The organism is Haladaptatus sp. HS23 (assembly GCF_056892285.1).
Genome location: NZ_JBXGLH010000004.1, coordinates 214869 through 270485, shown reverse-complemented (window position 1 = coordinate 270485; position 55617 = coordinate 214869). Strand labels below are relative to the sequence as shown.

Below are 55617 nucleotides of genomic sequence, written 5' to 3'. Positions count from 1 at the left end.
GTGAGGTGGCCGACGACGGCGAACAGAACGAGGAGGAGCGCCACGAGCGAATAGCCGCCGACGGACTGGACGAACGCGGCCAGCGCACCGACGACGCCGATGAGCGCCAACCGGTCGGCACGGCCGAGGAGGCCGCCGTAAACGCGGTCCAACCCGACCGCCTGTGCCTGCGTGCCGAGGTAGGAGGTCATCAGCACGCCCGTCACGGCGGCCAGTCCGAGGGCGTACTCGCCGATTCCAGCCGCGAACCCGACGATGAGTATGATGTCGGCGTAGCGGTCGAGGACGTGGTCGAGCAGGTCGCCCGCGGGCGAGTCGGTGCCGAGTTCGCGGGCGAGCGCGCCGTCCAGGATGTCGAGCCAGCCGTTCAAGAAGACGAGAACGCCGCCGACGAGATACCAGACCGGGGCATCCGGGGCGACGTAGAACGCCACGCCGGCACCACCTGCGAGGAAGAACGCGACGATACTCACCGCGTTGGGCGTTAATCCGAGGGTCGTCGACGCCGAGACGAACGGTCGAAGCGCGCGGTTTGCGACGGGACGAAGTCGGTCGAGCATTAGAGGTACTCCAGATAATCGACGGTTCCAGCGGACGGTTCGCGTTCACCCTCGATAACCGCCTCGATATCCGACGCGATGGCCTCGGGCGTTCGGTCGGTCGTGTCGATTTCGTAAACCGACTCCGCGCCGTGTTCCGCGACGGATTCGGACAGAATCACGTCGAGGGCTTCGCTCTCGGCGTTCTCGTCGGCTTTTGACTCCGTCTCGCCGCGTTCGAGCAGTCGCTCGCGCAACTCCTCGGGGTGACAGCGCAGCACGACGACCTTCTCGGCGTCGAAGTGGTGTGCGAGATGCGAATCGAGAAGCAAATCGTCGCCTCCGTCGCCCGTGTCGTCCAACCACTCCCGAACCGCGTCGAAGTTCGCATAGAGGCTTCCGCGCTCCTCGTCCGTCCCGTCGTGGAGTTCCTCATCCCGAATCGCGTCGTTCAGGTGGACGGTTTCGAGGCCGGACTCGACCAGTTCGGTCGCCGTCGTCTTGCCCGTGCCCGGCGTCCCGGTGACGGCGACCCTCACGTGGACAGCACCCCGTTGAGTTCGCGCACCGCGCGGCGAGTTTCCTCCTCCGTCCCGCAGGTGATGCGCACGCAGTCGGGGAGCCCGAAACTGGTGCAGTCCCGAAGGATGACGCCGCGCTCCTGTACCGTCTCGGCGACGGTGCTTGCGTCCCCGACTTCCGCGAGGACGAAGTTGCCGTGGCTCTCGCACGTCGGCGCGTCGAGGTTCTCGTAGATGTACTCGCGTGCCCAGCGGGCCGTCTCGACGGATTTCTCGACGTGGTCGTCGTCCGTGAGCGCCGCGAGGCCGCCCCGGCAGGCGAGTTCGCTGGCCGCGAAGGGCGTGTTCACGCGTGCGTACGCGTCGGCCCACTCCTCGGGAACGACGGCGTAGCCGAGTCGGACGCCCGCCAGTCCGTACGCCTTGGAGAAGGTGCGAAGGACGGCAACGTCGTCGCGCGGAGCGCGATTACCAGGCGCGTCGCTGTCATCACGCACCGCGTGATTGCCAGATACACCAGCAGGTGCGTCGCTGTCGTCTCGCTCGGAGAGAAGCGAAATAGCGCTCGGCGCGTCGGCGTACTCGCCGTAGGCTTCGTCCACCAAGACGAGCGTCTCTTCGTCGGTCTTCTCGGCGATTTCCGTCACGGAGTCGAGCGAGAACCGACCGCCCGACGGGTTGTGCGGACTGGTCAGGTAGACGATTCGCTCGCCGTCGTACTGGGAGAGCACGGTGTCGGCGGTCAGCGAGAAATCGTCTTCCGGGGAGAGGTGATACTCGTTCACCTCGCCGTGGTGGTAGCGAGCGCTCATCCCGTAGTAAGCGAATCCGGGGGAGGGGACGAGGACGGAGTCGCCCGGGTCGAGCATGGCGCGCGAGAGGTAATCCAGCGCGCCGTCGCCGCCGTTCGCCAGCCAGACCTGCTCGTCCGAGACGTTCCAGCGGTCGGCGAGTCGAGCAGTGAGGTCCGTATGTGACGCTTTCGGGTACGTGCTTGCGTTTCGGGCGGCGTCTCGAATGGCCTCGACGGCCGCCGGACTCGGGCCGAAGGGGTTCTCGTTGGATGCGAGTTTCACGAGGTCGTCCGGGTCGATTCCGAGTTCCCGAGCGACCTCCTCGATGCCCCGTCCGGCCTGATACGCGACGTGCGCGGAGAGGTCTCGTGGTTCCATGTCGGGAGGTGTCACCGACCGGTCTTAAGCGTGGCCACCCGCGGCCAGCACGATTAAGCGATTTCCGACCGACCCAACCGTGAGGTACAATGACACACCATCTGCATCGGGAGAGCCAACGCGGTCACGAAAGCGAGTCGGAGACACAACGGTACGGCGGCCCACGAGAAGTGGAACAGGAGCAAGGGAGCGGACGAGAACGGCAGACGAGACAGGGACGACGGGGGGGAGGAATTAACCAACAACGACGATACGGGTCGAAAGCGAGCCACCATCGAGGTGGCGGCGAACGAGGACAGCGACACGAACACCGGCAGCGACAGCAAGAGCGGAAACGCTACGGTCGTCATCGACAGAGCGGGCGACGGGGAGGGTCCGAACGGGACCTGAGCGACGTCGAACGAACCATGATTCACGGCGGCAGACAGGAGCGAAAGCAGCGGCAGGAACGCCTACAGCGGGAACGGCGATACGGAAAACGACGACAACGCGGGGAACAGCACCAACAGCAACGACACCAGCACGGATACCAACAAGACCGGCGATGGCAGCAACAGAACCGTGGACAGCGGCACCGACGCGAACAGCAACGTTCACACGAACCTAGTCCGAGGCAGTTCGAGCGGCTCCAGCGCTAATAAGCGTCCTTGCGTTTTCAGCCAGAGGTCTCATGCGGGGAAGCGATGTAACGCCGATAGTATGACATTCGACCCATTCGCCGGGGGAGGAGTACGATGACACAAATCGGTTACACCATTTCGAGCGAAGAGCACGGGCCGAACGAACTGGTAGACCACGCCGTCCGTGCCGAGGAGGTGGGCTTCGAGTTCGCGTCCATTTCGGACCACTACCACCCGTGGATTAGCCAGCAGGGAAACGCCCCGTTCGTCTGGTCCACGCTCGGCGGCGTCGCACGGGCGACTGACGACCTGCCGGTCGGAGTCGGCGTGAACTGCCCCATCATGCGAATACATCCGGCCATCGTCGCACAGGCCGCCGCCACCGCCGCGACGATGTTCGAGGGGAAGTTCTTCCTCGGCGTCGGGACGGGCGAGCGACTGAACGAACACGTCACCGGCGAACACTGGCCCGAACATGCGGTTCGGACCGAGATGCTCGAAGAAGCGATAGAGATCATCCGCAAACTGTGGCAGGGCGGACAGCAGAGCTACTACGGCGACCACTTCACCGTCGAGAACGCTCGTCTCTACACGCTCCCGGAGGAGCCGCCCGACATCATCGTCTCCGCCTACGGGAAGCGAGCGGCCCAAGCCGCCGCGGAACTCGGGGACGGGTTCTGGAGCGTCGGTCCGCAGGACACCGTGAAAACGTGGGAGGAGGCCGGCGGCGAGGGACCTCGTTATAGTCAGATGACGGTCTGTTACGCGGAGGACGAGGAGGAAGCCATCGACACGGCCCACGAGTGGTGGCCGAACAGCGCACTCGCCGGCGAACTCAGTTCACAACTCCCGACGCCGACGCACTTCGAGCAGGCCTGCCAGATGGTCTCCCGCGAGGATATCGCGGAGAGGAGCATCGTCACCGACCCGGACCCGGAGACGCACATCGAGAATTTAGAGCAGTTCGCCGACGCGGGGTACGACCACGTATATGTCCACCAGATCGGTCCCGACCAAGAGTCGCTCTTCCGGTTCTACGAGGAGGAAGTGCTGCCGGAAGTGCAGTGAACGGGGGAAGAAAAGCCCGGAGACCTGGAACACCGTGCAGTGCCGAGGGGGCGAGACCGCGACTGTTTCCGTCGACCACTTGCGCCGCCCGAACTCTCACTCGTCGTTCTCTTCGTCCTCGCCCTCGTCCGCTTCCGCCACATGCGTGACTGACGACGGATTCGACTTCGACCGGCGGCGCACGAGAAGCACTGCCCCGACCGGAATTCCGAGGGCGGCCAAGTACGGAAGGAGGTACGCAACGCCTACGACGAACGCCCGGAACATGACGACGACGCCATCGACCGAATCGAGAAACGCGGAGACGACACCCGTGTCGTACCACGATTTCTCGGCGGGTGTTTCCGGTTCGGAGGCCGGTTGCGGTTCCTGCATCTGCACCGTCACCGTCGAATAGGCGACCCGCCCTTCGAGCGATTTCTGTTTCGCTTCTAACCGCTCGATGTCGGATTGGACGGCGGAGAGACGTTTTTGTACGGCGAGAACGTCCTCCGTGTCGCTCGCGTTCTCGTAGAGCGCGCGGAGTTTGTCGCGTTGTGACCGGAGGTTGTCGAGGCGAGCCTTCAAATCGACCAACTGGTCGGTCACGTCCTCGGTCCCGGTGTTCGACTCTTGGACTTCCCCCGCCTGCTTGGCCCGTTCGAAGAACGCCGAGAAGTCGTCCTTCGGGATACGGAAGACGATCTTTCCGGTGACCCACGTGTCGTTCCCGCGGCGATGGACGCGCTGAGAGGAGTCGCTGACGAAGCCGCCGCGTTCGCTGGCAAACTCGGTCAGCACCCGGCTCGCGTTATCGAAGTTCTCCACCGACAGCGAGAGGTCGCCGGTTCGGATGAGCATTCGTTGCTGGACGACCAGTGCGGACTGTGACGGCGACCCTCCGTCGGCTTGTCCGTCCCCGCCGTTTACGCTCCCCGAACTGCCGCCGTCCGAACGGCCGGTATCGTAGTTTCCGTTCTCCTTTGCAGCGTCGTCCCCGCCCATGCCGGAACAGCCGGCGAGCGCGACGAGGAGGACCAGTGAGAGAGCGATCAGCTTCCGACTCCGTGTTGTCATGGGAGATACTGGTAAACCTACGAACAAAACAGTTGGGTAGAGTGAAAGAGACGTTTCACCCATCCCCCGTCCGTCTCCCATCGTTTCAGCGAACCGTTCTTCGGTTCGCTTTCGTCCCGGTTTTCCCGTCTCCGTCTCTCACTTTCGAATGACGCAACCTATTTGGGGCCGCCGACAGTCGCTTCGGATATGTTCGTACTCGTCAACCTGAAAGCCTACCCCTGCGACCCGGTCGAAATCGCGGAGGCGGCCCGCGACGTGAGCGACGACTACGGCGTCGATATCGCCGTGGCACCGCAGACCGCCCACCTCGCGCGCGTCGCCGATACCGGCGTCGAGACGTGGGGACAACACGTCAGTCCGGTCGAACACGGAAGCCACACCGGAAGTACCCTCGCGGAGGCCGTCGCCGACGCGGGTGCGACCGGAACCATGCTCAACCACTCCGAGTGCAGACTGAAACTCGCGGACATCGACGCCGGACTCGACGTCGCGGAGCGCGTCAGCTTCGACACCACGGTCTGTGCGAACAATCCCGAGCAGATCGGTGCCGTCGCCGCCCTCGGCCCCGACGCCGTGGCCGTCGAACCGCCGGAGCTCATCGGGAGCGGCACCCCCGTTAGCAAGGCCGACCCGGACATCGTCACCGACGCGGTGGCGGCCGCGGAAGCGGTCGATGAGGACGTGAGCGTCTACTGTGGCGCGGGCATCAGCACCGGCGAGGACCTCGTGGCGGCCCGTGACCTCGGCGCGGAGGGCGTCCTGTTGGCGAGCGGCGTCGCGAAAGCCGACGACCCGAAGACCGCGTTGGAAAACCTCGTCGAACCGCTCTAATCGGATCGAACTATTCGTCGGAAACGATAACGAAGTGGTCCTTCTCCTGTCGTTCTAACACCGACTCCTCGCGCATGCTGACGATGTAGCCCGTGACCGTCTGCTCCAATTCGTGATCCGCCCGGACTCGAACGAGATTGCCGATTATCTGGGCCGACGGCGGCTTCTGTGCCGCGCCGCAGTCGTAGATGGTGAGGAGTTCGTCGCCGCCCTCCGCCTCGTAGACGATGATGTGGGCGTGTCGCGGGAGATGCCAGCGGCCGTCTTCTTCGTCCACAGCGGCCAACTTGTTCATGTGCTTGTGTTCACAGGGGAAGGTAATCAGCGATCCGGAGGAATCGGCGTTCGAACTCGGAGGACCGAGCGTCAGAAGTCGGTGAGCGACACCTGCCCGTCGCGGGAACGTGTCCCTTCGTTCTCTTCGTTCGGTTCATCCGTCGATTCGGACTCCGCAGTCGAATCGGAATCGGTGTCGTGCTTCGATGTATCCGACGACTCCGGTTCGTCCCCAGACTGCGATGACTGTGGTCGGTTTTCCCCCGTTTCCGGTGCGTCGAACCCATCGAGGCTCGTCTGGTCGCTCTCGGTGAACTGGAGGTTCGAAACGCGCACGCCGACCTTGCGAACCCGGTCGTCGTCGAATTCGGTGAGCAAGTCGAGAGCGACCTCCTCGACCAGTCCGGGGTCGTCAACCGGCCCCGAAAGGGACCGTGCACGGGTGTGAACGTCGAACGGCGGCGTCACGACCTTCACACCGATGGTCCGATACATCGCGTTTCGGTCCCGGGCGCGTTCGGCGACGGCCCCCGCGAGGGTACTGACGCGTTTCCGTTTCTCCGCGGAATCGGTCGTCGGGTCGGTAAAGGCCGATTCGCGCGAGAGACTCTTCGGTCGGCCGGTCGGCGTCACCCGCCTGTCGTCGTCGCCGCGTGCCCGATGGTAGAGTTCCCGGCCGCGTTCGCCGAACCGATCCGCGAGGACGCGCGGGTCGGCATCCGCGAGGTCCCCTGCCGTGTCGATTCCCATTTCGCGGAGCGTTCGAGCCGTTACCGGCCCGATTCCGTGTAATTCGGCGACGTCGAGCGGGGCGAGGAACTCCCGCGTCGTCCCCGGCTCGACGACGACCAAGCCGTCCGGTTTGTCGTGGTCGCTCGCGATCTTCGCCGCGCTCATGTTCGGCGCGACGCCGACGCTCGCCGTGACGCCGACTTCGCGCTCGATTCGGTTCTTGACGTGCCGGGCGAACCCATCCGCGACGTTCCACGCGGTTCGGTCCGTGACGTCGAGGTAGGCCTCGTCGATGCTCACTTCGCGTACGGTGTCCGCACAGTCGTGGAGAATGGCGCGAACGTCCGTACTGACCGATTTGTAGAACTCGATATCGACGGGACGGTAGTAACCCACTACGTCCTCTTCGTTCCCCTCGTCACCATCTTTTCCCCCATCGTCAGCGTCCTTTTCCCCCTCGTCACTGCCGTTACCGTCAGTATCGGCCGAATTCCCCTCTATCTTCCGCGGCAGTCGTTCGAGGGCTTCCCCTATCGCTTGGGCACTCTCGACGCCGTGTTCCCGCGCCTCGTAACTCGCGGTAGCGACGGCCCCGTGTTCTTCTCCTTCCTCGTATCCCATCCCGACGACGACCGGTTCGCCGCAAAGAGCCGGTTCGCGGAGTCGCTCGCAGGACGCGTAGAAACAGTCCATATCGACGTGGAGAACGATACGCTCCTCGCGTTCGTCTCCGACGCCGGGCAAGCGTGAACCGCCGCGGTTCGACATTGTGATGGAATTGGTGGGCGACCGGAATGAAGCTGTGCAAACCACGCCGAAAGTGAAAGCGAATGTGAAACATCCGCTGACAGTTTTTACAGCCACAAGCGATTAATACGTTTTTCAGGGCATCTACATACTATTTCGCTATGTTTATGCACCGATATGTGGTAGCGGTTCGTACGATGGTCGCGCCCGACGAAGGACGTTCGAATGCCGATGACCGACTGAGTATCCGGGTAATCAATGCTATTGCCGAACACGAGGGGACAACCCCCACGGAAATCAGGCCCGTACTGTACGATATCATCGACCCTGATGCGCTCGACTCGCTCTTCTCCGCGACGCACCGCGGGGAGGCCAGAGCGGACGGGAACGTCGAGTTCCAGTACGGTCACCACAAAGTGACAGTCCACAGCGATGGACGAATCGATATCGAGCGCGTTCGAGATTCCCAATCCCTCTCCTCGACATCCGAAACAGCGTCGGGAGACAACTGACACCGACAGCCGTCCCACAACGCGACCCTCCAACGGTTCGATATGACAGTCGCTAACCGTTTTCCATTTCGAAAACCGCCGATAGCTATATTACCGCCTCACCTCTGAGAGTGAAGTAGTATACCTGTGGTCAATTCACCCAGTGATGATCGTATGGAGATCGAGATAGAGGACGTTAGCGACGACAACCCTGCCGAAACGTCTTCGACCTACGTCTTCAACATCGAACGCGAGATGGCGAACGGACACACCTGCGCCGGTCTCGTCCGCGCCCTCGCAACAGTCATGGACGCGGAACCGAACCGGATGCAGCCGCTTCACGCCGTCGTCAACTGCGACGCCATCGACGCGCTGTTCCGAACCCGACGTTACGGAGACGCCCGGGATAACGTCTCCATCACCTTCCACTACGACGTGTACGAAGTGACCGTCGACGCGAACGGTAAAGTCGTCGTGAAAGAGTAGGCGGCCCCCATTTCACTCGGTTCAACTCCTGACAGCGACGGCCATCGCGTTCTCCCTGATACGTCAGTATCTCCCCGGTTCGCGGCAGTTCGATGAACGGACGACTAGTTCTCCGAACTTTTTAACCCTCGACTTACTACCTACAGAGTGATGAGATATCCAGACAGGGAGTCGAGACGAACGTCCGGTTCGTCTCGGCCGTTCCGTCGTGTCCGTTCCCGTCAGGCGGTGAGAACCCCATGATGCCGTGGGGACACGCGGCGTTCGGGTACACCCTGTACTCGCTCGGCCACCGCGTGTGGACGCGCGCCCCGCCGTCCGCACAGGCAGTGCTCGCCCTCCTCTTCGGGACCCAGTTGCCCGACCTCGTCGACAAACCCCTCTCGTGGGGACTTCACCTATTCCCCCAGGGCTACTCCGTCGCCCACTCGGTGTTCGTGGCGATTCCGGTCGGACTGTCTGTACTCGTCATCGGCTTGTACAGAAACCGCACCGCCGTCGCTGCCGCCTTCGCTGTCGGCTACTGGTCACACCTCGTCGGCGACATCCTCATGGCCATGATGGAACACCACGAATCTCCGTTCGACCGCGTGCTGTGGCCCGTCGTGACCCTCCCGCCATACGGCCACGAAGTGTCGCTGTTCGAACGCGCGTTCCACATCATCGGTACGTTCTTCCACTCGCTCTCGACGGAAAAACAGCTGATGATAATCGGCATTTACCTCGCGCCGTACTTCTGTGTGTTCCTCCTCTGGCTCGTAGACGGCGCGCCGGTCGTCGCGGAACTGAAAAATGCCGTGGTCGGGCGATAACTCCCGCCGACCGAAAGAGAGGGGACGTCTTACCGACGCACTTTCGAACCTCGTTTCGGCCGTAGGAACGCACTCCGGAAGACTGCCACGGCCGACGGACCAATTATTTCAACGGTGGCGTCAGTTCGAACGTGTAGAGGCCCGTGAAGACATCGCTCACGACGACGAGGTTTCGTGTGTCGTTGTAAACGGCCTTCCACGCCATCGGCGGCGACCCGAGTTGTTTGACTTCGTCGTTCAGTGAAATGTCGTTCACGCCGTCGTCGGTGGGATACCGGTCCACGGGGTGCGGATTCTTCGGGTCGGTGATGTCATACAGTACGGCCCCGTCGTGCCAATCCGCGCTAACCACGAGCGTCGCCTCTTTGCCGGAAACGATGTCGAAGTGGTGGCCCGTCCAATCGAATCGGTTGGCGTAGTCGCCGTTCATGTGCTGCGCGTTTGGCGAGACGGTAAATCCGACCGGTATCGGGTTTTCCGGCGAACCGTCCTTCCACCCGATGTCGAAGACGTGTTTTCCGCCCGGAATTCCCTGCGGGCGTTCGTCGCCGAACACGAGCAACTCGCGCTCCGGGTCGAAATGACCGTGGTGTGCGGCCCCGAATGCCTCCTCGCCGAGCTGTGCGTCGTCGTACGGCTTTCGTTTCTCGTAGTCGAAGCGCCCGATTTCCTCCGGATGCTGTGGTTCGCTCACGTCGTAGATGATAAATCCGACGAACTGTCCCGACTGGTACGCACAACAGAGCAGTTCCCGTTTCAAATCCACGTTGATGTCGTGACCCGCTCCCTGCGGACCGTGCGAGCCGATTTTCCGGGGAGACGTCGGGTCCGAAACGTCGTACACGTCGAACCCGTTTGTTTTCAGCCCGTAGTTCATCGTGTAAACAACCGGTTCCGTAGGGTGCGGTTTCACGTTGTGGGACTTTCCGTCCGAGACGGTACTGACGACGGTCGGATTCGTCGGCGTTCCGGCGGAGTAACCGTAATCGACGATTTCGAAGTTTCCCGGCCACGTCTTCTCAATCGCCCGGTGGTACAACCCGTCTCGGGCGTCGAACTTCACGTCCAGATTCGGTGCGTCGTCCGAGTTACCCAAATAGTGTACCCGCTTCGGCGCGCTTCTGTCGTCGAGATCGACGAGAAAGGTCCCGCTTGTCCCCCACTTGGTGCCGACGACGGTGTACTTACCGTCCTCCCGGACGGACACCTCCGAAAAGCCACCGCCGGGAGGAGGATCTGCCGAGAGGCGCGTTTGGCCCAGTTTCCGCAGCGATACGTTATTGGCGTCGACCGGTCGGTCGTGGTCCGTCGACGAAGTCGTCGGGGTGGGCTGGCGCTCCCGAAGTTCGTCCCTCACTTGGGTGCATCCGGCAAGTGACGACCCCGTAAGCAGCGCACCGACCTGCCGAAGCATCCGACGGCGCGTCCATGAATCGTCCGTTGGTATCATCGTGAGTCACTCGAGACGACGACAACCGCGTCCTTTGTTATGGGCAGTCTGAAGCGAAAACGAACCCGGACGCGGTCACCGTCGATGACTGACTTTTGACCGGGCTTTCCTTTCCCGTTCGAATCCTCTTCCCGATGATTTGGCGTTCACGCTAGCATGAACGTCGCCAAGCGTCGTTCGTGGAATCGTTGGCGTCGAAATAAGAGTGGGATTGGTGATTGTGGACTACGGTGAGGTGTTCCTGCTCGCTTACATCCGTGCTCCGCTTGTCGTTTTACGTCGAAATAAGAATGGGGTCGGAGGGATTTGAACCCCCGATCGACTGATATCTCCGGTGCGCCTCGGAACTCCAGAGGGTCGTCAACGCGAGCGATGATCAGTCACTCGCTCGGTATATCAGCTGGAGTTTCGTCCCGGGCGCGTAGCCTCTGGAGTCAGTCGCCATCCCTGGCTTGGCCACGACCCCGCGAACTGTGATTGGTCGAAACGACCTAAAGGGGTTTCGATTTCTACTCCTCTCGCGTCCCCCATTCGCAGTCTTGGCATTTATAACCCGTGACGAAGGCAGTCACGCTCGGCATGTACCCGACTTTGAGTACATCGCCGCCGCAGTCGGGGCACTCGCGCTCCGCGTCCTCGATTCGGTCGGCTTCCATCACAGTGTCGTCCTCTATCAGTTCCGCCAGTCGCTTCGGCGTCACCATCCGTCCTTGCACGACGCGATTGTCCGGCATATGAAAACCACGGAGAGGAGAAGGGAAAAACGTTACAGCCGCGAGTCGAAGTGAACCGACCTTACAGCCACGGACGGCGTTCGTCGCCGTCCTCCTCGCCGGGGTAGCCGTAGGCGGCCGAGGAGTCCTCACCCTCGGTGAGGTCGGCGTTCTCGCCGCCGTCCGTCACAGCGGTGGTGCTGTTGGCGGACTGGGACTCTTCGACGGATTCCGGTTCGGCTACGGACTGTTCGGCCGCTTCGACGGCCGATTCCACGTGGTCGCCGGGTTCGAGCGCCAGCAGGCACGTGACCGCGAGGACGGCCAACGGTGCGCGGCCCGGCGCGAGCTTGAGTATCGACAGGGGCAGGACACCCAGAGCGACCGCGCTGCCGAAGCGGAAGCGGTCGATGTCGACGACACCGCGGAGCCACGGCGCGGTGAGGGCGACGACGAGCGCGAATCCGACGCCGGTCCCGGCCGCCGCGACGGCGGGGAGGACGTGGGCGGCGTCTATCGTCGTCTTCAGTTCGAAGCCGGACGGTTGCAGGCTGGCGAGCATCCCCAGTCCGATGATGATTCCGGGGCTGGGAAGATACTCTCCGATGCGGGCACTCGCGGTCTTCGCGGCGATGGCGGCGATGACCAGCGCGGCGAAGCGCTCGAATATCCCCATGTTCAGCGCGCTCTCGATGGTCGGTGCGAACGCGGCTTCCACCGCCGCGAGCGCGATGATACCGACGCCGACCGCGAGAACGGTCGTCGCCTGTTCGACGGGCGTCCCGTCCATCTCGGCGAGGATGACTGCCACGGTTGCGCTGCCACCGAAGACGAGCAGGCCGACTTGGATGATTCCGACCGGGGAACTCAACGCTCCGGCGAGAACCATTGCCGGGAAGATGCCGTCCACGAGGGGAAGCCCCATGACGGTCGCGAGCAGCTTCGTTGCGCCGCCTACTTGTCGCTCTAAGCGGTAGGCGACTGGGTGTTGTGAACTGCTCATCGACTAGTGACTATAACCCTGACCCGTGGGCGAAGGGTGATGGTATCTGCGGTGCGACCGACGTCCTACCTTCGGTCGAAGATTCCCCGCAAATCCGTTTCCTACCAGTGTTGTGCACAGTTTTGCAAAAATTGCAATCGGAGCGAAAGAGTCGCCGCTCGTCCGACCTGCAATACGCTGTGCCATGAGACTGGTAGAGTCCATACCTACGAATATTGTCGATTATTGCTTAAGTGTTGCGTGAGAGATGACCCCATACGACGTGAAATGGATGTGAAAACCGGAAACATACTTGCTGTTCTTCGCCGAATAGAGCCGTTCACTGACTGTCTCTCAGTGGCAATATTTACCTCTTTCGGTAGCAACCGGAAGAATACGCACATGTGTGTATACAATCCAACGATTACCACGTCAGTCAAGCACAATCTCGCAACGTTTTTCAGTGGCCGCTTCGTTCGGATTACATGGCGAACGATTCTCACAACGACGGGCCGTTTTCCGAGAAACTCCGGGTACCTGAGGCACTTACCTTCGACGACGTACTTCTGCGTCCGAAGGAGAGCCGCGTCGAACCGGACGACGCCGACGTGAAATCTCGCGTCTCGAAGAACGTCGAACTTAACGTGCCGGTCCTGTCCGCAGCGATGGACACCGTCACCGAGAGCGAGATGGCGATCGGGATGGCACGACAGGGTGGATTAGGTGTTCTCCATCGAAACATGGACGTCGAGGCGATGGTCGAAGAGATCGAACGCGTCAAACACGCGGACGAACTCATCATCCGCGACGTCGTAACCGCGAGTCCCGAACAGACCGTTCGAGAGGTGGACACGATGATGGCACGGAACGGCGTCAGCGGCGCACCCGTCGTTGACGACGACGACGAAGTTCTCGGCATCATCTCCGGCACCGACATCCGCCCGTACCTCGAAGTCGGCGAGAAGGACGAAGTGCAGGAGGCGATGACGGACGAGGTCATCACCGCGACGGAAGAGGTAACCGCCCGCGAGGCGCTCGAACTGATGTACGAACACAAAATCGAGCGCGTCCCCATCGTGGACAACGAGAACCACCTCACCGGCCTCGTCACCATGCAGGGTGTCCTCCAGCGCCGTGAGTACGGCGAGGCGGTCCGCGACGACGACGGTCACCTCCGCGTCGGGGCCGCCGTCGGACCGTTCGAAACCGACCGTGCAATCGCCGCCGACGAGGCGGGTGCCGACGTGCTTTTCATCGACTGCGCACACGCGCACAACCTGAACGTCATCGAGGGCGCGCGCGAAATCAAAGAGTCGGTCGATGCCGACGTCGTCGTCGGAAACATCGGGACGGAGGAAGCGGCCGAAGACATCGTGGACTTCGCCGACGGCCTGAAGGTCGGTATCGGCCCCGGAAGCATCTGTACGACTCGCGTCGTCAGCGGGTCCGGTATGCCTCAAATCACCGCCATCTCGCAGGTAGCTGACGTGGCGATCCAACACGACGTTCCCGTCATCGCGGACGGTGGCATTCGCTACTCCGGCGACGCCATCAAGTCCATCGCGGCGGGTGCCGACGCGGTAATGCTCGGGTCGTACTTCGCGGGCACCGACGAAGCTCCGGGCCGCGTCATCACCATCGAGGGCAAAAAGTACAAGCAGTACCGCGGCATGGGCAGCGTCGGCGCGATGAAGAGCGGCGACGGAAGCCGCTACCTGAAAGACGACCCGCAGGAAGAAGACGAGTACGTCCCCGAAGGTGTCGAGGCGGCCAAGCCGTACAAGGGAACCCTCGAAAGCGAACTCCACCAACTCGTCGGCGGCATGCAGTCCGGTATGGGCTACGTCGGTGCGGAGACGATTCCGTCCTTCAAGGAACGCTCCGAGTTCGTCCGCATCTCGTCCGCCGGACAACAGGAGAGCCACGCCCACGACGTGATGATTACCGACGAAGCGCCGAACTACAGCCCCGGCGAGTAATCGCGTTTAGCCTCTGTGAGTGGTCATCAACCGATATTTTTCCACAAGTTTCTGTATCCATAGATTCCAAACTGGCTAGCGTTCGCAAGTGAGCGGTTCGGAGAACCCGAACGAAGCGATTCACCGCGAGCGAAGCGAGGTGCGGAGCGCCTCGTAAAGCGAGCGGGCCGAGGAACCCCCGACGGAGCGACTGAAAGGAGCGACGGAAGTGGGGGTGACGTGGTGCTTTTCATCAACGTTTTGCCAGGGAACGAACTGCGACCCGATGGCTCGCAGTTCGTGAGTGCAGCAAAAGGTTGTACGGGCCGGGCGCGATTTGAACACGCGACCGTCTGATTAAGAGTCAGACGCTCTGCCTAACTGAGCTACCGGCCCCAACGCATTCTGAAAAAGTCGGGTGTGACGTAAATACGTTTCCTTTCGGATTGCGGTCAGCCGGTTTGTCGGGAAATGAGAGCGAAAATCCGGGGCGAAAACGGGCGCATTCTCCTTCGAAAAACCGCACAAACATCAATTATTTATCACAATTCGCGTATTCTCCCGTGACCGGAGTAGTCGAAGAAGGGCGTGGGCTACTCGTTCACTCCGCGGACGTTTGAAACCCACATCGACCCGTAGTGGTGTTCTTTTTGAAATTCTTTGGCGCGAATATGAGTCTATGTTTACGTGAGTAAAACGGTCCGTTGGGCTGGTTTCAGCGTCGCTCCGGGAGGATTAAGTACCGGCCGGGGTAACGCCCCAGTAGTAATGAGCGCCGGGATAACTATCTCTTCGATGTCTACGTACGCAATTCTCGGTTGTGGGAGCGTCGGCTACGCTGTCGCCGAGGAACTCGTCGCACAAGGGAAGGAAGTTCTCATCGTCGACCGGGACAGCGACCGCGTTGAGGCGCTCCGTGATCAGGACTTGAACGCACAGGGGGGCGACATCCGGGAGGAATCGGTGGCAAACGAAGTCACCGACCGGGACGTCGTCCTCATCCTCTCCTCGGACGTCGCGGCGAACAAGGAAGCCGTCTCGAACCTACAGGCCTGTGGCGGCGAGCGGTTCACCGTCGTCCGAGCGAGCGACCCGGTGTCGGCGGACGAACTCACCGAGATGGGAGCGGACGTGGTCATCAACCCCTCGACCGTCATCGCGAACTCCGCGCTTCGCTCGCTCGAAGCGGGCGAGTTGGAGTACAAGGCCCGGCAACTGTCCGGCGTCATCGAGGACACGACGGGCAAACTCGCCGTTCTCACCCACGATAATCCGGACCCCGACTCCATCGCCAGCGCCGCCGCGCTCCAGACCATCGCGGAAAGCCTCGGCATCGAAGCGGACATCCTCTATCACGGGGAAATCGGTCATCAGGAGAACCGCGCGTTCGTCAACCTGCTCGGTATCGAACTCCTCCAGCGCGACGAGGTGGACATCGAGACGTACGACACGTTCGCGCTCGTGGACCACATGCGGGCGACACAACCGGAACTCGACCATCCGGTCGACATCCTCATCGACCACTACGAACCGGATTCGGAGTACGAGGCCGGGTTTTCGGACGTTCGACCGAACGTCAGCTCCACCTCGACCATCATGACGAAGTACGTACAGGAGTTCGACATCAACCTGAGCGAAGAAGTCGCCACGGCGCTCCTGTACGGAATCCGCGCGGAAACCCTCGACTTCAAGCGCGACACGACGCCCGCTGACCTCACCGCGGCGGCCTACCTGTACCCGTTCGCCAATCACGACACGCTCGAACAGGTCGAATCGCCGTCGATGTCGCCCGAGACGTTGGACGTGCTCGCGGAGGCCATCACGAACCGGGAAGTGCAGGGCAGCCACCTCGTCAGCAACGCGGGCTTCATCCGTGACCGCGACGCGTTGACACAGGCGGCACAACACCTGCTCAACCTCGAAGGCATCACGACGTCGGCCGTCTTCGGCATCGCCGACGACACCATCTATCTCGCCGCTCGCTCGAAGGACATCAGGATGAACATCGGCAACGTCCTGCAGGACGCCTTCGACACCATCGGCGAGGCGGCGGGCCACTCCACGCAGGCCAGCGCCGAAATCCCGCTCGGCATCTTCACGGGCATCGAGACGAACGAGGACAACCGCGATACGCTCCTGTCGCTCACCGAGGAAGCCGTCAAGAAGAAACTGTTCGACGCGATGGGCGTCGATGGAGAAACGAACGGAAACTAGACGGCCGCTTCTTCTTCGGCCTCTTCCGATTGCTTCAGTCGTTCCACCACGTCGTTGACGAGGATGACGTCGCCGACAGCACGAACCCACCGATAGGGGATGATGACGCCGCGTCCCGCCGAGATTCGGTTGCCGAACAGTTCGTCGTTGATACCGCCGAGCGCGAGGCCCGTCACGGCGATTTCGTTCAAATCGAGTCGGAGATCGTCTACTTCGCCGACGAAGACACCGTTGTTGGAGTAAACCTCGCGACCGACGAGTGTTGTAATTTCCGCTGGGCTTCCGTCCATATGCACGAGTGATAGTATGCGCGGGCCTTAACTCTTGGCAGATACCGAATCGAGGACAGTTCCGAACGCGTCCAATCCCTCTCGAACAGTCTCGGTGTCGAGACCTAAACTCAGGCGGAATCGCTCGTCGTCGTCGAAGAATCGTCCCGGAACGACGAGGATACCTTCCTCCCACGCAGCCTTCGAGATTTCGTCGCCGTCGGCCGACTCGTGGGAGAAAAAGCCGTAGGTACATCCCGAGGCGATGGACCCCGAGAGGTCGTCGCGTTCGGCGACGAACTCCGCGAGGAGGTCACGGTTCGCCTCGATTCGGTCGCGCGACCCGTCGGCGAGGTCCGACTCGGCGTACAGCGCACGGCGGGCCAAGGCCACGGCGGGACCCGAAATCGCCGGGACGTGGAACATGACCGACCGCGCGCGTGAGACGAACTCCGCATCGGCGACCAACCATCCCACCCGAACCGGTCCGAATCCGAGGAACTTGGTCATCGAGTTGGTGATGACGGTGTTCGGGAGGTTCACGGCGGTCGGACCGCCGAACACGCTGGCTTCATCGTCCGTACAGAAGGGCGCGTACACCTCGTCCACGAGGAGGGTCGCGTCGTTGTCGGCGGCGATGCGACTGACTTCGGCGAGCGTCCCGCGACTCGCTCTGCTCCCGGTCGGGTTGTGGCGATTCGTCACGACCACGCAGCACGTTTCGTCGCTCAGCGCCCCCTCGATTCGTGTCGGGTCGAGTTCGTAGCCCGCTTCTTCCGGCCGTCGGAACCGGTCCACGGTGGCACCGAGTCCGTCGGGCGTCGCAAGCAGCGGTTCGTAGCCGGGTTTTTCCACTAACACGCGAGGCGTACCGGCGTCGTCGGCGTCCTCTTCGTTCGATTCCACCGCTCCGATTGCGGCGGCCATGGCGACGAAGTTCGCGTGCGTCGCTCCGGCAGTGACGAGCACGTTCTCCGTTCCCACGTCGTATGCGTCGGCGATGATGGTTTCGAGGTCGAGGTCGTCCGGCGGGGACGGCAGGCCGTCGAGTTCCGGTGGGACGATGGCGTCGGGTTCCGGGATAGCCCGGCGAAGGTCGCTCGACCCGAGGTCGTGAGTCGCGGCGTCGGGCCGTCCGGTAATCCAATCGAGATAGTCGATAGTTGAGAACATGAGGGAGGCTACGAGAACGAGACGTTTAACGTTCGGGAAGGGTGCAAAGTGCGTCGAACGGCTCAGTCGTTGGACATCGCGAGCGGCATCGACCCCGCGTTCGCGGCGAGCGATTCGAACCGCTCGCGGGCCGTTTCAGCCATCGGATAGACGCCGTGGTACGGGTCCGGGTCCGCCGTGACCCCCGTAACCGTTCGAATGGCGTCCGCGATGGATTCGTAGTTATCGCCGACGACATCGCCGACCAGCGTCGGCATTCCGGCCCGCTCACAGAGTTCGCGGGCCGCGTCCCGCCCGACGTACACCTGTCCTTCCGCGCGCTCAGCGAACACCAACGCGAACGGCGTCTCCTCGCACTGGCATGCCTCGAACGCCGTCGACTCGAACGGTAGACGGTGGCAAACAGGCTCGTAACCGGTGATTACTCAAGGGGATAGCCCACATTGACCGATGTACTTCCTCGGGAACGACACGTTGATGCGAATAACCCGCCCGTTCGGGGACCACTCAGGAGGTAACGCCCCCATACCGTCTGCTTTCTCTTGGGGGAAAAAGAGATATTCTAATTTATTTCCTCTAATTATCATTTAGAAAAAGCTATTCTCGACCGGTACCACGGAACGGATGCGATGTCCGAAAGTAATGACACGTTGTCGACGTACCTCGAAGAGAACCCACGAATGATCGGCGTGCTGTTCGCTATCTGCCTACTGCTCACCCAGACGGGTAACGTAGCGGCGGCGGCGGGCGGAACGATTCGATAACCGGCGTTTTTACAGCAGTCCCGGATTTACTTCGGTCGACCACGAGAGCTCGCCATCGACGATTACCGGAATCTGTTCGAGGCGAAGGAATCGAACTAACGTCTCCTCGTCCACCGAGAACGTACTCACTTCTCCACCGCTCAGGAAGTACGTCTCGATGTCGCTGATGAACGGGGTAAACAGGGCACCCATCCCGGATTCGACCGTCGGATACGTCGTTATCCGCAATTCGTAGCGTCCGCTATCTTCCCGCTCCAAGTGACAGACGAACGGCGTTCCGCTTTCGCTCTGGGCGATTTCGATGCTGCCGTCACCGACGACGATGTACTGATTGCCGACCATCTGTTGGTCCCGAACGACGGTCAGAGCGGACCGAAGGGAGAATCCCCTGTTCAGGAGTCGAGCGATGGTTCGGCCGATCTCAATCGCGCTCTTGTTCGTGATTTCGCTGTAGGTGACGACGCCGCCGATGCTTCCCGAGTCGATGAGTGCGATTCCCTGTTCGTACGACCGACACCCGTTCAACAGGAAGGTGTCGACAGCGACATCGTCGATGGATTCGACGTCGAGTTTCCCGTCCCGACAGATGAAATTCCCGTCCTCGATGTGCCCGATGTAGTGAAGGAAGTCGGTGGGTGTGGTGAGGACCGACGCAAGTTCGTCCACCGAGAGGTTCCGGTGAACGTCGATATCGAACGCGAGTTCGTCCCGCTTCCCGTAGAGCGCGTCACCGGCGTCGTACTCGGGACTCATCTCCGATTCGTTACACACCACCGTGATGTCGATACCCTCCGTCGAAGATGAGCGCTCCAACCTGTTTTCGAACGCGCGTTCGAGCAGTTTGTTCGCGCCGATAGGCATTCCCCGACCGAGCCACGCGTGTTCCAGCGAGTTCGTCATGGTCGGCGCGACGTACGGGTCGGGCTCCGCGTGTCGTTCACCTCTTCGTGCCTCCGCTCCACGCAGAAAACTGTCGATGGGTGCCGGTGTCTCCGGTGCCGGTTCGTGACGGTTGTGCTCCCTCGGCGTCGTGACGAGCGAGAGGTTGTTCGCTAAATACGGAAGTGCCCGAACGTTGGCGATTTCGTCCGTGACCGTCGTCGACAACAGCCACGTCGGGACGTGCTCCCGAACGTCGTCGAAGGGGACATCGAGATACGTTTCCACCCGCTCCGCGAGGTCCAGTTCGTACAACTCGTCGAGCGGGATGTCGAGGTGGGGTTCGATTGCATCTCGCTCGTGGAGCGGTATCTGGTACAACCCTTCCGTTCGCGTCACACAGTCGAACAGCAACGATTGGAGGAGTATCCGTTCGATTTCGCCCTCGTATCCCCGTTCGGGATGGTTCAGCGAATGGACGAATCCGCGGTCCGTCACGAGCCTCGGGTCGTCGCCCGGAACCACGGTCGCGCCGAGATAGTACGCGAGGGTACTGGCCGAGTATATCTTCGGCAGTTCGGGCGGGACCTCGATTCGAACCCCCGTTTCCGGCGCTGCGATTTCGTCGGGGACGTACAGTTCGTCCCCCAGTTCGATTCGAGGGGGATGCCCCCTGAGCGACGGAAGAGACCGCTCACAACTCAGCGTCTTCAGTGCCGACCCGAACGTCGAGACGGCGGCCATCACGTCACGTGGCGACGAAGTCGTCGTCACCGTCGCTTCCGGCTGTTCGTGGTACGAGCGCGCGCCCATCCGAACCCGCGTTTTCGTGTCGAAGTCGAACGCCATGTGCTCCGCCGACGAAGCGAGAGTCATCTCGCCGCTAACGCGCAGGTAAATTCGGATGGGTGCGTTCAGTTCGAGGAGATATTTCCCCTCGGGAAACTGTTCGTACGAAAAATCCTCCGCTTTCGACAGGAAGGTCCCGTCTACACTGCGAACGTGAGTGATGACGACGTAGGGTAACACGACCGTATCCGTCGCGAACTCGACCGCGCTATCGACCGGAAAGTAGAACTGGTCGACGTCGGTCGGACGGGGGTCGACGGGGCCCGACGTTCGAATCGGGAACTGCCGTCGATGAATCGGGTCGACGACGGTCACCCCGTCGAACTCGGTATTGGATCGAAATATCGGCTTCATTTCAATTCTGTGGGCTGGCTTGTCGAGTGGCGTTCCACACCCATCGCGGTGAGACAAGTCGGTCGGGGACCGAGCGTGGGAATCGTTAGAGCGGGAACCACGTGGTCGTGTATTCCGTGTCGTGAAGGTGCCATCGCTGCGTCGGCCCGCCCTCGTCGATTTTCATCTCGATGGTCACGTCGAACAGCGGTTCGACAGCTTGGACCTGAGCGGAGTCATATGCTCCCGGGAAGATGTACTGGCCTAGTCCGGCCACCTCCTCGACGGTTTCCGTAACGTTTCGCACGAATTCCTCCACGGCGTCCGCTTCTTCCTCGTCCGAAAGGAACTGTAACGAATCCAAACAGAACCGTAACTGCCCCGGGTCGAACCCCTTTCGCTGATACTGGAGTTCGAATATCTCGTCCAGAATCTCGGTTTGGAAGTCGTCGAGCGACCCCACGACCGGCGATACGGACGGTCGGGTCGGTTGGTTCCCCGTTCGTACGTCCGTCGCAGACCGCACCGCTGCTTCGTGGGAGAGGACCCGTGCGTTGTCGAGGTTCGCGTTCGCCCGGTCGAGGCGCGTCCGGACCACGTTCGTATCACGCCCGTAAAGTGCGAACAGATGCGTTCTTCCGTAGTCCGGTTCGCCCAAGAACTGCACGCTCAATTCCTCGAAAACGTCCGCCGGAACGTCGCCGGTGAGCAGTAGATTTCCGCCGGTTCGCTTCAATCGCCCGAGTTCGGACTCGATTTCTATCGTTCCGTCGCTGCTCGCGGTGACGTAGTGGCCCGCGAACGTGAACGTCACTTCACCGTTCCGCCGGGGGGTTCCGTCGACGAGGGGTCGGAACAGGTCCTCCAGCGCGTCGGGGTCGATGCACCCGTACAGGGATTCAGGGACGCCGGTGGAGTCAACCTGCGTCCGTTCCGCCATCCGCTGGACGATGTACGTACCCAACGGCTCCTCGCTCCCCCAGTCGTATTGCAACCGCGTCGGTTCCTCTACGCCGCACATGAACGGCAAGGTAGAACCATCCTGCGTCGTGCCCATAGTCTCGTAGCGGTAGCATCCGCACGGCCAAAAGCCCTCGTACCCGTTTTGCGTTATATCAGCTAACCGTATCGAGACGGCACCCGATGATAACTCGAATTTCGGGGGGATATCGACTCAAATCACTGTTCATGACGATATCGTCATCCTCCACAGGGCGGCTTTCGCCGACAGGTGACGAGGGGAGGACGGGCAATTGCCGAGACATATCGCCACCATCGGGTGATTCATACCCGTCACTGTACTAGAACGGGTATGGGTGATAGGTCGAACCGCGGAGAGGGGGAACTCATGGAGTTGCTGCGATTCTTGGATACGGTCGGTGCCGAGTCACTCACTTCCACGTCGGATTGGGTCTACGAACTGCTCAAGGACGAACAACGACGACACCTCGTCCTGTACCTCAGCGAGCAGGAAACCGAGACGCCGATTTCGCGGGTGTCGGCGGACGTGGCGAGCCGATGTAACGAAACGCCCGTGACGAACGTAACGCAGTCCGAACAGGAGCGGTTACGCTTTCGACTCGAACAGGAACACCTGCCGCGACTGGCCGACTACGGAATCATCTCGTGGTCGTACGGGGAGGACGTAGTGGAACCGATTCCGTCGGTACTGCCCTCGGACGACGAGTAGCTCCCGAGATTTCACCTGCTCGGGGTAGTGAGTCCCCTCCCTGACCCCCGCCATGGACGAAACCGGTTAGGTCACCCGAACCCAACCCTCGAACAGTGCAGGACACCATCGACTGGCTTCGCGGGCGACCCTACTACGAGGGGCAAATCGCCCGCCACGAGACGGTTGCGGGGAACGACGGCGAATTTCGTGACCTCCCGCTCGAATCACGGCTGGCATCGGCCCTCGAAGGGCGCGGCATCGAGCGACTCTACCGGCATCAAGCGGAGACCGTCGAAGCGATTCGCGGCGGGGAAAACGCCGTCATCGCCACGCGAACCGCGAGCGGGAAGAGCCTCGCGTACACGATTCCCGCGTTCGAACGCGCCATGGACCACGGCGGCCGAACCCTCTACATCGCGCCGCAGAACGCGCTCATCAACGACCAGGAGGAGACGCTCTCCGAGCTCGCCCGCGACTTGGGATTCGGCAGTCGCGTCTCGGTGGCCCAGTACACCGGACGGCTCGACAAGAACGAAAAGCGGGCCGTCCGCGACCGACGGCCGACCGTCGTCCTCACGACGCCCGACATGCTCCACTACGCCCTGCTCCCGTACGCCCATCGCCTGTGGGACTGGTTTTTCAAGGGGTTGGAGACGGTCGTCGTCGACGAAGTTCACGAGTATCGCGGCGTCTTCGGCAGCCACGTCGCGCTCGTCCTCCGCAGGCTCGCGCGAATCTGCGACCGGTTCGATTCCGCCCCGCAGTTCGTCTGCTGTTCCGCGACCATCGGCAACCCCGTCGGACACGCGAGCGCCGTGACCGGCCAGCCCGAACCGTCCTTCGCCCTCGTGGACGAGGACACCAGTCGCACCGGTCCGACCCACTGGCTCCTCTGGAACCCGCCGGAGTACGAGGACGACCGCCACGGCGGCGCGAAACGCCGGAAGTCGAACCACGGCGAGACGAAGCGAATCTTCGCCGACCTCGTGGGAAACGACTACCAGACGTTGGCCTTCACCCGCGCCCGGCAAGCCGCCGAACGGTATGCCATGGAGAGCGCGGACGAACTCAGGCGACGCGGCGAGCGCTCGCTCGCCAACGACATCGCGGCGTATCAGGCGGCCCTGCGAAACGACCGCCGCCGGGAACTGGAAGCGGGCCTGCACTCCGGGGAGGTTCGCGGCGCGTGGAGTACGAACGCGCTGGAACTCGGCGTCGATATCGGCGGCCTCGACGCCGTCCTGCTCGACGGCTATCCCGGCACGCGCATGGCGGCGTTCCAGCAGGCCGGGCGGGCGGGACGCGGCACGGACCCCAGCCTCGTCGCGCTCGTTGCGGGTGAGGACCAGTTGGACCAGTACCTGATGGCGAACCCGGACGAGTTCTTCTCGGGCGACCCCGAGCGGGCGGTCGTCAACCCGGAAAACGAAGAGTTGCTGCCATTGCACGTCACCTCCGCCGCACGGGAGACGTGGCTATCCCCAGAGGACGAGACGTATTTCGGGCCGACGTTCCCCGGACTCGTCGCCGAACTCGAAGCGCGGGGCGAACTCGAACGGCGACAGACGAGCGACGGGGTTCGTTGGGTGTACGACGGCGACGGAAGCCCTCAACACGAGATGAGCCTTCGCACCATCGACGACCGCGAAATCGACCTCCTCGACGGGTCGCGCGGCGACGTCATCGCTTCCCTCCCGTTCAGCGACGCGCTGAACGACGCCCATCCCGGCGCGATATATCACCAGCAGGGTCAGTCCTACGAGGTGGTCGACCTCGACCTGTCGCGGGACGTGGCCGAACTCTCCCCGACGTGGGCGGACTACCACACGAAAACGCTGACCGACAAGGAAATCACCGTCGAGGAGGACCTGTCCGAAAAGGCGCTCTCGACCCGCGACGACTGCGTCGTCCGCTTCGCCGACGTGACCATGCGGAAGCGAATCATCGGGTTCGAACGCCGGGACGCGAAACGCGGCGAGACGCTTGGACAGGAATCGCTCTCCCTGCCGGAACTCACCCTTCGGACCAAGGCGCTCTACTTCACGATTCCCGACGACGTGGAACGCGAACTGCGGGCGATGGACGGCGATTTCAACGGCGCGATTCACGCCGCCGAACACGGGATGATTTCGCTCTTTCCCCTCGAACTCCTCTGTGACCGCGGCGACATCGGCGGCCTCTCCACGCCACTGCATCCGCATACGGGCACGAGCACGATTTTTATCTACGACGGTTATCCCGGCGGCGTCGGCCTGACGCGCAACGGATACGAAACCGTCGAATCGCTCATGGCGAACACGCGGGAGATGCTTCGCGCCTGCGACTGCGAGTCAGGGTGTCCGTCCTGCGTACAGTCCCCACAATGCGGCAACGCGAACGACCCGCTCGACAAACGCCTCGCCGAACACCTCCTCTCCGACCTCACGGAGTGAGTCGCAACGCTTTTAGGCTATCCTAAACCTAAATTAGGTTAGCCTAAACATGGACGACATCCTCCGCCGAACGCGACGCGAAATCGAAGAGTTAGCAGTCGAGTCCGGCCCCTTCTCCGTCGTGGCTGCTGAATCCGGCGAGTGCCCGACACCGATAACGGGCACGCGGTTCGAATCCCACGACGGCGCGATGCGTGCCGCTAACCTCGCGCGCGAGTACCGAAACGCCCTCCGTGAGCACGACCCCGACCTACCGACGTACCGTTTCGTCGTCACCGAACTTCCTAGCGAACACCTCCAGATGGTCGGCGTCCGCGAGCGAACCGACGGCGTTCGAGCGAACGGACTCCCGCAAACCCAACGCTCCGTCACCGTCACCAGCGACCGTGACGGCGCGTGGCTACGGATGGAAAACGCGCCGCTCGTTCACCTCGCTCGGGACTGCGGACCGGTCGGCGACGACGCCGTCGGTCGACAACTCGACTCGAAACTCTAAGGGCGAGTCGAATCTCCCTCGCGGATTCGCTCCCGAAGCGACGGGATGAGGTCGAACTTCGCCTCCGTGTCACCCAGCACGAGCAGCGAGAAGTAGCCGAGATACGTCCGAATCGGCACGCGGACGACGGCGAGCGCGACGAGGAGACAGACGACGTACGCGAGGACGAGCAGTCCGAACAGAGCTAGCGCCACCGGGTTCGCGAGCGTCGTCCCGACGACGGAGAATCCGCCGAACGCGAGGACCACGAGGAGGCCGAGGATGGCGAAGGGAATTCCCAGAAGGACCGAGAGGATGCCCGCCGCGATGGAGACGAGAAAGCCCACCGCTATGGCGAGGAAGAACTTGAGGACGAAGTAGACGCCGTACTGCTTCCACTCGCGACGGAGCGTCGGCCAGAAGGCGCGCCATCCGGCCACCACGCCGCGCTCCCGAAGCCACGAGTCCTGCCGCCCCGTCGGTTCGCTATGTTCCCGAGCGACCATCACGGGAACGACGAAGTTCGTCGTCAACCCATCGACGAGGGCGACGAAGAGAACGAGTACGAAGAGGACGGGGAGGAACAACAGCAGCGTTCCGAACTCGACGGTAGGTGGGCCGGACGAGAACACCGAAACGGCGGACAGGACGAGGGCGAGGACCGGCAGAAAGACGACGAGAAAGAGGACGAATCGAAACACGAACAGGCGAAGGCCCTGTCCGAAGTACTCTCCCGCATATCTCCGGACGTGAACCTCCCGCGTTCGAAGCGACTCGATGAAGACGAACTCCATCACCGACCCGAAGAGGAGGAACAGTATCGCGATAGAGACGACGATGGCGATGAGGACGGCCACCAGCGTCACGATATCGACGGGAACCGAGACGTTACTCGGCGGTGACGGGACCGGTTGGTCCGAACCGGTGGAAAACTGCGTCCCGCCCTGCAGCGGAGACGTCGTACCGAACCCTCCGAGGAAAAATACCACGACGGCGAGTCGGAGCCACGTTCCCACATCGAGCGGAAACAGAAGTTCCCGTGTCCCCTCGATAGCGTCTTCTAGCGCCTCGACGGCGTACCATGCCATGGGAAATCATCGTTCGTTCCGATAGTTAAACTACCGGACAGACCCGCTCATCAGGTGAGCCACGTACTCCTCGGGCAGGAGGAGAAGGTTGTAGGTGAACGTCGTCTGTACTCCCACGACGAGGAACGCGACGAGTCCGTGAAGCACGAGCATCAGCAGGTAGCTGACGAGGAGGTTTCCGAGGGTTGCGACGACGTGGACGAACGACGTGGCCCGTATCTCCCGCGTCATGTCGGGTTCGACCACGAAATCGCCGAACGTGAAGAGGGCGAGGAGAGCGAACGCCACGATTGCACCGCCGACGTACGCGAACACCTCGAGCGCCGTGGGCGTGCCGAACCGCGTCAACAGAAGTCCGCCGCCGCCCCAAATAGAAAGCGTGTAGCCGTACGCCCGTGACTCCGAGAGTAGATTTCTGCCGAGCCTTCGTCTCGGGTTCATACCCGAAGTACATCGGACTGAAAGAAATGCGTGTCGGGTTACTCGCCTATCGCGTCGTCGAGGCGCGAGTCGACGGTTTGACTCAGGATGGCCGCGAATCCCGTTTGGGAACTCCAGATGGCGCTCTCGTGGTCGCCGAGGATGCTGATGAGCACGGTTTCGTCATCCACGATGAGTATGCGTCCAGGAGGTTCGCCTTGCGGCTTGTCGTCGCGGGTGACGACCCGCAAATCGTCGAAATAATCCTGGATAGAGGGGTCTTGGGAGATGACGAGGACGTCGACGCCCGCGTCCGCCCGTTCCTGTAGGATTTCCTCGAGGTGTTCCGTGTACAGGGACTCGTCGTGAAGACCGAAGACGATTCTCGATTCGGCTTCCACCATCAACTGTTCGATTCGGCTGGTGATGGCCTCCTCGCCATCGATTGACCACACGTCTTCGCGTTCGTTGTCGGTATCGACGAACTCGTTCTCCACCGATTCGAGGTAGTCGAACGCCTGTTCCTGTGTGCGTTCGAATCGCTTTCGGAGGTGTGTTTTCGCCGCCTCCAAACTCACCGGTCGATACTGAATCGGCTTCGACTGTTTCACCTCCACCAATCCGCGTTCTTGGAGGTCTTCGGCGGCGCCGTACACCTGTGACCGTGGCACGTCGGTAACGCCATGGATGTCCCGCGCGGTGCCGGTGCCCAACTTCTGGAGCGCGACGAACACCTTGGCCTCGTAGTTCGACAGGCCGAGGTCGGTCAGCGCGTCGATGGCGTCAGCTTCGTCCATTTCAGTCCTCACTCGGGGTTGCGTTCGTTTCGGACTTAGTTTCGATGGTTCCGCGCGCGCCCGGCCCGAAGTAGCGCGTCCAGACGACGAGCAAACTCGGGAGGACCAGCACGCTGGCGATGAACGCGTAGATGATGGTCAGTCCGGTGATGATACCGAACTGCTGGAGCGCGGGCAGGATGGCGAAGGCGAGGACGCCGAAGCCACCCACCGTCGTCGCCGCACTGCCCAACAGCGCACCGCCGGTTCCGGTGAGACTGACGTGGAGCGCGTCCCACACCGAACCCTGTCGTTCGAGTTCCACGTTGTACCGTTCGGAGAGGTGGATGCTGTACGCGACGCCCAACCCGACCGTGAGGCTCGTAATCATGCCGGTCAGGATGTTGAACGGCATTCCGAGGAGGTACATCGTCCCCAAAATCCACGCCACGCTGAACACGACGGGGAGCAGGGTGACTGCCCCGAGGGTCGCACTGCCTTCGGTAATGCGGTAGATGAGCATCAGGAACGCGAACACGGCGACCATCGTGATGACGAGGCTCTCGATGACCGTGTTTAGCAGGTCGTCCTGCACGATTTCGAAGACGATGGACTGTCCCGTCGCCGTCGCGGTGAGCCCCTCGAAGGAGTCGGCCACGTCACGCATCTGCGTCGTGACCGCCGAACTCGATGCACCGCCTTTCAACGAGATGGCGACGCGGAGCGCGTCGTAGTTGCCGTCATCGCGGTGAATCACGCCTTCGGCTTGGTCAGGGGCGGCGGCGAACAACCCGTCGTAGACCTTCTTCAGGTCCTTGTCGGGGACGCCGTTGCCGTCGGTGTCCGCCGCAGTGAACGTTTGGTTGAACGTCTGGTTCTGTGCGGCGACTTGGTTCATCACGGACAGCGGCCCCTGCACCTGTGGCTTGCCGTTCGAGAGTGTGAGTGTGACGTCCTTCTTCGCCGCCCGCTCCCGTGCCCGATTCACCTGTTCGAGCGTATCGTCACGGGTGATATCGCCCTGTATCAGTAATTGGGCCTGTGAGTCCTGCCTGACGAAGTTGTCGTTTACGTAATCGAGGTTGTCCTTCGCGGAGTAGTCCCCGGGCTTGAACGGTTCGGGGAGTTGTTTCGTCCAGTGTGGCGGACTGTCCGCGAGGAAGTCCTCCTGCGAGAAGCTCGTGTCCACTTTCGTCGCCCCGTAGCCACCCGCCGCGCTGACGAGGAGGGTGAGGACGATGACCACGAGCGGCGCTTTCCGTGCCGCGGTTGCGCCGACGGTCAAAATGCTACCGATAGCACCGCCGCCGGTCCCGAACGCACGTTTCTTGCGGTCGTATCCCCGCGCTTCGAGGAAGCCGTCGAGTTCCAATTTGAGGGCGGGAATCAACGCGCCGAAGATTATCAGCGCCGCGATGATACCGACCGAACTCACGATACCGAAGTCCTGAATCGGTGGCAGGGGACTGACCAGATTCGAGAGGAAACCGATGACCGTCGTCGCGGTCACCCACGTCAGGGCCGCACCGACGCTGACGAGCGCGACGCGCATCGACCCGCGAACGTCCTCGTCGGGGTTCGTCTCCCGCTCCTCACGGTGACGCATGAAGACGTGAATCGCGTAGTCGATGGCTAGCCCGATGAGGAGGACGGGGACCGCGATGAACATCTGGTTGAACGTGATTCCGGCCCAGCCCATGAAGCCGAACGTCCAGACGAGGACGAAGACGATACCGAGGACGCCGAGCAGGATGTCGAGGAGGTCGCGATAGGCGACGATGAGCGTCAGGATGACGAACAACAGCGCCAGTGGCCCGACGATGGCGAGGCTGTCGGCCATCGACTGGTTGATCTCCTCGCTGATGATGCCGCTTCCGAAGACGAGGGCCTCGTCGAACTCCTCGTTCGCGATGGTTCTGATTCCCTCTTGGGTGGTGACGAGCGTGTCGGAGGCTTGGCCCTCCATCGCCGACTGGCTCTCCTGTTTCTGGAAGATGACCAGCATCGTCGCGTTCGCCTCGGTCGAACCGGTGTCGTAGGACGTTGGCATGAACGCCAACGCTTGACTCGACATGCCGCCCGAACCGCCGCCGTCATCGGAGAGGACGGCCGTCGTCAGCGAGTCTATCCGCGACTGGTTCATCGACTGCAACTGGTCGAGTTGCTCGGCGATGGTCGGCATCGAACCGTTTTGGAGCGCGCTCCGCTTTTGCTGTAGTTTTTCGCTCTGCTCGCCGAGTTTCTCGTACTCGTCCGCCAGCACGCCTTGGGTACCGAGTTTGTACACCTTGCCGAACTGGGTCTGGATTTCGCCGGCCTTCTGCTCGTAGGTAGATTGGTTGATTTCGCCCTGCTGGTAGGAGGCGTTCAATCCGTCCAATTTGGCCTGCAGGCCGCGTGCTTGCTGTGCGGATTTGTTGAACGTCGCGGACTGCTCCGCCGAGAGGTTCGCCGTCGCCGACGTTCGCACCTGTGCGAGTCGGGTTTCGAGCGTCGCCGACTGCGTCCGGTAAGACTCGTTGTCCACCTCGCCCGACTGGTAGGAGGCGTTCAACTTGTCGTACTTTACCTGCAACGCACGCGTCCGATTGAGCGCGTCGCTCAGCCCGGCGGCCGTCCGGTTGAGTTGTTGGCTCCGCTGCTGGAGTTCCGCACCCGACGCTTTGAGTTCCGCGACTTTCCCCTGTTGAACCGCGGAGATGGCGATGACGTTTGCGACGCCGCTGGTGGCAGTGTCTTCCGCCAACGTGTCGTTGATGGTTTGGTTGTCCCGAAGGCGCTGTTGGAACTCCAACGAGTTTACCATCGCCTCCTTCGACAGGACGTTATCGCCTTTCACGATGACCTGTACGGTAGTCGTATTCTCGTTACCCGTCGTGAAGTTCGAGTTGATGTAGTCCAATTTCTTCGCGGCCGGGCTATCGCTCTGGAACTGGTCGAGCGACGAGGACTGCTCTATCATCGGCGCACCGGCCCCGACGAGAACCGTCAGGACGATGAGCACGGCGATGATGGCCCGACTGTGCTTGGTGACGTTTTCGAAAAGCCGGTCGAGGAGCGTCACGGACGCCCTCCACGGCTCTGTAGCTGTAATGCCATAGCTGTTGTTAGAATACTACTGACAGCCTTGCCAAAAAGATAGGGGTTTCAGATTCTAGTATGACATGGTACCACATACATGTCCTTAGTGGGGTGAAGGAACGGGCCATACGGGGCGCGTACAGCACCCTCTCGACGGTTACACGGAACAGAAGTCGAGTCCAAGAAATCGAGGCACCTCAGGGAACGGGATGGGATGGTTTCTCCGAGGTGCGTCGCTCCGTTATTTGTTGCTGTTCGACAACAAGTGAAATTTTCGCCAGTTTGCCACCAACGTTACCACCTTGCCCGATGGAAAGGCACCTGATGGTAGATTTACTCACTGTACTCCACTTGCTCGGTGGGGTGTTTCTCCTGTTGATGAACGCCTACTTCGTCGTCACGGAGTTCGCCATGACGCGAGTACGGCAGTTCGACAGATCCGAGTTCGAGAACTCGAAGGGACTCCAACGCGCATGGGACATGACCGACCGCCTCGAAATCTATCTCTCCGGGTGCCAAGTCGGCATCACCATCGCCAGCGTCGGATTAGGTGTGGTCGCCGAACCCGCAGTCGTAGCGCTGCTCCATCCGGTCATCGACGCCGTCGGACTCAGCAATGGGTCCACCGAGGTCCTTTCGGCAATCCTCGCACTCGCCCTCATCAACCTCCTCCACGTCATCGTCGGCGAACAGGCACCGACCTACTTCGGCATCGAACGAACGAAGTTCGCGGCGCGATACGGGTCGGGAATCCTCTACTGGTGGACGAAACTGCTGTCCCCCGTCATCATCCTCGCGGACAAGACCGCCAAAAGCCTCCTCTCCCTGTTCGGCGTCGAAATCGAACGCTCGTGGACGGAGGGCGAGGAAGGGGAGGGGGGCGAGCAACAGATAGCCAGTCGGGCGGACCTCCACCGCGAGATGGGCGACGTTCTCAGCGAGGTCGAAGACCTCCCGGAGGAGCGCGAAGAGGAAATCCTGTCCGCGCTCAAAATCGAGCGCGTCCCGGTTCGTGACATCATGATTCCGCGGGAAGACATCGTGGCCCTCTCGACCCAGGACACCATCGAGGAGAACATCGAACGGATGCGGGAGAACCCGGTCGTCCGATTCCCCCTCATCGACGGGCCGCTCTCCGAGTTTCGGGGAACCGTCTACACGCCGACGGTCATCGGGAGGTACGACGACCTCAAGTCGGGCGACGTCTCGCTGACCGATATCGCCCACGACCCGATGACCGTCGCGGGCGACACGACCGTCGCCGACGCTATCGACCTGTTTCAGGCGCAAAATCAGGAACTCGCGTTAGTGTTGGACGGGAGCGACGTCATCGGATTGGTGACGGCGACGGACGCCTTCGAAGTCGTCCTCGGGGACTTGGAGGACCCGATGGACAAGGACGTGCCCACCGAGGAACCGTCCGCGTGAGAACTGTCCTCTTCTAATGCCTACTCCTCGTGGAACTCCCGCGCCTGCTCGCGCGTCATCGTCTTCCACTCGCCGTCCTCGGTCCGAACCTGCACGCACCCGTCGGGGACCTCCGTTTCGACCGTCTCGACGTGCGTTCCGAGGAGATGCGATTCGTACTGTTTCCACGCGGCCCGCTCCGACGGCGCGATGGCGGTCCATCCGCACCCGTCCTGACTGCACCGAATCATTGAGTGACGTCACTCGTGACGAGGGATATAAGCCTTGAGAAATGTGGGTGGGGTGTCTCCGTGATGATACGACGAGCGTTATCCCCTGACGACCTGCGAGGACAGTTCGGAGAGCGTTCCCGACACCTCGTAGTCGGGCGTTCGAATCCGAATCTCCGATTCCGGGGTCACGTCGTAGAACGTGAGATGGAGCGAATAGGAACCGTCCTCCGTGATGTCCGTCGCCTCCATCTGCCCCGAGTCGAGGTGTCGTGCCCACGCCGTCCCGCCGATTGACGCAGCGTCGAGCCCGTTGATTTCGTACGTCGGAGGCGTGTACGACGTGTTCTCGCCGCTCACGGGATAGCCCTTCTCGTGCCACGCCCAGAATCCCTCGTCGATGACGTAGACGTTCGTATACCCGTTGTCGAGCAGGGTTGCCGCACGCATCGACGAGAGGTGGTGGGGACAGCCACAGTAACAGACGATTTTCTGATCCTTGGACCACGACGAGACGGGGTCGTCCTGAGACAGGCCGTCTGGTGCCGTACTCAGTGCCGCTCCCTTGATGTGCGACGTCGTGTACTGCTTTCTCCCCCGTGCGTCCGCGAACTTCGCGGAGTCGTTCTTGAACCACTTGTGCGTGTCCGAAAGCGGCGCAAGCGGGACGTACACGCCGTCGACCTCTTTCGTATCGTATCCTTCCTCGGACTTGTGTTTCGAGTCACCGGAACCGCCTCCCATTCCGAGACAGCCGCTCAACCCGGCAACCGAAACCGCACCCGCCGCGAGAAAGGCGCGTCTGTTCATTGCTATCCCCCCCTAGCGACTACCCGATTATCAATTTTATTATCGGTGAACATCTATCAGCCACCCTATTACCGAAAATCGGACAGAATATTTCGGGGAGTGCCTAACAGGTTTGGCATCGTCTTTTTTCAGAATAACAGTGTACTAACTGGTATTCTCGGGGCACGACGCCATGAAGAACACACACATAGAGGCGGGGAAGGCGATACAGCAGCAGACCGGGAAAACGTTCCATCTCGCGACTCGGCTGTTGCCCGAGCGGGTGCGCCACCCGACGTATGTGTTATATGGCTTCTTCCGAATCTGCGACGAGGTGGTGGATGACGCCGCCGACGTCCCGCCCGACGAGCAATCCGAGCGGTTGGAATCGCTGCGAAAACAGGCTCTTGGGAAAGAACCCCCCGACGACCCCGTTTTGGAGGCGTTTCACGACCTCTGTGAAACACACGGCATCGCGGACGAGGAAGTCGTCGTCTTCATCGACGCGATGGCGTCGGACATCGAGACGTCCCGCTATGAAACCTACGAGGAATTAGAGACGTACATGCGCGGGTCGGCCGCCGCCGTCGGGCAGATGATGACGTCGGTGATGAACCCCGCCGACGCGGAGCGGGCACGCCCCCACGCGACCTCCCTCGGCGAAGCGTTCCAACTCACGAACTTCCTCCGGGACGTGCGCGAGGACATCGTGGACAGGGACCGAATCTACCTACCTCAAACGACCCGCTCGCGCCACGGCGTGAGCGACGGACAGATACGCCGCCTCGAATTCGACGACGGATTCGCCGCGGTCATGCAGGACGAACTCCGACGCGCCGAAGCCCTGTATCGGGAGGGCGTCGCCGGAATCCGGTACCTCCCCGATGACTGTCAGTTCGCGGTGTTGCTCGCGGCGGTGCTCTACGCGGAGTACCACCGCGTGATTCGAGGGCAAGGATACGACGTACTCTCCCGGGAACCGTCGTTAGGGACGGTTCAAAAACTCGTACTCCTCGCGAAGACGCGATGGCACTGGCGGAAGACCCGCGACCCGGAAACCGTCTTCCGGGCCGTGAGTCCGGTCGGAACGCCGGAGCACCGCGGTTCGGACGTGGAACGCCGGGACACGCTTCCGACGCGGTAAGGAAATCTTCGCGGGGAACGTTCACAGTCCCCCGGAGCGAACACCCGCCTATGCGAGTCGCAGTCCTCGACCACCCCGGTTCCTTCGTCGTCGAAGAGCGTGACAAACCAGCCCCTGGTCCGGACGAGGTGGTCGTCGAAATCGGACAAGTCGGCATCTGCGGGTCCGACGTCCACTACTACGAGCACGGCCGCATCGGTGACTACGTGGTCGAATCGCCGCTCGTCCTCGGTCACGAGAGCGCGGGTGAAGTCGTCTCGGTCGGTGAAAACGTCGAAGGCGATTTCGACGTCGGCGACCGCGTGACGCTCGAACCCGGCGTCCCCTGTCGGCGCTGTACCCACTGCAAGCGCGGCGAGTACAACCTCTGTCCCGACGTGACGTTCATGGCGACGCCGCCGGACGACGGCGCGTTCGCGGAGTTCGTCGCGTGGCCCGCCGACTTCGCGTACCGACTCCCCGACTCAGTTTCGACCCGCGAGGGTGCGCTCTGCGAACCGTTGAGCGTCGGCATCCACGCCGCCCGGCGCGGGGACGTCGGCGTCGGCGATTCCGTACTCGTCAGCGGATGCGGTCCCATCGGCCTGCTGGCGATGGAGGCCGCGAAGGCCGCCGGAGCGACGGAAGTGTTCATCTCGGACGTCGTCCCCGAAAAACTCGCCTTAGCCGAGGAACGGGGCGCGGATGCGACCATCGACGTGCGCGAAACGGACCTCGCGGACGCCGTCTCCGACCTCACTGACGGAGAGGGCGTGGACGTCGTCATCGAAGCATCCGGTGCCGTCCCCGCGATTCGAACGACCATCGACGCGGTGCGGCGCGGCGGAACCGTCGTCCTCGTCGGCCTCGCACAGGACGCGGAAATCCCGCTGGACACGGGCGACATCATCGACAACGAACTCGACATCCACGGGTCGTTTCGCTACCGGAACACGTACCCTGCGGCGATTCAACTGTTGGCCGACGGTGCGGTCGACGTCGAAGGAATCGTGGATTTCGAGGTGGCACTGACCGATGTCGATTCGGCGTTCGAACGAGCGAAGGAGTCAGAAACCGTGAAAGGAATGATTTCGGTTCCCGAGTGAACTGTCTCGAAAAGCGACCGACTGCACTCCCGTTTCTCCGCGGCAACACCTCGTGTATGAGAAGTTATGACGAGTTCAGCGGTAGCACAGTTCTCAGAGGGTGTTTGCCATGTTAACCACTGTCGAAATATTTACTCGGTAATGAGTAAACTTTATCAACAGCGGTCAACTACGCTGCGTCGATGAACGAAATGACCTACAAAGCAAACACAGTGGAGGTCGGACGATAATGTGGCAAGACATCGTATTCCTCTGTGGGAGCGTCTTCTCCCTCCTCGTCCTCGTGCCGACACTCCGCGATTCGATGGCGAACGTTCCGCTCGGAACGTCCCTTCCATCGGCCGTTATCGGTATCATCTACGGAACTGCCTTCCTCACGCTCGGAATGAGTCTCTCCGCCGCCGGGTCGCTTCTCACCGGAATCATGTGGAGTCTCATCGCGGCGCTCCGGTCGCCGAACCCGCTCGAAACCGACTCGGACGACGAACACGACACGACGTTCTCGAAGTACGTCTCGACCCAGTACGCGGACTGACCGGCGAAACGACGTGGGGAACCGACACACCTCGCGAAAGCGGAACGAACCGTTTCCCGATTTTCGACGCCCGTAACGGGCCGTTTCCCGAATCAGGCCGAGTCGTCCGACGACTCACCGACCGGGAAGGCGCGGTTCGCGAGCGCCATGAGGTTCGCATCGTCCGGGGAAAACGGTCGCAACAGGACGCTGAAACTCGTCGGTTCCGCGTGGACCTGATACTCGTCGAGCGGTTCGACCGGCGTCCCGCCGACGCCCGTTACGGCGTCGTCGAGGTTGAACTCGACGCTGTCGGCTTCTTCCAACTCGTACTGGTGGCCCGCTTCAGCCAGATTCGCGTATCGGTTAGTGCTCACGTTCATCGACCCGTCGGTTGCGACGCCGAGGAGACCCGTGCCGCCCTCGTTCGACAGCGCGGCCCAACGCGTCTCGGCCTTGTTTCCGTTGTCCGTCGGCGGAACGTACGGAACGTACTGCTCCTCGACGGTCCCCGAGTAGCGCCCGATATCGGCACCCCACCGACGGTCGGGGTACGTTTCGACGGGGCCGCGGCCGTACCACTCGAAGGACGAGAGCGCCGTCGGCGCTTTCATCTGAAGCCCCATCTTCGGCAGGTAGTCCGTGACGGTCGCTTTCAGTTGGTCGTTCGGCGTGGCGGCGACGTCCATCACCACGTCGCCGCTCCCGAACACGTGGTAACTGTACGTCGTCTCGAAACCGTGGCCACGGGGGCTGGACCGGGAGTCGTAAAACTCGTCGAACCCGTACCATAGCACCGCGTCGTCCGTCGGTGCGGTCGGTTGCGACGCCACTTCGTCGGCCGAGAGCGCCCGGTCGTATATCCGTACCGAGTCCACCGTCGTGCCCGTAAACCGACTCGACCGTTCCGCGTTGTGTGCGACGTGAACCGGTCGGTCGGTCTCGTTGACCGACGTCGCGTCGTGGGCGCGGGAGGCGAAACGTTCGCCATCGAGGTACAGGCGGAGTTCGTCGTCCGAACAGACGCCAGTGAGGGTATGCCACCCGTCGCCCAAATCGCTCGGAATCGTGTCGTTGACGGCTATCCACGTCCCGTCGTAGATGAAAAACGAGAACCGGTCGCCGTTCACCTTGAGCGCGTACTGGTGGTCGCCCTTCGAGACGAACGGATGATGACCGCCCGTTTCGACGCCACGGAAGGTGACGCTGACCGTGAACCCCGGACTCGTGAAGTCGAGGGCGTCGGATGACCCGGCGTCGACGTAGTCGCCGTCCCCATCGAACTGGACCGCCGACCCGCTCGCGCCGAAGACGATTTCCGGGTCGCCAACGAGCGTCCCGTCGCTCCCGGTTGCGCTCGTGTCCGGCGTTTTCTGGACGGTTCGCGGCGGCGCACCCTGTACGAACCCGTCCACGTCCACCCGGACGTGCGCGTCGGTGGATTGTACGACGGACACGTCGTCGACCAACTGCGTGAGGTCGTCCAACCCGGCCGCACGCCAACTGGACGCCTGCTCGCTTCCCCACGCTTGTTCTTCGTTCATGATGGGCGCACGCCACGCGTTGAACTGCGGGCCGCGGTCCACGACGTCGGTGCCGCCGTAGTTCATCGACGTGAACGTTCCGGCATCCGTGTCGAGGACGTATTCGAACCCGTCACCGGAGACGGTGACCGCGTCGCTTCCTTCGTCCACGGAGAGCGCCGGGAGGTCGCCGACGTCCACCGTCGGCGTCTCCGGAACGTCGAACGGAACGTCGAGTTGGTCGCGCGCGACGACGTGCCCCGCATCCGCGTAGTCGGTCGATTCTCGCAGAGTGAACGAGACGTTCAACCGATACTCGGCTCCCGGGTCAGGGTGACGCGGCGCATCGAACGGCAGTCGAACGCGACGGGTTTCACCGGGAGACAAATCGAGGTTCAAGCGACCGGACCGAATCACCTCGTCGCCCTTCACGAGTTTCCATCGGCCCCGTACCACTCGCGTGTCGGTGAAGGTGAAGTGATTCGTGACGTAGATTTCGCCGTCCGAAATCGCGTCCGTCGGCGCGACCTTGACCGGTTGGTGGCTGTGTTTCAACTGCGGAACGTCGGGTTGGACGCTTCTGTCCGCCCAGACCAGTCCGTTGAGACAGAACGGGTTGCCATCGTAGAAGGTGTACTCCACCTCCTCGCCGTTTACGGTGGTCGTTCGACTGACCGCTTGGTCCGACCACGCCCAGACGAACCCGCCTTGCAGACTCTCGTCGCGGAGCAAATCGGCGAACCTATAGCCGAGGACGGCACCGTCCTCGACGGATTCGACTCCACCGGACACCTCGTCGTCCGAAAGCGCCCGGTCGAAGACGTACACCGAATCGAGGGTCACCGCTCCGCCCGAATGGCCGTGTTTCCCATCGTGGCCGCGGCGGTCATCGTGCTCGTGGTTCCCGCGGTCACCGTCGTGATGGTCGTCTCCGTCGCGTTCGCCGTGACTCCCCTCACCCCCGTGGTCGTCGTGAGTATCGCGGTCGTGGTGGCCGTCGCCGCGGTGACCGCTACGGCCGTGCTGGTCGTGGTCTCCGTGGCCGAGATGACCGTGGCGTCGACCGCGATTCTCTCCGCCGATGACGACCGATTCGCCGTTCTCCGGCAGTTCGTCGATGTCGTGGTCGTCGGTCGCCAGTTGCTCGCCGTCGAGGAAGAGCGCCAGTTCGTCGGCGGTGCAGACGGCGACGAGCGAGTGCCACCCGTCGCTCAGGTCCGAGGGGACCGGTACCGTGACCGACGCCCGCTCGTCCCCGTAGACGTGGAAGCCGAACCCGTGGCCGCGGTCGACCGTGAGCGCATATTCGTTCCCCCTCGAGACGAGCGTCCGGTCGGTTCGCCGGTCGATGCCGTCGAACGTCACCACGAGCGTGAATCTCGGTGCGTCGAAGTTGAGGGTCGCCGACGGTTCAACCTCGACGAAATCCCCGTCGTCGAGCGTCACCGCGCCGCCCGTCTCACCGATTTCGACGGACGGCGTGCCGACTAACACGCCGTCGTTGTCGTTGCCCGTCTCGTCGCTGGCCCGGCGGACGGACGGTTGGATGTGTTCCGACCACATGGCGTGGACGAGGCCGAGGCTGTTGCCCATCGCGTGGTTGTACTCGCCCATCACGACCGGGCGTTTCCCGTCGCCGATGGACGACCCGTCCGCGACGGCGAGCAAGCCGTCCACGTCGGGATACCGCGGGCCGAGCATGTCGCAGTATTCGACGTTCCACCCGCCGCCGTTCGGTTGGTGGTAGACGAGTCGGTCGGGGGCGAGACCGTACACTGGGCCGTCGTACGATTCGACCGCACTGACGCCGCTGACCTCGCTCGTGTCTTCGGGAAGGTGTTCGTCGGAATCCATGGCGAGCGCGGCCATGTTGATGTGTTCGTTACCGGTTCCCGCCTCGTTGCCCGTCGACCACGCGAAGATGGAGGCGTGATTCCTGTCGCGGAGCACCATCCGTCGGAACCGTTCGACCATCGCGTCGTGGTACGCCTCGGTGTTCGCTGCCAGTCCTTCCCACCAGTGCGTCTCGACGTTGACCTCGTCCGCGACGTAGATGCCGTACTCGTCGGCGAGTCGGTAGAACGTGGGCGCGTTCGGATAGTGGGAGTTCCGAACGGCGTTGACGTTGTTCCGTTTCATCAACTCCATGTCCGTCTTCACCGTTTCCAGTCGGACCGACCGACCGGTTTTCGGGTCGGTCTCGGGACGGTTGACGCCCCGGATGTTGACCGGTTTCCCGTTGACTAACACCTGTGCGCCGGGTTGCCCGCGCGTGGTTTCGTACGTTCGGAAGCCGATTTTGTCGAACATTGCCTCGGTCGTCCGCCCGCGCCGGACGAGTTCGAGACCCACCGAATAGAGGTCGGGGTGTTCCGCCGACCACTGTTCGGGCCTCCGCACATCGGTTTCCATCGACACCGTCGCGCCGTCCGCGTCGACTGAGACACCGTCCCAGAGCGTCGTCACTCGCCGTCCGTCCGGGTCGAAGAGGTGACCCCTGACCGCGTATCGCCCGGCCGGGCCGTCGCCGTAGTTCGCCAGTTCGGCGTCGATTCGGAGACGGCCGTCCTCGTACTCGTCGTCGAGTCCCGAGCGGACGTAGAAATCCCGCAGGTGGACGTCCGGGGTCGAATAGAGGTAGACGCTCCGATGGATGCCCGAGAACCGGAACATGTCCTGTGTCTCCATCGCCTCGCCGTCCGAAAAGCGGTAGGCCTGCACAGTCACGTCGTGTTCGCCGCCCGGCGTGACGAACTCCGTGACGTCGAACTCGCCCGGCGTCATCGACCCCTCGTGGAACCCGACGTACTCGTCGTCCACCCAGAGGAAGTACGCCTGTTTGACCGACCCGAAGTGGATGAACGTCTCTCGACCGTCCCAGTGCGACGGTACCTCGACCGTCTTCCGGTAGGTTCCGGTCGGGTTCGTGTCCGGAATCTCGATTTCGTAGTCGGGGTTCAGGTTGCCGTCGAGTTGCGGTTCGTACCCGTCCCACGTGATGTTCGTGTTCTGGTAGATGAGTTGGTCGTAGCCCTGTGTCTGCCAGACGCCCGGTACGTCGATTCGCTCCCAGTCCGTGACGCCGTCGTAACTGTCCGGCCTGCTTGCGGGGTGCGTGTAGAACCGAAACTCCCACTCCCCGTCGAGGAGTTCGACGTACTCGGACTCGGCGAACCGCGTTTCGAGTTTCGTGAACGGTTCGTCCGCGTCCAGCGCCGCTTCCACCGACCCGTACGGCACCGCGGCGGTGACGTGCGTCGGTTCGGTGTGCTGTTCGAACAGCGATGGGTCAGTGATGTAGTCGGTCAGGTTCTCGACCCGCCCCGGTCCCCCGGCCGTCTCCGGCGCGAGCGACGGGGAGGCCGCCGAAATTCCGGTCGCCGCGTTCCCCGCGACGGCGGCGAACGTCGCCATTCCAGTGGCTTGTAAAAATTCGCGTCGGGATGCGCTCGTTCTCGTCGTCGATTCCGCCTGTCGTTCGTCGATATGCTCGGACATAGAATCTCTCTCGTCGTGGTTGTCGGATGACACCGCACACCACGGAACGTGTACTGAGATTAGTCGTGAAGCAATAAAATTAACCCGTTTGGAAGTAAGAGAATCCCCCGATAGCACGGATCGGAGAAGGAACGTCTTCGGACCTCTCCAAAAGCGCCTATCGAGACGTGGACTACGACGTGAACGCCGCCGTATCTACCGAAATAGGGTTCGGACCGAGGGCGAACGTCCGCCACGTTCGACGGACGGACGGAAGCCTCGGCGCGACCGTAAACAGTCCCTTCACCACCGGAGCGACCGCCCAACCGGGGACCGATTCGCCGTTCCGCACGTACCACGTGATGACTCGTTCGCCGCGCCGTTGGAGGCGAAGAACCTCCTCGATTGCGGGCCTGCGAACCGACTCGAACCGACGGAGGCGTTCCGCCGGAAGCGGTTCGGTCGTCGTTTCGAGCGCGGAAACGACCGTCGAATGTGCGACCACGGCGTCCTGAATCGCGAGTCCGTTCCCCTGCCCGCCGACCGGCGAGGCGACGTGCGCCGCGTCGCCGAGCAGGAGGAGGCCGTCGTCCACCCATTTCTCGGTCAGTCCGGGTTCGATGTGCAGCAGCGAACACTGGTCGAAACTTTTCAGACGGCGGGCGATTCCCGGGTCCACCGCGGCGATTTCCCGGCGAAATCGTTCGATGCCGCGTTTTCTGACCTCGGGATACGTCCCCTTCTCGATGAACCACCCGGCCTGTGCCTCCTCCTTTCCGAGGCCGAAATAGAGGAGGATACCGTCGCCCTCGATTCGACCCTGCGCGGGCGAGTGAACGGCATCAGCCGGGAGTTTGAACCAGAGCAGTTCGACCCCGGAATCGAACAGACCGGCGTCGAGACCCGCCGCCTTTCGAACCGTCGAAAAGCGACCGTCCGCGCCGACGACGAGGCGGCTTCGAAGTTCGAGGTCCTCGTCGCGCTCGCGGTCCGTCGCCCGCACGCCGACGACGCGGCCGCCCTCGTGAACGAGGTCCGAAACGGTCGTCGCCGGGCGGAACTCGAAGTTCTCGAACTCGTCGGCGCGGTCGATGAGCAGGCGAAGCAACGGCGGTTGCTCCATCAACAGGCCGTAGTCGTACGGTTTCGGCAGTTCCGAGAAGTCCACCATCTCGTAGGAACGGCCGAACGCCGTCACTTCCGGGCGCTGCACTTCGTCGTGGTCGAGGGTCAGAACGTCGTCCAGTACGCCCATCTCCGCGAACAGCCTGACCGCGAGGGGTTGGAAGAAGTAGCCGCGAAACTCGCGGTCCAAGTCCGCGTGACGTTCTAACAGAACGGTATCAATCCCGCTTCTGGCGAGGAGGTAACTCAACACGCAGCCACCCGGTCCGGCACCGACGACCACGACGGCCGTTTCGCGGGTCGTCGGAGACCCCCGACTGTCGGGCATGCTGGTTACCCCCGTTACTCCTCGTCCGTGTCGGTATCGGAGTCGGTGTCAGTCTCTCCTTCGCCGAGGAGCGCGTCCACGTCCGCGTGGTCGTGGAGGAGTTCGCCCATCCGGGAGACGGTGGCTTCGTCACGGGTTCGACCGCTTCGCACCACGTCCTCGGCGCGTTCGATGGTCGTCAGCGTGTCCGCCTGCACGAGGAGGACGGGGACGCCCTTCCCCTCGGCCTTGCCGATGACGGCACCCGGCGGGCGGAACCCTCCCGTCAGAATCAGACACTTCACGCCGGGCGCTTCCAGCGCGACGGTCTGCAGGTCGGGCCGGTCGCCACCCGTGACGAGGGCGGCGTCCCGCGTCCGACGCAGGTAACGGAGCGCCTTGTCGCCGCTCATCGCGCCGACGAGGAACCGTTCGACGAACTCGTCCGTGTCCGCATTCGTGAGGAGTTCGGCGTTGAGTTCCGCCGCGAGGTCGCCGACAGTGATGCCCGCGAGGTCCTGTTGTCGCGGGATAACGCCGAGGACGGGGATTCCCTCGCCTTCGAGGAACGGCACCACGTCCGTGTCGAGGGGGTCGAAGTTCGTGTTCGAGACGGCGTTGAACAACACGCCGGACAGTCGGTCCCCGATGTCGTCCACGGCGGCGAGGAGGCCGTCGACGTCGCCGGCCGTCTCGTAGCCCGAGATGAGGAGCACCTCCGCGTCCAGCAGTTCGGCGACTTCCGGGTCCGTCAGGCCGACGATGCCGCCGGTCGTGAGGTCGCCGCCGCCCTCGATTATCATCAGGTCGTGGTCTGTCGACAGCGATTCGAAACTCGCCCTGATTTCCTCGCGGAGTTCGTTCGGGTCCTCTCGGCCTCGAATCGCCTGCTCGATGAACGTCGGCGAGTAGACGACGGGTTCCATCTCGTGCATCTCGGCGTCCAGACCGAGCAGTTCGCGAGCTAACATCGGGTCCTCGTCGAGCGTCTTGCCGACGTTGCTCTGGAGTCGGGTGCCCTTCGGTTTCATGTAGCCCACCGACAGCCCGCGCTCCTGTGCGAGTCGCGCCAGCGCGAGGGCGACGGCGGTTTTGCCTGTACTTTCTTCGGTTGCGGTGACGAGTATCGTGTTCATAGTTCGTCCGTGTCCACGGTCAGTCGGATGTCTATCGCTCGCGCGCCGTCCGGGGTGGCGACGAGTGGGTTCACGTCCAGTTCGAGAATCGCGGGGAAGTCGGTCACGAGTTGCGAGAGGCGTTGCAAGCTCTCGATTACGCCGTCGATGTCGGCGGGTTCGCGGCCCCTCGCCCCGCGGAGCAGGGGTGCCGCCTCGATGTCGTTCACCATCTCGTTCGCCTCGCGCTCGCTTATCGGCGCGACGCGGAAGGTGGTGTCCTCGATGATTTCGACGAAGATGCCGCCCAATCCGAACAGGAGGAGCGGACCGAACTGCGGGTCGCGGTTCATGCCGATGATGGTCTCCGTTCCCGAATCGAGGTCCACCATTTCCTGTACCTGCACGCCGAGAATCGTCGCGTCGGGTTGGTAGTTCCGCGCGCGCGTCACGAGGTCCTCGTACGCGTCGTACACGTCCTCGTTTTCGACGCCGACTTTGACGCCGCCGATGTCGGACTTGTGCAGGATGTCCGGGCTGACGATTTTCATGACGACGTTCCCGTCGATGTCCTGTGCGGCGGCGACGGCGTCCTCGGGCGTCTCGGCGATGGCGCTTTCCGGCGTCGGAATCCCGTAGGCCGAAAGGAGGTTCATCGCCTCCACACCGAGGCGGTTGTCCCCGCGCTCCTTCGCTCGGGAGAGGATTTCCGCTGCCTGCTCCCTGTCGACGTCGAACTCAGTCGGTTTCTCGTACTCGCGCTGGCTGATGTCGCGGTACGTGGTGAGGGCGTCCAGACTCCGCACCGCACGGGCCGGGTCGAAGTAGTTCGGAATCCCGCCCTCGCGGAGGCGGTCCGCCGCCGCCGCGGTCCGTTTGCCGCCCATCATCGCCGCGGCGACGGGTTTCCCGTGTTTCGCTTGGAGTTCCACGACCACCTCGGCGAGGTCGCCGTAGTCGATGACGGCCGTCGGCGCGGCCAGCACGACGGCGGTTCCGACGTTCTCGTCCGCGAGCGCGATGTCGATGGCGTCGCGGAACCGAGCGATGTCGGCGTCCCCGATGGTGTCTATCGGGTTGTAGATGTTCGCCTCCTCGGGCAGGGCCTCGGCCAGTTCCGAGAGCGTCTCCTCGGAGAAGGACGCCAACGAGAGTGTCGAATCGCCCACCGCGTCGGTCGTCATCACGCCCGGTCCGCCCGCGTTCGTGACGATTGCCACGTCGTCCCGGTCGGGCAAGGGTTGTCCCGCCAGAATCTGGGCGAAATCGAACAGCTCTTGGACGGAATCGACGCGTAGCACGCCCGCCTGTTCGAGGCCTGCCTCGTACGCCCGGTCGCTCCCCGCGAGGGTTCCTGTGTGCGAGGAGACGGCCTGTGCCCCGGCGTCGGTGCGCCCCGATTTCACCATCACGATAGGCGTATCGCCGGTCACCTCGCGGGCCGTGTCGATGAACGTCGCGCCGTCCTCGACGCCTTCGAGGTAGCCGAGGATAACGTCCGTGTCGGGGTCTTCGCCCCACGCGCGGACGAAGTCCGTCTCGTCTAACACGGCCTTGTTTCCGAGCGACACCACGTCCTTGAACCCGAGTCCCTCGTCGTTGGCCCAGTCGAGGACGGCCGTGATGAACGCCCCCGATTGGCTCATGAACGACATGGACCCGGGAAGGGCACTCTCCGGGCCGAACGTCGCGTTCATGCCGACCGGCGTACTCATCACCCCGAGGCTGTTGGGGCCGACGAGGTTCAGGTCGTACTCGGCCGCGATATCCTGGAGATCTCGTTCGCGCTCCGCACCTTCGCTCCCCGTCTCGCCGAACCCGGCGGTGATGACGACGACGTTCCGGACGCCCGCTTCGCCCGCCCCGCGAACCACGTCCACCGCGATGTGGGGCGGAACGACGACCACGGCGAGGTCGACGTCCGGCGCGGACGCGAGGTCGGGGTAGCAGTGCAGTCCGAACACCTCGTCGTAGTTCGGGTTCACGGGCACCGTCTCGCCGTCGAACTCGTCGCGGAGGTTGGTCACGATGGCGCGACCGATGGAGCCTTCGTTCTCCGTGGCTCCCACGACGGCGACACGAGACGGCGCGAAAAGGTCAGTAAGTACGGTGTCACCCATCGTTTCGGAGATTGGGCGAGCGCGGGATTAAAAGTAGTGCCCCGTCTCCGGCGAGGAAGAATCGATGAAGATAGATAATTGAGTCGCGGGTTAGGCACAGTTTCGAGTCACGTCTCTCGATATTAGTTTTCACCAGAATGTTATTCATTCATGAGTGAGTTGGAACCGTTATGTCATCAACTGTCCAAAGTGATTTATTTAAAATCTGGTCTATGATATCAAAACCGGTCGGGAAGAAGCTGATTGCGTTACTGAATGTACAATCAGAATTTAGCTCGGACGAGGTTAACGGCGATGCGATAGATTATGCTAGAGATGATTTTTAAATGTGTTTGCAGCTCGTAGTTTTGAATATTTGTTTGGATGGATTGGTATCGTTTTGTTACTCTTGCTGTTTATTGATTTGTGGTATTGTGGGGCCCTCCCTAGTCAAACATATGGACTCAGTCTGGATATCATTGGAGCAATTATTCTTGGCCGCGGGTTACTCAAGGGGACATATAGTATCGCAGCAGAAACTACCACGAAGATAGGGTTTTCAAGAGAGAAAATAGATTCGCTTGTGGAGGATGCTGTTGACGGTATTCTTGGAATATCGATATTAGTGTCAGGAGTAGTACTACAATTCTTTGCCATAATGAATATATTTCCATATATTATTCACTCTCCGAGTGTTTTTTGTTAAAATGCTCATTTCTTAGCCTATTCAGAGTGCGCCCGCCGAACCGCCGCTTCGATGTCACTTCGTTCCGGCGCGAAGTGGAGATGCGTCCCGCAGTCACAGTCCGACGCGCCGATTCCGGGAACCGTCTCGGTTTTCTGTGCGAGTCGGTCCGCGACGGAACACTCCACGTCCTCGTTCTCCGTTCGCACGTCGTCCACGAGTTCCGTGTCGGAATGACCGAGGAGGTAATCGACGTGCCAGTGGCGAGCGTCGTTTTCGCCCGACGCGACTCGCGCGTGACGTGCGATACGTGAGAACCCGCCCCGCCCGAACGCGCTTCCCGTGTAGGCGTACCAGCCCGAATCGAGCGTTCGAGTCCCCTTTGCGCCGAACTCGATTTTCGCGGAGGATGCGAGTTCGACCAGCAGAGTGTATGTTCCCTTCATATGTGTGAAAGCACCAGCGCACCCGCAACCGCGAGCATCGTGACACCGTTCAGCACGACCGACTGCTTGTGGTATCGCGCGAAGCCGTCGTCGCCCGCCGCTTCCATCTTCGGAAGGAGTCGGGCCTGTGCGTAGATAGTCGCCGCCAACGCTATCAAAATGAGCGGTTGGATGAACAGCGTGGCCGTCGGGTCGAGAACGTCTTGATTCCACGCGAGGATGGCGGCACTGACCGCCGTGAATCCGAGGATGCTACCGAACTCGTAGTATTTCGGGAAGATGGCGGTGACCACCTGCCCCGCGCCGTCGCCCAACACGTCGAAGGTAGTCGGCGCGCCGACGAAGGAGAAGAACACCATTCCTCCGAGCCACACGCCGAGGGTTACGTCCAGCACCACCAACAGCGCCGTTCCGAGAAGGGTCATGACGGAAAAGAAGATTCATCGAATAATCATTCTTTCCAACCCGGTTTCCGCCCTCTCCCGATTCCATCCTCCCGGTTCCGTCCCCTCACTCGCCTACGTGGGTGGGCGTCGCGTCCGCGTACCGCGCGAGTTCATCGGGCGAAATCGGGAAGACGGCTTTCGGCGTCCCCGCGGCGGCCCAGACGGTTTCGTACTCGGTCAGCGTCTCGTCCAAAAAGACGGGCAGGTCGCTCTCGTGGCAGAACGGCGGCACGCCACCGATTGACCAGCCGAGAGTCTCCCGAATCACGTCGGCGTCGGCCATGCCGACCGCCGATGGAGACGTGTCGCACAGTTCGGCCAATTCCGTCTCGCTCACGCGGTTCGCCCCGCTGGTCACGACGACGACGAGGTCCTCGTCCGCGCGGAAAACGAGACTGCTGGCGATTTGTGCCACGTCACAGCCGATAGCGTTCGCGGCGTCCGCGGCGGTTTTCGTTCCCTCGGGGAACTCGTGGACGTCCACGTCGAAGTCGTACCTGTCCGCAGCGCGCGTTTCGAACTCCTTCGCTCGCTCGTGCATGGGGGTCATGTCTCTTCGACGGGATAAATCGGTGATGGTGGTGACAATGTCGGAACGAAGTCAGCGTCGGTCCGCCGAATCGTCGCGATAGCTGACCGTGAAGTCGTCCACGGTGGCGCCCAACGACTCGGCCTGTTCGGCGAGCGCATCCGCGCTCCGGGCGACTTCGCTGACCGAGGCCGTCTGCTCTTCGGCGGCCGCAGCGAGGGAACCACCGGAGAGACACATATATAATCCTCAAGACAGGTAATCTTTCATATGTTATTGTGGATAGGGAAAACACGCGTGGGAGTTTCGGTCCGCACACCAAATCTGATAATCGAACCAAATATTGCCGCACACAGATGGGAATTTAAGCAAGCGATTCCCCCCCCTCCGCAGTTATATTTCATATATATTCCACGAGGAACTTAGTCCTCCCCCGTCGAAGCGGGAACATGGAATTCGAAGTGGATACCTCGAAACGTGTGGACATCGTGGACATCACGGATCGGGTGGGGGAGATAGTCCACGACTCCACCGACACGTGTACCGTCTTCGTTCCCCACACGACGGCCGGTGTCGTCGTCAACGAGAACGAACGCCTGCTCCGCTCCGATTTTAAAACCCTCTTGTCACGCCTCGTTCCGCGGGGAGAGGACTACGGGCACGACCAATTAGATGGCAACGCCGATGCGCACCTCCGCGCGATGATACTCGGGGAACACGTCACCGTTCCCGTCGAGGACGGCGAATTAGCGCTCGGGACGTGGCAGTCCGTCCTCTTCGTGGACTGCGATGGACCGCGGACGCGTCGAGTCGTGGTCAGATGAGGCGCTCACCGCAGTTCGTACACTCGACTTTCTTCTTCCCGGTGGCGGTTCGTTCGACGCCGAGCGACCCGTTCGAGTTGCAGGACGGGCAGACGCTCTTTCCGGTTTCGACGGCCTGATGCTGGGCCATCCACTTGAGGTTCTTTTCGATGGTTTGCAGTCGTTCCCTGGTTTCTTCGAGTTCCTCACGGAGCCGTTTCACTTCCGAGTGGAGGGCCGCTTCGTGAGGGGACGATTCCGTCGTGGACTCCGATTTATTCGTCGTCATAGGGAATCAACACATGTGGTGTGCTATCGTTCTTCACAACGGCGGGGAACAAAAGGTTGTGGGCGGTTTTTCGTGTACGTTCCGGTCAGTCCGCCTTCGAGGGGTCCGGACGGCTATCCGACCCGAAGCGTTCGAGGGCGCTCTGGAAGTCGCCTTCGTCCTCCGTAATCGCCTCCCACGCTTCGAGGCCGCGTTCTTCACGGGTACCCTCGACGGTGTTGTCGAGGACGAACGCGACGAGGCCGCCGACGGCCATCCCGGTACCGAGGACGACGTACAGCGTGTTCGAGACGATTTCCGTCCCGAGGGCAGGTCCGAGGAGGGCCACGCTGTGCATTCCCTGCTGGAAATCCGCCACGCCGACGTTGCCGATGTACGTCGGGATGGCGAGGCCGGAGAAGGTTGCAAGGCCGACGATGAATAGGTTGCGCGAGGAGTCCAAGTCCACGTACTTCAGGTTCGACAGGCCGACGGCGGAAATCTGGCCGAACATGGCGATGAACAGACCGCCGACGATGGGACTCGGAATGGTCGCCACGAGTTGGCCGAAGTAGCCGACGAACCCGACGACGAGCATGACTACCGCGCCGATTTGCACGACGTAGCGCGAGGCGACCCCCGTCAGACCGATGGCTCCGATGTTCTCGGAGTAGGAGGTGGAGCCGTTGCCGGTGCCCATGAGTCCGGCGAAGACGCTGGCGAGGCCCTCCATCCCGATACCGTGGTCGATGCGCTTTCGACTCGGGGCACCGACGCCGGAGAGGCGCGCCACAGCGTGATAGTCACCGAAGCTCTCTATCATCGAGGCGACGACGCCCGCGAACATGCCGATGACGTAAGGAAGCGTAAACCGCGGCATTCCCCACTGGAGCGGCATGACCGGCTGGAAGAGGTTCGCGTTGACGACGCTCATGTAGTCGACGTAACCGGGATTCGCTGGCGTGTAGAACCCGGTGTAGGAGAGCACGAACGCGATTGCCCACGCCGTCACGACGCCGAGGAGGACCGGAAAGAGGCGAAAGGCGCGATGGTTGTCGAGGTACTGCGAGAAGAGGACGATGAGACCGAGCGTGAGACCGACGAGCCACCAGTTCTGGTTGGCGGCCGTTATCTGCGGAACGCTGAACAGCGAGAGGCCGATGAGCGCGATGGTCGGCGCGATGACGACGGGCGAGAGGTGCTTTTTCAGCCTCCCCATCAACCCGAGATAGCCGACCAACACCTCGACGGCGCTGGCCGCGATAACTGCGCCTTGCAGTTCGAGCAAGGTCACGCGCCATCCGGCACCGATGACCCCGATGATGGCTAACGCAGGCGCGAGCATCGAGAACGTCGCGCCCTGTACGATGGGGTAGCGGTTGCCGAACGTCGTCTGTGCCAGCGTTGCGACTCCCGAAACGACGAAGAACGTCCCGATGAACTGGGCCGTCTGCGCCGGCGGCATCTTCATCGCGCCCGCCAATGCCAGCGGCACCGCGATGTTCGCGCCGATCATCGTCAAGTAGTGCTGAAAGCCCAGCAGGACCGATTCGCCGACCGGTGGTTTGTCTTCGATACCGTACTCCACGAACGACGCCTCCTCCAGCGCCGCGTCCCCGTCCGTACCGCCTGTGCTCTCACTCATTCTCAGTGATTCTCTATTCTTCGATTCCACGTGAGAGGCTTAAAAGTGGCGTTGCGAATCCCGAAGTCGAAGTTACGTATCTCGTAATTCGGCGACCGCATCTCGGTCGGGGAGCGCCGTCATCGCACCCGGTTCGGTCGTCGTCAGGGCGGCAACGGCGTTGGCGAACCCGAGGACCGAGTCGAGGGACTTGCCGTCGGCCAGCGCCGCCAGCGCACCCGCGGTGAAGGCATCGCCCGCGCCGGTCGTGTCCACGACGGACACGTCGTATCCGGAATGGCTCGCCGACCCTGCACTCCACGGAGCGTCGTCGGTCGCGTGGGCGTACGCGCCCTCCCCTCCCATCGTCAGCAGGCAGGTGTGCGGCCCAGTCTCGCACACGCTCGCTGTGAGTCGCGTCGTCTCATCATCGTCGAACCCGGCCATTTCGAGGTCCTCGGGCGTCGCTTTTACCACGTCGACGAGTTCGAGCATCTCGTCCACGGCCTCCGCGAACCCGTCCTCCGGCCAGAGCTCCGGTCGCGCGTTCGGATCGAACACGACGGAGCAGTCGGCCGCGCGGGCGCGTTCCACGAGGTCGAACGTCGCGGTTCGTGCCGGGTCGCTCGCCAACATCACGCCGCCGACGTACACCCATTCGAGTTCGGCGAGCGCCTCGTCCGGGACGCCGCCGGGTTCCAATCGCGTGTCCGCCGTCCCGTCGCGGTAGAAGGTGAACGCCCGGTCGTTCGCCTCGTCGTGGGTCACGAACGCCAGCGTCGTCTTCGCGTCCGCGTCGCGCTCGACGAATCGGTCCGGCAAATCGGCGTCGAGCGTCTCGGCGAGGAAATCGCCGAACGGGTCGCGCGCGATTCGCGTCCAGAACCACGGCGTGTCGTTTAGTCGGGAGAGCGCCACGGCGACGTTCGCGGGCGCGCCGCCGGGACGACGCTCGAACGTCGGCACCTCCGAGAGCGGACCGGGTCGCTCCGGCAGGAAGTCTATCAGCGTCTCGCCCGAAACGAGAATCCGCGGTGTCGATTGCGTCATGATTTCCCGTGGGAGGGCGAGCAGGAAAGGATTTGCCTCCGTGGTTCGATTCGCAGGGCCTACCGTGTCACAGCAGTTCGTCCAAATACGCCTTGCTCGTCTCGATGTAGCCGTAATCGAGGGTGAACACTTCGAGCGAGAACGTCCCCTCCCAGTCGTCCGAAAGCTCTTCGAAGATGGCACGGAAATCGAGGGTTCCCGCGCCGAACGGGAGGTGTTCGTCCGACGGTCCACGCGTGTCGTTCAGATGGAGATGGGAGATTCGGTCGCCGTGTCGCCCGACGAACGTGGCGATATCGTCGGAGTCAAATCCGTCGATTCTCGCGTGGCCCGTATCGAGCGTCATCGACGCGTCCGTCTCCGCGAACAGGCGGTCGAACTCGCGGGTCGAAAGCCACCCGTCCGGGATGTTCTCGACGCAGAGTTCGAACCCCCGTTCGTCGGCGAATTCGTCGAGCGTCGTCACCGACTGGATGATGTTCGCCTGAATGTCTCCCTCGTCGGACGCGGGTTTCCACGCGTTCGAACTCGCGTGGACCACGCCCTTCGTTGCGCCGAACTCGCACGCCGTGTCGATTGCGGCTTGCACCTCCCGAACCGCCCCCTCGCGGACGTGTTCGAACGGGGACCCGATGTCCAGCGCGAACGGCAGGTGGACCGCGAGGGAGATATCACACTCCTCCGCTCGCGTTCGCACCGGGTCGGGGTCCACACGGGTGCGCTCGTTCGCGCCGTCCATCATCAACTCCACGTAGTCGAACCCGAGGTCCCCCGCCACCTCGAACGCTTCCTCGTACTCCATTCCCACCTGCGTGACGAACCCCGTCTTCGCGTTCATACACCCAGTTGGACCGGCCGTCGGTTAGTTCTAGTTGCCGCTTTCGTCGAAAACGAGGAGGTCGCCACGTATAGTCAGTTGTCGTTGCCGTCACCGTGGTCGCCGTTTCCGCCCATGTGGTCGCCGTTTCCACCGTTCGACCCGCCTTCGCCGCTCGTCTCGACTTTCCCTATCATCGTCGTCGGATGGACGGTACAGACGTAGTGTTCGATGTCCTTCGTGGCGACGAACCGGAGCGTCTGGGTCGCGCCCTTCTCGTTGACTATTTTCGTCTTTGTGATGGCGTCGTTCGGCGGACTCATGTTGCCGCCACCCATGTTGCTCCCGCCCATGTTTCCACCACCGCCGCCGTTCGTGTTCGTCCGAACGTCCGGGTAGATGACCTTCAGGTCCTTTCCGTCCGAGTTTCGGAGGGCGAAGTCGTGTGGTTGTCCGTCGAGATTTTTCCACGTCACCTGATACACCTGTCCGGTCTGTAACCGAAGCGTGGGGTTCTTCTTCCCTTTGATGGAGTTCGGTGCTTGTCCCTGCCAGCCTTGTACGTGCCCACCGAACTGGAACGACCCGGACTGTGATCCGTTATGTTGGGCGGACCCGACGGCCGTCATGCCGACGAGCGTTCCGCCAGCGACCGTCAGAAACCGTCGTCGCGACTGCGTCTGTGTCTGTTGGTCGTCTCTCATGCCACGGAATCATTGCCGAGGAGGCGGATAAACGACGGCCATCGTTTACATCCCGGACGGGACGAAGGCCGACGATGAATCGCCGACTTTCGGTAGTAACCCAGACAACCCGATTTTGACCCGAGAAGGCCCTCGTTACCCGGACGTTCCCTCGCTTTGGGAACCGGGTCCGTAAGGACCTCCTTCGACGACCCTGCGAGTCGTCGATATCGTATGCGTTCTGCCATCCGGTCGGTACTATTGAGACAGTGGAATACGATGGATAATATATGGCGTCCGGAAAGATCGGGTTGACCGAGTCGATATCGATGGCGGTCGGTGGGATGGTCGGCGGCGGTATTTTCGCCGTTCTCGGCGTCGTCGCGTCCGCCGCGGACACGCTCGCGTGGCTCGCGTTCGTCGTCGCGGGAATCATCGCACTGGCGGCGGGGTACTCGTTCGTCCGGCTTGGGGACCTGTCGACGGGCGACGACGATGGACCGCTCACCTACATCGAGCGATTCACCGGGAGTACGAAATTAGCGGGAATGACTGGGTGGACGTTCGTCGTCGGGTACATCGGAACGATGGCGATGTACGCCTTCGCGTTCGGCGGCTACTTCACCGAACTCCTCGGCGTCAGGACGGTCGGTGGCGTTCCAGCCCGACCGTTCCTCTCGGCGCTCGTCATCGTCCTGTTCGTCGGTCTCAACGTCCTCGGCGCACACGCGTCGGGCCGAACCGAAGACGTCCTCGTCGGGTTGAAGGTGGCCATTCTCCTCGTGTTCGGTCTGGGCGGCATCTACTACGGATTCAAACACGGAAAACTTCGCTCCGGGTTGGCCCAGTTCGGCGTCGGTCCCGTCATCGCGGCGGCCCTCTCGTTCGTCGCGTTCGAGGGCTGGGAACTCCTGTTGTTCGACCGCGACAGCATCGAGAACCCCGCCGAGACGATACGGAAGGCCATCTACATCTCCATCGTCGGCGTCACCGGCCTATACATCATCGTCGCCATCGTGACGACCGACCTCGTCTCGCCACAGGTCATCCAGCAGAACGCGGAAACCGCGCTCGCCGTCGCCGCGAAACCGTTCCTCGGTGAGGCAGGCTTCGTCCTCATCTCGATAGCCGCGCTGTTTTCGACCGGGAGCGCGATCAACGCGACGCTGTTCAGCTCCTCCCGACTGCTCGACAAGATGGTGTCCGAGGACTACCTTCCCGCACAGATCGGGGGCAACGGGGACGGCGAACCCGTTCGTGCGCTGGTGATTCTCGGAACCCTGACGGCGGCGTTCACTGTTCTCGGAAGTTTGGACGGAATCTCGTCCTTCGCCTCGCTCGCGTTCATCACCATCTTCGGTGCCGCGAGCTATTTGGCGTTCAGAAACCGGAGCGGCGACGACGTGAAAACGAGCGTCGTCCCCGCGGTCGGAACGGTCGGCGCGATAGCGACCATCGGTGCGCTCCTCTGGCACCTCTACACGAGCGAGAACTCCGTGTTCTGGACGGTGGCCGCCATCACGGTTACCGTCGTCGCCGTCGAGTTGCTCTACTTCGAACGAAAAGCGATAGAGAACGAAGTGTCCTCGGTGGAATCCGAACTCGAAGACATCGTGTGAGAAGTGAGGGTTGTCGGATGTTAGCTCAGACGTAGCCCTTGACGCTCGTGTGAACACCCATGGCTTCGAGGGTCTCTTCGAGCGCGTCGAGGACCACGGCGAGGTCCTGTTGGAGGGCGTACTCCCGATACTTTCCACCGGCGGACCCCTCGTTTATTTCGGACACCGAGAGGATGCCGAGCATGGCGAGGTCGTCCAGATGTTCCCGAAGCCATCGCGCGGTCAGGGCTTCGCGCTGGGCCGTCACCGAGAGCGCCTTGTATCGGGAGTAGATTTCGCGCGACCGGGCGGGCGTCTCACCTTCCGCTTCGAGCGTCGCGAGGGCGTAGACGACCAGTCGTTCGTGGTCGTTCAGGTCCGCGATGCCGCGGGCCACCTGCTCGCGTTCGAGGAGGTCGCGACCCCGGCGAACGTGTTCTTCGGACACCCGTTCCGCGTTCTCCTCGCGTGCGAGGTCCCCCGCTTTGAGGAGCAAGTCGAGGGCTTTGCGCGCGTCGCCGGACTCCTGTGCGCCGAACGCGGCACAGAGGGGAATCACGTCCTCGGTCAGCACGTCGTTTTTGAACGCGACTTCCCGACGCTGGTCGAGGACGGCGCGGAGTTCGTTGGCGTCGTAGGTCGAAAAGGAGATGGAACGTTCACACAGGGAGGAACGGACTTTAGGCGAGAGACCGTCGCGGAAGGTGAGGTCGTTGCTGATACCGATGAGGCCGATTCTGGCTTCCGTCAGGTTGCCGTTCTCGCGTGCGCGTGAAAGTTGATAGAGAATGCTGTCGTCCTTGAGGTGGTCGATTTCGTCCAGTACGAGGAGGATGATGCCGCCGTGGCTGTCGAGTTCGTCCCACATCAACTCGTACACCTGCGAGCGCGAGTAACCGGTTTCGCTGATGCGGTTGGCGGGGTCACGTAGCGTGTTCACGAGGTGGCTGGCCACGCGGTAACTGGAGTTG

At 62.2% G+C, this 55617-nt stretch carries 53 protein-coding genes and 2 tRNA genes (2 of these 55 running past the window's edge); 18 read left to right on the top strand and 37 right to left on the bottom strand.

Annotated features, from left to right (window positions below; translation table 11 throughout):
* The 3 genes in view from AC1XDK_RS14125 to AC1XDK_RS14115 are tightly spaced (each overlapping or abutting the next) and all read right to left on the bottom strand, a layout consistent with a single transcriptional unit that may run on beyond the window.
* A protein-coding gene (locus AC1XDK_RS14125) for a CDP-alcohol phosphatidyltransferase family protein (protein ID WP_483350537.1) crosses the window boundary here: on the bottom strand, positions 1-560 show its 5' portion. It extends 43 nt beyond the left edge of the window; the window shows 560 of its 603 coding nt (coding positions 1-560); the start codon lies at positions 558-560; its stop codon lies off the left edge, out of view.
* On the bottom strand, positions 560-1078 hold the full coding sequence (locus AC1XDK_RS14120) for an adenylate kinase family protein (RefSeq protein ID WP_483350536.1): 519 nt from the start codon (positions 1076-1078) through the stop codon (positions 560-562). Before AC1XDK_RS14120 ends, AC1XDK_RS14125 begins: the two co-directional genes overlap by 1 nt.
* Positions 1075-2232 carry an aminotransferase class I/II-fold pyridoxal phosphate-dependent enzyme gene (locus AC1XDK_RS14115; protein WP_483350535.1) on the bottom strand — a complete coding sequence of 386 codons (1158 nt, stop codon included), beginning with the start codon at positions 2230-2232 and terminating at the stop codon, positions 1075-1077. The genes AC1XDK_RS14120 and AC1XDK_RS14115 overlap by 4 nt, the downstream gene beginning before the upstream one ends.
* A gap of 89 nt (positions 2233-2321) precedes the next feature.
* Here AC1XDK_RS14115 and AC1XDK_RS14110 point away from each other — a divergent pair, with 89 nt between their 5' ends.
* Both AC1XDK_RS14110 and AC1XDK_RS14105 read left to right on the top strand, forming a co-directional pair.
* Complete coding sequence (locus AC1XDK_RS14110) at positions 2322-2870, top strand: hypothetical protein (protein WP_483350534.1); 549 nt, start codon at positions 2322-2324, stop codon at positions 2868-2870.
* 96 nt (positions 2871-2966) lie between these two features.
* Positions 2967-3920 carry a TIGR03557 family F420-dependent LLM class oxidoreductase gene (locus AC1XDK_RS14105; protein WP_483350533.1) on the top strand — a complete coding sequence of 318 codons (954 nt, stop codon included), beginning with the start codon at positions 2967-2969 and terminating at the stop codon, positions 3918-3920.
* Between the two features lie 96 nt (positions 3921-4016).
* On the opposite strand, the gene AC1XDK_RS14100 is transcribed toward AC1XDK_RS14105, so the two are convergent.
* Positions 4017-4976 carry a DUF4349 domain-containing protein gene (locus AC1XDK_RS14100; protein WP_483350532.1) on the bottom strand — a complete coding sequence of 320 codons (960 nt, stop codon included), beginning with the start codon at positions 4974-4976 and terminating at the stop codon, positions 4017-4019.
* 189 nt (positions 4977-5165) lie between these two features.
* On the opposite strand from AC1XDK_RS14100, the gene tpiA reads away from it, so the two are divergent.
* A complete protein-coding gene (gene tpiA / locus AC1XDK_RS14095; protein ID WP_483350531.1) occupies positions 5166-5810 on the top strand; it encodes a triose-phosphate isomerase in 645 nt (214 codons plus the stop codon).
* 10 nt (positions 5811-5820) lie between these two features.
* On the opposite strand, the gene AC1XDK_RS14090 is transcribed toward tpiA, so the two are convergent.
* Positions 5821-6105 carry a hypothetical protein gene (locus AC1XDK_RS14090; RefSeq protein WP_483350530.1) on the bottom strand — a complete coding sequence of 95 codons (285 nt, stop codon included), beginning with the start codon at positions 6103-6105 and terminating at the stop codon, positions 5821-5823.
* A gap of 71 nt (positions 6106-6176) precedes the next feature.
* Complete coding sequence (locus AC1XDK_RS14085) at positions 6177-7586, bottom strand: DNA polymerase Y family protein (protein WP_483350529.1); 1410 nt, start codon at positions 7584-7586, stop codon at positions 6177-6179.
* Positions 7587-7762: 176 nt separating this feature from the next.
* Here AC1XDK_RS14085 and ddfA point away from each other — a divergent pair, with 176 nt between their 5' ends.
* From ddfA to AC1XDK_RS14070, 3 genes are all read left to right on the top strand, one after another.
* The gene (gene ddfA / locus AC1XDK_RS14080; protein WP_483350528.1) at positions 7763-8077 is read left to right on the top strand and encodes a DdfA family disk-determining factor; all 315 of its coding nucleotides are present in this window, start codon (positions 7763-7765) and stop codon (positions 8075-8077) included.
* Between the two features lie 153 nt (positions 8078-8230).
* A complete protein-coding gene (locus tag AC1XDK_RS14075) occupies positions 8231-8542 on the top strand; it encodes a HalOD1 output domain-containing protein (protein ID WP_483350527.1) in 312 nt (103 codons plus the stop codon).
* Positions 8543-8781: 239 nt separating this feature from the next.
* Complete coding sequence (locus AC1XDK_RS14070) at positions 8782-9354, top strand: metal-dependent hydrolase (RefSeq protein ID WP_483350526.1); 573 nt, start codon at positions 8782-8784, stop codon at positions 9352-9354.
* 103 nt (positions 9355-9457) lie between these two features.
* Here AC1XDK_RS14070 and AC1XDK_RS14065 read toward each other — a convergent pair whose 3' ends face one another.
* The 5 genes from AC1XDK_RS14065 to AC1XDK_RS14045 form a co-directional block, all read right to left on the bottom strand.
* Complete coding sequence (locus tag AC1XDK_RS14065; protein WP_483350525.1) at positions 9458-10804, bottom strand: LVIVD repeat-containing protein; 1347 nt, start codon at positions 10802-10804, stop codon at positions 9458-9460.
* 291 nt (positions 10805-11095) lie between these two features.
* A tRNA-Trp gene (locus AC1XDK_RS14060) sits at positions 11096-11270 on the bottom strand.
* A gap of 43 nt (positions 11271-11313) precedes the next feature.
* Positions 11314-11538: a DUF5795 family protein gene (locus tag AC1XDK_RS14055; protein WP_231183481.1), complete on the bottom strand. Its 225-nt coding sequence runs from the start codon at positions 11536-11538 to the stop codon at positions 11314-11316.
* Positions 11539-11599: 61 nt separating this feature from the next.
* Positions 11600-12520, bottom strand: a complete 921-nt coding sequence (locus tag AC1XDK_RS14050; protein ID WP_483350524.1) for a DUF5794 domain-containing protein — start codon at positions 12518-12520, stop codon at positions 11600-11602.
* A 3-nt stretch (positions 12521-12523) separates the two neighbouring features.
* Positions 12524-12724 (bottom strand): DUF8099 family protein, encoded by a 201-nt coding sequence (locus AC1XDK_RS14045; protein ID WP_483350523.1) that lies wholly within the window; start codon positions 12722-12724, stop codon positions 12524-12526.
* 260 nt (positions 12725-12984) lie between these two features.
* Here AC1XDK_RS14045 and guaB point away from each other — a divergent pair, with 260 nt between their 5' ends.
* Positions 12985-14478, top strand: coding sequence for an IMP dehydrogenase (guaB, locus tag AC1XDK_RS14040; protein WP_483350522.1), 1494 nt, complete (start codon positions 12985-12987; stop codon positions 14476-14478).
* Positions 14479-14779: 301 nt separating this feature from the next.
* Here the strand turns inward: guaB and AC1XDK_RS14035 are convergent.
* Positions 14780-14853: transfer RNA gene (locus AC1XDK_RS14035), tRNA-Lys, on the bottom strand.
* Positions 14854-15225: 372 nt separating this feature from the next.
* Between AC1XDK_RS14035 and AC1XDK_RS14030 the strand changes: the two genes are divergently transcribed.
* On the top strand, positions 15226-16671 hold the full coding sequence (locus tag AC1XDK_RS14030; protein ID WP_483350521.1) for an NAD-binding protein: 1446 nt from the start codon (positions 15226-15228) through the stop codon (positions 16669-16671).
* Here AC1XDK_RS14030 and AC1XDK_RS14025 read toward each other — a convergent pair.
* From AC1XDK_RS14025 to AC1XDK_RS14015, 3 genes are all read right to left on the bottom strand, one after another.
* Positions 16668-16961, bottom strand: a complete 294-nt coding sequence (locus AC1XDK_RS14025; RefSeq protein ID WP_483350520.1) for a PRC-barrel domain-containing protein — start codon at positions 16959-16961, stop codon at positions 16668-16670. The genes AC1XDK_RS14030 and AC1XDK_RS14025 overlap by 4 nt on opposite strands.
* Before the next feature lie 27 nt (positions 16962-16988).
* Positions 16989-18113: a pyridoxal phosphate-dependent aminotransferase gene (locus AC1XDK_RS14020; protein ID WP_483350519.1), complete on the bottom strand. Its 1125-nt coding sequence runs from the start codon at positions 18111-18113 to the stop codon at positions 16989-16991.
* A 62-nt stretch (positions 18114-18175) separates the two neighbouring features.
* Positions 18176-18448, bottom strand: a complete 273-nt coding sequence (locus tag AC1XDK_RS14015; RefSeq protein ID WP_483350518.1) for a hypothetical protein — start codon at positions 18446-18448, stop codon at positions 18176-18178.
* 294 nt (positions 18449-18742) lie between these two features.
* Here AC1XDK_RS14015 and AC1XDK_RS14010 point away from each other — a divergent pair, with 294 nt between their 5' ends.
* Complete coding sequence (locus tag AC1XDK_RS14010; RefSeq protein ID WP_395282441.1) at positions 18743-18877, top strand: DUF7503 family protein; 135 nt, start codon at positions 18743-18745, stop codon at positions 18875-18877.
* A gap of 9 nt (positions 18878-18886) precedes the next feature.
* On the opposite strand, the gene AC1XDK_RS14005 is transcribed toward AC1XDK_RS14010, so the two are convergent.
* Together AC1XDK_RS14005 and AC1XDK_RS14000 are read right to left on the bottom strand one after the other, a co-directional pair.
* Positions 18887-20920 (bottom strand): hypothetical protein, encoded by a 2034-nt coding sequence (locus tag AC1XDK_RS14005; protein WP_483350517.1) that lies wholly within the window; start codon positions 20918-20920, stop codon positions 18887-18889.
* A gap of 124 nt (positions 20921-21044) precedes the next feature.
* Positions 21045-21995: a DUF7504 family protein gene (locus AC1XDK_RS14000; RefSeq protein ID WP_483350516.1), complete on the bottom strand. Its 951-nt coding sequence runs from the start codon at positions 21993-21995 to the stop codon at positions 21045-21047.
* Between the two features lie 291 nt (positions 21996-22286).
* Here AC1XDK_RS14000 and AC1XDK_RS13995 point away from each other — a divergent pair, with 291 nt between their 5' ends.
* The 3 genes from AC1XDK_RS13995 to AC1XDK_RS13985 all read left to right on the top strand — a co-directional run bounded on the left by AC1XDK_RS13995 (position 22287) and on the right by AC1XDK_RS13985 (position 25538).
* Positions 22287-22628, top strand: a complete 342-nt coding sequence (locus tag AC1XDK_RS13995) for a DUF7344 domain-containing protein (RefSeq protein ID WP_483350515.1) — start codon at positions 22287-22289, stop codon at positions 22626-22628.
* Positions 22629-22723: 95 nt separating this feature from the next.
* The gene (locus AC1XDK_RS13990; protein WP_483350514.1) at positions 22724-25042 is read left to right on the top strand and encodes a DEAD/DEAH box helicase; all 2319 of its coding nucleotides are present in this window, start codon (positions 22724-22726) and stop codon (positions 25040-25042) included.
* A 49-nt stretch (positions 25043-25091) separates the two neighbouring features.
* A complete protein-coding gene (locus AC1XDK_RS13985) occupies positions 25092-25538 on the top strand; it encodes a DUF7552 domain-containing protein (protein ID WP_483350513.1) in 447 nt (148 codons plus the stop codon).
* On the opposite strand, the gene AC1XDK_RS13980 is transcribed toward AC1XDK_RS13985, so the two are convergent.
* From AC1XDK_RS13980 to AC1XDK_RS13965, 4 genes are read right to left on the bottom strand one after another with little or no spacing between them, the layout of a single operon-like run.
* Positions 25535-26605, bottom strand: coding sequence for a DUF7544 domain-containing protein (locus AC1XDK_RS13980; RefSeq protein ID WP_483350512.1), 1071 nt, complete (start codon positions 26603-26605; stop codon positions 25535-25537). The two genes, AC1XDK_RS13985 and AC1XDK_RS13980, sit on opposite strands and share 4 nt — an antisense overlap.
* A gap of 30 nt (positions 26606-26635) precedes the next feature.
* Complete coding sequence (locus tag AC1XDK_RS13975) at positions 26636-27046, bottom strand: hypothetical protein (RefSeq protein WP_483350511.1); 411 nt, start codon at positions 27044-27046, stop codon at positions 26636-26638.
* A 38-nt stretch (positions 27047-27084) separates the two neighbouring features.
* Positions 27085-27822 (bottom strand): TrmB family transcriptional regulator, encoded by a 738-nt coding sequence (locus tag AC1XDK_RS13970; protein WP_483350510.1) that lies wholly within the window; start codon positions 27820-27822, stop codon positions 27085-27087.
* A gap of 1 nt (position 27823) precedes the next feature.
* On the bottom strand, positions 27824-30865 hold the full coding sequence (locus AC1XDK_RS13965) for an MMPL family transporter (protein WP_483350509.1): 3042 nt from the start codon (positions 30863-30865) through the stop codon (positions 27824-27826).
* A 341-nt stretch (positions 30866-31206) separates the two neighbouring features.
* Here AC1XDK_RS13965 and AC1XDK_RS13960 point away from each other — a divergent pair, with 341 nt between their 5' ends.
* Entirely contained in the window at positions 31207-32310 is a 1104-nt protein-coding gene (locus tag AC1XDK_RS13960) for a CNNM domain-containing protein (RefSeq protein ID WP_483350508.1), read from the top strand.
* Between the two features lie 20 nt (positions 32311-32330).
* On the opposite strand, the gene AC1XDK_RS13955 is transcribed toward AC1XDK_RS13960, so the two are convergent.
* Positions 32331-32540 carry a hypothetical protein gene (locus AC1XDK_RS13955; RefSeq protein ID WP_483350507.1) on the bottom strand — a complete coding sequence of 70 codons (210 nt, stop codon included), beginning with the start codon at positions 32538-32540 and terminating at the stop codon, positions 32331-32333.
* 78 nt (positions 32541-32618) lie between these two features.
* The gene (locus AC1XDK_RS13950; RefSeq protein ID WP_483350506.1) at positions 32619-33329 is read right to left on the bottom strand and encodes a rhodanese-like domain-containing protein; all 711 of its coding nucleotides are present in this window, start codon (positions 33327-33329) and stop codon (positions 32619-32621) included.
* Positions 33330-33501: 172 nt separating this feature from the next.
* On the opposite strand from AC1XDK_RS13950, the gene AC1XDK_RS13945 reads away from it, so the two are divergent.
* The 3 genes from AC1XDK_RS13945 (at position 33502) to AC1XDK_RS13935 (ending at position 36072) form a co-directional block, all read left to right on the top strand.
* Positions 33502-34452, top strand: a complete 951-nt coding sequence (locus AC1XDK_RS13945; protein ID WP_483350505.1) for a phytoene/squalene synthase family protein — start codon at positions 33502-33504, stop codon at positions 34450-34452.
* Between the two features lie 50 nt (positions 34453-34502).
* Positions 34503-35537, top strand: a complete 1035-nt coding sequence (locus AC1XDK_RS13940) for an NAD(P)-dependent alcohol dehydrogenase (RefSeq protein WP_483350504.1) — start codon at positions 34503-34505, stop codon at positions 35535-35537.
* 229 nt (positions 35538-35766) lie between these two features.
* Complete coding sequence (locus tag AC1XDK_RS13935; RefSeq protein WP_483350503.1) at positions 35767-36072, top strand: hypothetical protein; 306 nt, start codon at positions 35767-35769, stop codon at positions 36070-36072.
* Between the two features lie 92 nt (positions 36073-36164).
* On the opposite strand, the gene AC1XDK_RS13930 is transcribed toward AC1XDK_RS13935, so the two are convergent.
* The 8 genes from AC1XDK_RS13930 to AC1XDK_RS13895 all read right to left on the bottom strand — a co-directional run bounded on the left by AC1XDK_RS13930 (position 36165) and on the right by AC1XDK_RS13895 (position 48043).
* Positions 36165-41072, bottom strand: coding sequence for a beta-galactosidase small subunit-related protein (locus AC1XDK_RS13930; RefSeq protein WP_483350502.1), 4908 nt, complete (start codon positions 41070-41072; stop codon positions 36165-36167).
* 172 nt (positions 41073-41244) lie between these two features.
* A complete protein-coding gene (locus AC1XDK_RS13925; RefSeq protein WP_483350501.1) occupies positions 41245-42504 on the bottom strand; it encodes an FAD-dependent monooxygenase in 1260 nt (419 codons plus the stop codon).
* A gap of 14 nt (positions 42505-42518) precedes the next feature.
* Entirely contained in the window at positions 42519-43619 is a 1101-nt protein-coding gene (locus tag AC1XDK_RS13920) for a phosphotransacetylase family protein (protein ID WP_483350500.1), read from the bottom strand.
* Positions 43616-45718, bottom strand: coding sequence for an acetate--CoA ligase family protein (locus AC1XDK_RS13915; RefSeq protein ID WP_483350499.1), 2103 nt, complete (start codon positions 45716-45718; stop codon positions 43616-43618). Before AC1XDK_RS13915 ends, AC1XDK_RS13920 begins: the two co-directional genes overlap by 4 nt.
* A gap of 702 nt (positions 45719-46420) precedes the next feature.
* Positions 46421-46828: a GIY-YIG nuclease family protein gene (locus AC1XDK_RS13910; protein ID WP_483350498.1), complete on the bottom strand. Its 408-nt coding sequence runs from the start codon at positions 46826-46828 to the stop codon at positions 46421-46423.
* A complete protein-coding gene (locus tag AC1XDK_RS13905) occupies positions 46825-47253 on the bottom strand; it encodes a DUF4149 domain-containing protein (protein ID WP_483350497.1) in 429 nt (142 codons plus the stop codon). Before AC1XDK_RS13905 ends, AC1XDK_RS13910 begins: the two co-directional genes overlap by 4 nt.
* An 85-nt stretch (positions 47254-47338) precedes the next feature.
* Positions 47339-47815: a YbaK/EbsC family protein gene (locus AC1XDK_RS13900; RefSeq protein WP_483350496.1), complete on the bottom strand. Its 477-nt coding sequence runs from the start codon at positions 47813-47815 to the stop codon at positions 47339-47341.
* Between the two features lie 60 nt (positions 47816-47875).
* Positions 47876-48043 carry a hypothetical protein gene (locus tag AC1XDK_RS13895; protein WP_483350671.1) on the bottom strand — a complete coding sequence of 56 codons (168 nt, stop codon included), beginning with the start codon at positions 48041-48043 and terminating at the stop codon, positions 47876-47878.
* Between the two features lie 209 nt (positions 48044-48252).
* Here AC1XDK_RS13895 and AC1XDK_RS13890 point away from each other — a divergent pair, with 209 nt between their 5' ends.
* Positions 48253-48627 (top strand): secondary thiamine-phosphate synthase enzyme YjbQ, encoded by a 375-nt coding sequence (locus AC1XDK_RS13890; RefSeq protein WP_483350495.1) that lies wholly within the window; start codon positions 48253-48255, stop codon positions 48625-48627.
* On the opposite strand, the gene AC1XDK_RS13885 is transcribed toward AC1XDK_RS13890, so the two are convergent.
* The 5 genes from AC1XDK_RS13885 to AC1XDK_RS13865 all read right to left on the bottom strand — a co-directional run bounded on the left by AC1XDK_RS13885 (position 48620) and on the right by AC1XDK_RS13865 (position 53069).
* Entirely contained in the window at positions 48620-48895 is a 276-nt protein-coding gene (locus tag AC1XDK_RS13885; RefSeq protein ID WP_483350494.1) for a hypothetical protein, read from the bottom strand. The genes AC1XDK_RS13890 and AC1XDK_RS13885 overlap by 8 nt on opposite strands.
* Positions 48896-48980: 85 nt before the next feature.
* A complete protein-coding gene (locus tag AC1XDK_RS13880; RefSeq protein ID WP_483350493.1) occupies positions 48981-50519 on the bottom strand; it encodes a uracil-xanthine permease family protein in 1539 nt (512 codons plus the stop codon).
* A 72-nt stretch (positions 50520-50591) separates the two neighbouring features.
* Positions 50592-51548 (bottom strand): carbohydrate kinase family protein, encoded by a 957-nt coding sequence (locus AC1XDK_RS13875; RefSeq protein ID WP_483350492.1) that lies wholly within the window; start codon positions 51546-51548, stop codon positions 50592-50594.
* Positions 51549-51615: 67 nt separating this feature from the next.
* Entirely contained in the window at positions 51616-52386 is a 771-nt protein-coding gene (locus AC1XDK_RS13870; protein WP_483350491.1) for a sugar phosphate isomerase/epimerase family protein, read from the bottom strand.
* Between the two features lie 74 nt (positions 52387-52460).
* Complete coding sequence (locus tag AC1XDK_RS13865; RefSeq protein WP_483350490.1) at positions 52461-53069, bottom strand: hypothetical protein; 609 nt, start codon at positions 53067-53069, stop codon at positions 52461-52463.
* 269 nt (positions 53070-53338) lie between these two features.
* Between AC1XDK_RS13865 and AC1XDK_RS13860 the strand changes: the two genes are divergently transcribed.
* Positions 53339-54667 (top strand): APC family permease, encoded by a 1329-nt coding sequence (locus AC1XDK_RS13860; protein WP_483350489.1) that lies wholly within the window; start codon positions 53339-53341, stop codon positions 54665-54667.
* A gap of 25 nt (positions 54668-54692) precedes the next feature.
* Here the strand turns inward: AC1XDK_RS13860 and AC1XDK_RS13855 are convergent, their stop codons facing one another.
* Positions 54693-55617 carry the 3' portion of a Cdc6/Cdc18 family protein gene (locus AC1XDK_RS13855; protein WP_483350488.1) on the bottom strand. 290 nt of this gene lie beyond the right edge of the window, so the window shows 925 of its 1215 coding nt (coding positions 291-1215); its start codon lies off the right edge, out of view — the gene reads right to left on this strand; the stop codon is at positions 54693-54695.

What these genes read in the sequence shown, in the direction of transcription:
- AC1XDK_RS14115 (WP_483350535.1), bottom strand. Translation starts at nt 2,232, where the DNA reads ATGGAACCACGAGACCTCTCCGCGCACGTCGCGTATCAGGCCGGACGG.
- AC1XDK_RS14110 (WP_483350534.1), top strand. Translation starts at nt 2,322, where the DNA reads ATGACACACCATCTGCATCGGGAGAGCCAACGCGGTCACGAAAGCGAG.
- AC1XDK_RS14105 (WP_483350533.1), top strand. Translation starts at nt 2,967, where the DNA reads ATGACACAAATCGGTTACACCATTTCGAGCGAAGAGCACGGGCCGAAC.
- AC1XDK_RS14100 (WP_483350532.1), bottom strand. Translation starts at nt 4,976, where the DNA reads ATGACAACACGGAGTCGGAAGCTGATCGCTCTCTCACTGGTCCTCCTC.
- tpiA (WP_483350531.1), top strand. Translation starts at nt 5,166, where the DNA reads ATGTTCGTACTCGTCAACCTGAAAGCCTACCCCTGCGACCCGGTCGAA.
- AC1XDK_RS14090 (WP_483350530.1), bottom strand. Translation starts at nt 6,105, where the DNA reads ATGAACAAGTTGGCCGCTGTGGACGAAGAAGACGGCCGCTGGCATCTC.
- AC1XDK_RS14085 (WP_483350529.1), bottom strand. Translation starts at nt 7,586, where the DNA reads ATGTCGAACCGCGGCGGTTCACGCTTGCCCGGCGTCGGAGACGAACGC.
- ddfA (WP_483350528.1), top strand. Translation starts at nt 7,763, where the DNA reads ATGGTCGCGCCCGACGAAGGACGTTCGAATGCCGATGACCGACTGAGT.
- AC1XDK_RS14075 (WP_483350527.1), top strand. Translation starts at nt 8,231, where the DNA reads ATGGAGATCGAGATAGAGGACGTTAGCGACGACAACCCTGCCGAAACG.
- AC1XDK_RS14070 (WP_483350526.1), top strand. Translation starts at nt 8,782, where the DNA reads ATGATGCCGTGGGGACACGCGGCGTTCGGGTACACCCTGTACTCGCTC.
- AC1XDK_RS14065 (WP_483350525.1), bottom strand. Translation starts at nt 10,804, where the DNA reads ATGATACCAACGGACGATTCATGGACGCGCCGTCGGATGCTTCGGCAG.
- AC1XDK_RS14055 (WP_231183481.1), bottom strand. Translation starts at nt 11,538, where the DNA reads ATGCCGGACAATCGCGTCGTGCAAGGACGGATGGTGACGCCGAAGCGA.
- AC1XDK_RS14050 (WP_483350524.1), bottom strand. Translation starts at nt 12,520, where the DNA reads ATGAGCAGTTCACAACACCCAGTCGCCTACCGCTTAGAGCGACAAGTA.
- AC1XDK_RS14045 (WP_483350523.1), bottom strand. Translation starts at nt 12,724, where the DNA reads ATGGACTCTACCAGTCTCATGGCACAGCGTATTGCAGGTCGGACGAGC.
- guaB (WP_483350522.1), top strand. Translation starts at nt 12,985, where the DNA reads ATGGCGAACGATTCTCACAACGACGGGCCGTTTTCCGAGAAACTCCGG.
- AC1XDK_RS14030 (WP_483350521.1), top strand. Translation starts at nt 15,226, where the DNA reads ATGAGCGCCGGGATAACTATCTCTTCGATGTCTACGTACGCAATTCTC.
- AC1XDK_RS14025 (WP_483350520.1), bottom strand. Translation starts at nt 16,961, where the DNA reads ATGGACGGAAGCCCAGCGGAAATTACAACACTCGTCGGTCGCGAGGTT.
- AC1XDK_RS14020 (WP_483350519.1), bottom strand. Translation starts at nt 18,113, where the DNA reads ATGTTCTCAACTATCGACTATCTCGATTGGATTACCGGACGGCCCGAC.
- AC1XDK_RS14010 (WP_395282441.1), top strand. Translation starts at nt 18,743, where the DNA reads ATGTCCGAAAGTAATGACACGTTGTCGACGTACCTCGAAGAGAACCCA.
- AC1XDK_RS14000 (WP_483350516.1), bottom strand. Translation starts at nt 21,995, where the DNA reads ATGGGCACGACGCAGGATGGTTCTACCTTGCCGTTCATGTGCGGCGTA.
- AC1XDK_RS13995 (WP_483350515.1), top strand. Translation starts at nt 22,287, where the DNA reads ATGGAGTTGCTGCGATTCTTGGATACGGTCGGTGCCGAGTCACTCACT.
- AC1XDK_RS13985 (WP_483350513.1), top strand. Translation starts at nt 25,092, where the DNA reads ATGGACGACATCCTCCGCCGAACGCGACGCGAAATCGAAGAGTTAGCA.
- AC1XDK_RS13980 (WP_483350512.1), bottom strand. Translation starts at nt 26,605, where the DNA reads ATGGCATGGTACGCCGTCGAGGCGCTAGAAGACGCTATCGAGGGGACA.
- AC1XDK_RS13975 (WP_483350511.1), bottom strand. Translation starts at nt 27,046, where the DNA reads ATGAACCCGAGACGAAGGCTCGGCAGAAATCTACTCTCGGAGTCACGG.
- AC1XDK_RS13970 (WP_483350510.1), bottom strand. Translation starts at nt 27,822, where the DNA reads ATGGACGAAGCTGACGCCATCGACGCGCTGACCGACCTCGGCCTGTCG.
- AC1XDK_RS13960 (WP_483350508.1), top strand. Translation starts at nt 31,207, where the DNA reads ATGGTAGATTTACTCACTGTACTCCACTTGCTCGGTGGGGTGTTTCTC.
- AC1XDK_RS13955 (WP_483350507.1), bottom strand. Translation starts at nt 32,540, where the DNA reads ATGATTCGGTGCAGTCAGGACGGGTGCGGATGGACCGCCATCGCGCCG.
- AC1XDK_RS13950 (WP_483350506.1), bottom strand. Translation starts at nt 33,329, where the DNA reads ATGAACAGACGCGCCTTTCTCGCGGCGGGTGCGGTTTCGGTTGCCGGG.
- AC1XDK_RS13945 (WP_483350505.1), top strand. Translation starts at nt 33,502, where the DNA reads ATGAAGAACACACACATAGAGGCGGGGAAGGCGATACAGCAGCAGACC.
- AC1XDK_RS13940 (WP_483350504.1), top strand. Translation starts at nt 34,503, where the DNA reads ATGCGAGTCGCAGTCCTCGACCACCCCGGTTCCTTCGTCGTCGAAGAG.
- AC1XDK_RS13935 (WP_483350503.1), top strand. Translation starts at nt 35,767, where the DNA reads ATGTGGCAAGACATCGTATTCCTCTGTGGGAGCGTCTTCTCCCTCCTC.
- AC1XDK_RS13930 (WP_483350502.1), bottom strand. Translation starts at nt 41,072, where the DNA reads ATGTCCGAGCATATCGACGAACGACAGGCGGAATCGACGACGAGAACG.
- AC1XDK_RS13925 (WP_483350501.1), bottom strand. Translation starts at nt 42,504, where the DNA reads ATGCCCGACAGTCGGGGGTCTCCGACGACCCGCGAAACGGCCGTCGTG.
- AC1XDK_RS13920 (WP_483350500.1), bottom strand. Translation starts at nt 43,619, where the DNA reads ATGAACACGATACTCGTCACCGCAACCGAAGAAAGTACAGGCAAAACC.
- AC1XDK_RS13915 (WP_483350499.1), bottom strand. Translation starts at nt 45,718, where the DNA reads ATGGGTGACACCGTACTTACTGACCTTTTCGCGCCGTCTCGTGTCGCC.
- AC1XDK_RS13910 (WP_483350498.1), bottom strand. Translation starts at nt 46,828, where the DNA reads ATGAAGGGAACATACACTCTGCTGGTCGAACTCGCATCCTCCGCGAAA.
- AC1XDK_RS13905 (WP_483350497.1), bottom strand. Translation starts at nt 47,253, where the DNA reads ATGACCCTTCTCGGAACGGCGCTGTTGGTGGTGCTGGACGTAACCCTC.
- AC1XDK_RS13900 (WP_483350496.1), bottom strand. Translation starts at nt 47,815, where the DNA reads ATGCACGAGCGAGCGAAGGAGTTCGAAACGCGCGCTGCGGACAGGTAC.
- AC1XDK_RS13895 (WP_483350671.1), bottom strand. Translation starts at nt 48,043, where the DNA reads ATGTGTCTCTCCGGTGGTTCCCTCGCTGCGGCCGCCGAAGAGCAGACG.
- AC1XDK_RS13890 (WP_483350495.1), top strand. Translation starts at nt 48,253, where the DNA reads ATGGAATTCGAAGTGGATACCTCGAAACGTGTGGACATCGTGGACATC.
- AC1XDK_RS13885 (WP_483350494.1), bottom strand. Translation starts at nt 48,895, where the DNA reads ATGACGACGAATAAATCGGAGTCCACGACGGAATCGTCCCCTCACGAA.
- AC1XDK_RS13880 (WP_483350493.1), bottom strand. Translation starts at nt 50,519, where the DNA reads ATGAGTGAGAGCACAGGCGGTACGGACGGGGACGCGGCGCTGGAGGAG.
- AC1XDK_RS13875 (WP_483350492.1), bottom strand. Translation starts at nt 51,548, where the DNA reads ATGACGCAATCGACACCGCGGATTCTCGTTTCGGGCGAGACGCTGATA.
- AC1XDK_RS13870 (WP_483350491.1), bottom strand. Translation starts at nt 52,386, where the DNA reads ATGAACGCGAAGACGGGGTTCGTCACGCAGGTGGGAATGGAGTACGAG.
- AC1XDK_RS13865 (WP_483350490.1), bottom strand. Translation starts at nt 53,069, where the DNA reads ATGAGAGACGACCAACAGACACAGACGCAGTCGCGACGACGGTTTCTG.
- AC1XDK_RS13860 (WP_483350489.1), top strand. Translation starts at nt 53,339, where the DNA reads ATGGCGTCCGGAAAGATCGGGTTGACCGAGTCGATATCGATGGCGGTC.